The sequence below is a fragment of the Streptomyces olivaceoviridis genome, assembly GCF_014650115.1.
Lineage (GTDB): Bacteria > Actinomycetota > Actinomycetes > Streptomycetales > Streptomycetaceae > Streptomyces > Streptomyces olivaceoviridis.
The window spans coordinates 459,339-516,175 of record NZ_BMUI01000002.1 but is presented as its reverse complement, the minus strand read 5'-3'; the positions used below and the strand labels follow the sequence as shown (position 1 = coordinate 516,175).

The following is a 56,837-nucleotide window of genomic DNA, read 5'->3' as shown; positions in this document are numbered from 1 at the left end:
CACCCCGCAAGGAGTTCATCTCCAGCTCGGCGGCGACGCTGGACCGGTCACGCATCGACGCGTAGCCGCTGCGCCGGGCTTTGACGGACGGGGGCGGGGGCTCGGCTGACGGGGGTGGTGTCCCGGGGTGAGGGCTGGTGCCTCGGGGGAGGGCTTCCGTGTGGCGTCCGTTGTCGGGAGGGGCGATGGCGTAGGCGGGGCTCGCTTGGAGGCGGGTCCCGCCGGGCAGGCGGGGAGGGGGCGGCAGTCGGGGGTTTCCGGGTCGCAGCCGAGCGGACGCCCGCCGGGGCATTTCGGGGTGAGCCGGGGCCGGACGGTGTGAGTGGCCGGCGCGGGCGGCGGGGTGTCCGCTGTCGCCAGCTCGCGGCGGCCAGCCCGCCAGTGGCCCCGCCTGCCCTGGCCTGCCGTCCCGCACCACCGTCGCCCCGATCCCACCCCTGACAGCCACCCCCCATCAGCCCCCCATTCGCCCCTGAGGGTCTCTCCACCCCTGGGTGGAGGTCGGCCGGTTCCAGGTTCCACCCGTGATCCACCCGGGATCCGATCCCCTGGCCTGCGGACTTCCGTAGCTTCGAAGGCGTCGGCAGCACTCGCTTCCGATACCGCCCTCTCGCTCACGGAGGTCCAGATGGCCGGGCTCGTCAACGTGCTGGTGACCGTTGCCGTGGTCGCCATAGTGATCGCGCGGCAGTTCCGCGCCCGGGCGATCGACACGGACCGGCGCTGGTGGCTGCTGCCCGTGATCCTGGCCGTCGTCTCACTGCGCGAGCCCGGCATCCTCGACGCCCACCATCGCGCCGAATCCGCCGTACTGCTCGTGGTGGAGCTGTTCATCGGCCTGGTCACCGGCGTCGGCTGGGGCTGGACCACCCGTATCTGGATCGCGCCGGACGGCGTCGTATGGACCAAGAGCAGCAAGGCGAGCGGCGCTGTATGGATCGTGGGCATAGCCCTGCGAGCAGGCGTCTTCGCCCTCGGCTCCGTTCTCGGCGTGCGTCAGGACAGCTCCGCGCTGATGCTCGGCCTCGCCGGCACCCTGTTGGTCCGCGGCGGGATCCTGACCTGGCGGGCCCAGTCCGTCGGCGCCCCGAGCCACCCCACCACTGGCCACCCCACCAAGGGCCGCCCCGCTCCGGCGTACGGTGACGACGAGCGGCCGGCGTGGAAGGAGCGCGTGTGACAGAGAACGCCTGGACACGCTGGCCGTCACGCGAAGCGCTCGGCCGTTCGGGAACCACCTGTCCCCGGCGCATGCTCGTCTGGGTCGTCCGACTGCTCGTGCTGGCGGTGCTCTTGTGGGGCGCCTTCAGCCAGAGGAACGTCGGTCTGTGGGAGGCACTCGCGGCAGCGGTGGGGATCCTCCTCGCCGGCCTCGTCTCCTGGACCTTCTTCCGGACCACCTACGAGCACCGGCTGGTGCCCTCCCTCGCGCTCATGGGCGTGCTCCTGGGCATCGCGGTCGCCGCGGAGGCCACGGGGTTCACAGGGCCGGCCCTGGTGATCTGGTGCGGCTGTGGAGTCGGCGCGCTGGAGCGGCTGCCGCTAGGGGCCGCGGTCCCCGTCGCGTCGGTGGCGCTGGCCTCGTACTCCGCGTTCACCAACGACGTCTGGCTGACCACGGCGGCCACTGTGGCCGGCATGGCCCTCGCCGGGTACGTCCTGCGGCTGGACGCGGAAGCCCGGGCCAGCGCGCAGCGTCTTCTCGCCCAGGAGCGCGCCGCCCGCGCGGCCGAGGCGGAGTCCGCCGCACTGGCCGAGCGCGCCCGCATCGCACGGGAGATCCACGACGTGCTGGCGCACAGCCTCTCGGCGCAGCTCGTGCACCTGGAGGCGGCCCGGCTGCTGATCGAGAACGGCGCGGATCGCGAGCGGATCCTGGAACGGGTGGTGGCCGCCCGGGGCATGGCTCGCGACGGCCTCGCCGAGACCCGGCAGGCGCTGTCCGCGCTGCGGGGCGAGCTGACCCCGCTGGAGGACTTCCTCGCCGAACTCGTCAGCACGGCCGACGGCGCCGAGGTCACCGTCACAGGTGAACGCAGCCCCCTGCCGGCCGAGGCGTCCCAGGCGGTGCGGCGGGTCGCCCAGGAAGCGCTGACGAACGTCCGCAAGCACGCGCAGGGCGCCAAAGTGACCGTGCGGCTCGACTACAGCGAGCACGAAGTGACGCTGCATGTACGGGATTCGGGCGGCGAAGCGAGCGAACTGAACGGATCCGGAGGTGGATACGGTCTGCTGGGCATGCGTGAGCGCGCCGAACTGCTGGGCGGTTCGCTGGACGCGGGACCGGACGAGGAGGGGTTCGTGGTGACGCTGAAGGTGCCCGTATGACGGAGACGGAAGGGGAGAGGAAGCCCGCGCGGGTGGTGGTGGCCGACGATCAGACCGTGGTCCGTGAAGGCATCGTGATGTTGCTCGGGCTGTTGCCCGGCGTGGAGGTCGTCGGGGCCGCGGGAGACGGGGAGGAGGCGGTGCGGCTGGTCGGGGAACTCGCCCCGGACGTCGTGCTGATGGACCTCAGGATGCCCCGCTGCGACGGCGTGGAGGCCACCCGACGGATCCGGGCGCAGTACCCGGGCACGCAGGTCGTGGTGCTCACCACCTACGCGGACGACGATTCGCTGTTCCCCGCGCTCCGGGCCGGCGCCCGGGGTTACCTGACCAAGGACGCGGGCGGAGACGAGATCGTCCGTGCCGTGCACAGTGTGCTCTCGGGGGACGCGGGGCTGTCGCCGAGTGTCCAGCGACGGTTGCTGGAGAGGCTGTCGCAGGCCGAGCCCGTGCCGGTGCCCGCGGCCGGCGAGTCACCCGACGGGCTGACCACGCGCGAGACCGAGGTCCTGGTGCTGATCGGCGAAGGTCTCACCAATCAGGAGATCGCCCGCCGGCTGCATGTGTCGACCGCGACCGTGAAGACCCACATCAACAACCTCTTTGCCAAGACGGGTCTCAAGGACCGGGCGCAGGCCGTGCGGTATGCCTACAGCAAGGGGCTGGTGCGGCCACCCACGGGGTGAATCACCTGATGGGGTGAAGAGCCGGAGGAAGAAGAGTCAGGGAACTTCCTGTTCTGTCCATCCTTGGGCATGCAGTCAAGCAACGGTCGTCATCGTGGAGTCGGGGACGGTCCCGAGAGATCGGCCGGGAATCAGGAAGACGACGGCGCGTCCTCCCGCGACGTGGCACCCGAGGACCCTTGGTACGACACGTCGGCCTCGGGCTGGGGCGAGCTGGACGGTGCGGGCATGCCGGCGCCGGCCGTGCCGCCCGCGCGTGCCGAGCCCGGCGCGGCGGCGGCGCGCGCCCGCGATGTGTACGTCGAGGTGCAGCGGAGCGAGGCGTTCCAGGAGGTGCGCGGAAGGTACCGGCGGTTCGTGGTGCCCGGGGTCACGGCCTTCCTGGTGTGGTACGTGGCGTACGTGGTCGCCGCCACGACCGCGCCGGGACTCATGGCCCGGCCCGTGGTGGGGGCGGTGAACGTGGCGATGCTCGCGGGGCTCGGGCAGTTCCTCACCACGTTCCTGTTCACCTGGGCCTACGCCCGGCACGCGCGGCTGCGCCGGGACCGGGCCGCGCTGGAGCTGCGCTGGGACACCCAGGAGCTGGCCCGCGGAGCGCAGGGAGGGGCCTCGTGACCGGTGATCATCAAACGCCGGCGTTGCTGCTGTTCAGCGGGTTCGTGGCGGTCACCCTCGCGATCACGACGTGGGTGAGCCGCAGGCGGCACGGTTCGGCGGAGGAGTTCTACGCGGGCGGGCGGCTGTTCTCCCCGATGGAGAATGGTTTTGCCATCGCGGGCGACTACATGTCGGCGGCTTCCTTCCTGGGGATCAGCGGGCTCATCGCGCTGTACGGGTACGACGGGCTGCTGTACGGGGTGGGGTTCCTCGTCGCGTGGCTGGTCGTGCTGTTCCTGGTGGCGGAACTGGTGCGCAACTGCGGGCGGTTCACGCTGGCCGACGTGGTGGCCGCCCGGATGAGCGAGCGGCCGGTGCGGATCGCCGCGGGAACGTCCTCGGTCACGGTGTCCGTGCTGTATCTGGTGGCGCAGATGGTCGGCGCGGGCAGTCTGGTGGCGTTGCTGCTGGGGCGGACGAGCGGCGCGGCCCAGGCATGGACGGTCATCGGTGTCGGCGCGCTCATGGTGATCTATGTGTCGTTGGGAGGGATGAGGGCCACCACCTGGATCCAGATCGTGAAGGCGGTCCTGCTGCTGAGCGGCACGGTCGTGCTGACCGTCCTGGTCCTGCTGCGCTTCCACGGCGATGTCGACCGGCTGCTGCTCACGGCGGCGGAGCGCAGCGGCCATGGCCGGGCGTTCCTCGCGCCGGGGCTGAAGTACGGCGGCGACTGGAACGCCCGGTTGGACTTCATCAGCCTGGGGCTGGCGCTGGTGCTGGGCACGGCCGGGCTGCCGCACATCCTGGCCCGCTTCTACACCGTGCCGACCGCGCGGGCCGCCCGCCGCTCCGCGGTGTGGTCCATTGGCCTGATCGGCAGCTTCTACCTGATGACGATCGTCCTCGGCTTCGGGGCGGCGGCGGTGGTGGGGCCGGGGGCCGTACGCGGATCCAACGCGGCAGGGAACACGGCGGTGCCCCTCCTCGCCCTCGACCTCGGCGGCGGAGCGGGCTCGACCGGGGGCACCGTGCTGTTCGCGGTGGTCGCCGCAGTGGCCTTCGCCACGATCCTCGCGGTGGTCGCGGGCATCACGCTCGCCTCGTCGGCCTCGGTGGCCCACGACCTCTACGCGTCACTGCGCCGACGGCGCGGCAAGCACCGCAGCGAGGTGGCCGTGGCCCGGTGCGCGGCCGTCGGCATCGGGGTCGTGGCGATCGGGCTCGGCCTGCTGGCCCGTGATCTCAATGTCGCCTTCCTCGTCGGCCTCGCCTTCGCGGTCGCCGCCTCGGCGAACCTGCCGGTCCTGCTCTACTCCCTGTTCTGGCGCGGCTTCACCACGCGGGGCGCGGTGTGGGCGGTGTACGGGGGGCTGCTCCCGGCGATCGGGCTCGTGCTGCTCTCCCCGGTGGTGTCCGGCAGCCCGGAATCCCTGTTCCCCGGCGTCGACTTCCAGTACTTCCCGCTGGAGAACCCGGGCATCGTCTCCATCCCGCTCGGCTTCCTCGCCGGCTGGCTGGGCACGGTGACCTCGGACGAGGTTCCGGACGAGGCCAAGTACGCCGAGACGGAGGTGCGTTCGCTGACCGGGGCCGGGGCCGTGTAGCCGGGCCGGGACCCCGTTACGGCGCCACCCAGGCGTACCGGTGTTCCGGGCGGCCGGTGTCGCCGTACTTCAGGGAGAGGCGGAGACGGCCCGCCTGTTCGAGGTGGCGGAGATAGCGCTGGGCGGTGGAGCGGCTCAGGCCCGTGCGGGCGGCCACCTCGTGGGCCGAGAGCGGATGGTCGGAGCGGTGCAGGACACCGCAGATGAGGTCGGTCGTGGGCTCGGAGTGGCCGCTCGGCAGGCCGGGCGCGGAAGGGGCGGGGGCGGTGCGCAGGGCGCCGAAGATCCGGTCGACCTGTTCCTGGCCCGTCAGGCCCCGGCCGCCCACCCGGTCGACCGTGCGGCGCAGGGCGGCGTAGGAGTCCAGGCGGGTGCGCAGCGCGGCGAAGGTGAACGGCTTGACCAGGTAGTGCAGGGCGCCCAGGCGCATCGCCTGCTGGACGGTCGTCACATCGCTGGCCGCCGTGATCATGATGACGTCGGTGCCGTGACCTTGCTCGCGCATGCGGTGCACGAGTTCGAGGCCGGTCTGGTCCGGCAGGTAGTGGTCGAGCAGTACCAGGTCGATGGAGCCGCGTTCCACGGCGGCCAGGGCCTGGGCGGCGCTGTGCGCGCGGGCGGCCACCCGGAAGCCGGGAACCTTTCCCACGTACTTGGCGTTGATCTCAGCGACACGGAAGTCGTCGTCGACCACCAGGACGTCAATCATCAGGCCTCTCCTTACAAGGCCGGCGAGCGTTCAGCCCGTGTTTCGGCTCCGCAGTTCTAGCGCGAGCAAAACGAGCACAACAGGTTCTTGCGAGCAAAAGAACGGCTTGTGCTCACAAGGCTCCTGCTGTGGCCGGGGCCACACCTACCGTCCCGGCCCATGAGCGCACACACCAGCCCCGCCATCGAGCTGCGGGGCGCGAGCAAGACCTTCAGAACCCCGTCCGGGGGACTGCACACGGCGGTGCGCGGCCTGGACCTCACCGTGGAGCGCGGCGAGTTCGTGGCCGTCGTAGGACCGACCGGATGCGGCAAGTCCACGACGCTGACCCTGGTCAGCGGCCTGGAGGAGCCCACCGAGGGCGAGGTGTTGGTGGCCGGGGAACCGGTCGACGGGGTCGGCGACAAGGTCGGCTTCGTCTTCCAGCAGGACGCCACCTTCCCTTGGCGGACCGTGCTGTCGAACGTCATGGCGGGCCCGCGTTTCCGGGGCGTGCCCAAGGCGGAGGCCAAGCAGAGGGCCCGCGACTGGCTGGCCCGGGTGGGGCTCGCCGCCTTCGAGGACCGGTATCCGCACCAGCTCTCCGGGGGCCAGCGCAAGCGGGTCGCCCTGGCGGCCACCTTCGTCAACGACCCCGAGATCCTGCTGATGGACGAGCCGTTCTCGGCGCTCGACGTGCAGACCCGCGCGCTGATGTCGGACGAGCTGCTGGAGCTGTGGGAGGGCACCGGCGCCTCCGTCGTCTTCGTCACCCACGACCTGGAGGAGTCCATCGCGCTGGCCGACAAGGTCGTCGTGATGACCGCCGGACCAGCGACCGTGAAGCAGGTCTTCGACATCGACCTGCCCCGCCCGCGCAAGGTCGAGTCGGTGCGCCTGGAGCCGCGGTTCATCGAGATCTACCGCGAGATCTGGGAGTCCCTCGGCGAAGAGGTCCGCATCACCCGTGAGAGGGGTGCCGCCCATGTCGCCTGAGGTCCTCAGCACCCCGGTCGTGGACACCGTCAAGACACCCGATCGCGCGCAGACCCGCGCGCAGGCCGCGCGCCGGCGCAAGCTCTTCGTCAACGCCGTGCGCGTGGTGCTCCTGGTGGCCGTCCTCGGACTGTGGGAGGCACTGTCCCGCGCCAAGGTCATCGACCCGTTCAACTTCTCGATGCCCTCGAAGATCTGGGACCAGATCTGGACCTGGGTGACCCACGGGACAGCGCTCGGCTCCCTGGGCGAGCAGATCTGGTACACGCTGTACGAGGCCCTGCTCGGCTGGGTCATCGGCGTGGTCGCCGGTGTGTTGCTCGGCATCGCGCTCGGGCGGATCAGATTGCTCGCCGAGGTTCTTGGTCCATACATCAAGGTGCTCAACTCGATTCCCAGGATCGTGCTGGCGCCCATCTTCCTGATCTGGTTCGGTCTCGGACCGTCCTCCAAGGTGGCCTCCGCCGTCGTACTCGTCTTCTTCCCGGTGTTCTTCAACGCCTTCCAGGGCGCCCGCGAAGTGGACCGCAACCTGGTGGCGAACGCCCGCATCCTGGGCGCGAGCGACCGCAGAGTGACCCTCCAGGTGGTCATCCCGTCGGCCACCTCCTGGATCTTCACCAGCCTGCACGTCAGCTTCGGCTTCGCGCTCATCGGCGCCATCGTCGGCGAGTACATCGGCGCGACCAAGGGCATCGGCCTGCTCGTCTCGCAGTCGCAGAACACCTTCAACGCCGCCGGCGTGTACGCCGCGATGGTCATCCTCGCCGTCGTCGCCCTCGTCGCCGAGGGGCTGCTGACCTTCGCCGAGCGCCGCATCTTCCGCTGGAAGCCCACCGGTTCCGACGACTGACCGGCCTCCTCGCCACCCCCCGCTCCTTCCCGCACCGCCCTCTCACAAGGACGTGAACCCGCATGCGCAAGACCGCCAGATACGCCTCCCTGGCCGCCACCGGACTGCTCGCCCTCTCCTCGCTCACCGCCTGCGCCAACGACGCGGCGAGCTCCACGGCCGACGCCGGCAGCGGTGGGGGCGGCGGAAAGGGGGAGACCGTCAAGATCATGGTCGGTGGCCTGGACAAGGTCATCTACCTGCCCGCGATGCTCACCCAGCGCCTCGGCTACTTCCAGGCGGAGGGGCTGAACGTCCAGCTCCTCAGTGAGCCCGCCGGGGTCCAGGCCGAGACCGCGCTCGTCTCCGGGCAGGTGCAGGGAGCGGTCGGGTTCTACGACCACACCCTGGACCTCCAGGTGAAGGGCAAGTCGGTGGAGTCGGTCGTGCAGTTCTCGCACGCGCCCGGCGAGGTCGAGGTCGTCTCGAACAAGGCCGCCGGCGACCTCACCTCGCCCAAGGACTTCAAGGGCCGCAAGCTGGGCGTGACCGGGCTCGGTTCCTCGACCGACTTCCTCACCAAGTACCTGGCGGTCAAGAACGGAGTGAAGATCAGCGACTTCACGCCGGTCGCGGTGGGGGCCGGACCCACGTTCATCGCGGCGCTCCAGAAGGGCGCGATCGACGGCGGCATGACCACCGACCCGACCGTCGCGACGATCCTGGACAAGAAGGCCGGCAAGATCCTCATCGACATGCGCACCCCCGAGGGCTCGCAGGAAGCGCTGGGCGGCCCGTACCCCTCGTCAAGTCTGTACATGCAGACGGACTGGGTGAACGGGCACAAGGAGACCGTCCAGAAGATGGTCAATGCATTCGTCAAGACGCTCAAGTGGATGTCCACGCACAGCGCCGACGAGATCGCCGCCAAGATGCCCGCCGACTACTCCCAGGGCAACAAGGCGCTGTACGCGCAGGCCATCAAGAGCACCCTTCCGATGTTCACCGACGACGGCGTGATGCCCCAGGGCGGCCCCGAGACCGTCGAGAAGGTCCTCAAGGCGTTCAACCCCAACATCAAGAACGCGAAGGTCGACTTGAGCAAGACGTACACGACGGAGTTCGTCAAGGCGGTCAAGTGACCGCCGACGCGTCCATGTGAATCGCGCTCAGGCGCGGGTCGCCCACACGTAACGGTGTTCCGGGCGGCCCGCGTCGCCGTACTTCAGGGTCAACCGGGCCCGGCCCGTGCGCTCCAGAAGCTTCAGATACCGCTGGGCGGTCTGCCGGCTCACCCCCGTCCGCTCCGCGATCTCCTGGGCGGACAGGGGGCGTTCGGCGTTCAGCAGCGCCTGGCGCACCAGCTCGGCCGTCGTGGGGGAGTGCCCCTTCGGCAACCCGGGCTCCGACGGGGCGGACAGGGCGCCGAAGATGCGGTCCACCTGTGCCTGCTCGGCCTCCCCGCCGCCGTCCAGGGTGCGCCGCAGCTCGGCGTACGCCTCCAGTTTCGCCCGCAGACCGGCGAAGGCGAACGGCTTCACCAGGTACTGCAACGCGCCCTGCCGCATGGCCGCCTGCACGGTCGACACGTCCCGCGCGGCCGTCACCATGATCACGTCGGTCTGGTGACCGCGCCGGCGCATCTCCTGGACCACCGCGAGACCCGTGTCGTCGGGCAGGTAGTGGTCCATCAGGACGAGGTCCAGCAGGGGCAGCACCTCGACCTGGCGCAACGCCTCGGCCGCGTTGTGCGCCTCGCCGGCGACATGGAAGCCGGGCACCTTCTCCACGTAGGCGGCGTTGACCCGGGCGACGCGGGTGTCGTCGTCCACCACCAGGACCTCGATCATCGCGCCTCCTCCTCGGCGACGGCAGCGGTCTCCACAGACCCCCCGGGCACCGCCGGTTCCAGTTCCGGCTCGGTCAGCGCCTCGGGCAGGACCACGGTGAACTCCGCGCCACCGCCGGCCGCCGCGCCCACGGCCGCGCTCCCGCCCTGCCGTTCGGCGAGCCGGCGCACCAGGGAGAGCCCGATGCCCCGCTTGCCGTGCGCGGGCGGCTTCTTGGTGGACCATCCGTCCGTGAAGATCAGCTCCCGCTGGTCCTCGGGGATCCCGGGGCCCGTGTCACGTACCCGCAGGACCACCGTACGGCCCTCCGCGCGCAACTCGACCTCCACGCGCGCGTGCGGTGTGCCCGCGACCGCGTCGAGGGCGTTGTCCACGAGGTTGCCGACGACCGTGACCAGCCCCCGGGGATCGATCAGCCGGTCCGGGAGCCGGGTGCGCTCCGACACCCACAGGGCGACCCCGCGCTCGGCCGCCACGGTCGCCTTGCCCACCAGCAGCGCGGCCAGCAGCGGGTCCTGGATCTTCTCCGTGACCTGCTCGGCGGTGGCCCGGTGGTCCCCGACCACCTCGCCGACGAACTCCACGGCGTCGTCGTACATCTCCAGCTCCAGCAGCCCCAGCAGGGTGTGCATGCGGTTGGCGTGTTCGTGGTCCTGGGCGCGCAGGGCGTCGATCAGCCCGCGTGTGGAGTCGAGTTCGCGTCCCAGCTGTTCCAGTTCGGTGCGGTCGCGCAGGGTCACCACCGCGCCGCCGTCGTCGGTGGGCATGCGGTTGGCGACCAGGACGCGATGGCCGCGCACGGTGAGCAGGTCGGTGCCGGTCACCCGGCCGGCCAGCACATCCGTCGTACGGCCCGCGCCGAGCGCCTCGTCCGGGGTGCGCCCGACGGCCTCGTCGCCGATGCCCAGCAGCCGCCGTGCCTCGTCGTTGAGCAGGCGGATACGGCCGCCCCGGTCGAGGGCGACCACGCCCTCCCGGATGCCGTGCAGCATCGCCTCGCGCTCCGCCAGCAGCGCCGAGATGTCGGAGAAGGCCAGGTCCCGGGTCTGCCGCTGGACCCGGCGCGAGATCAGCCAGGCGGCCAGCGCGCCCACCGCGAGCGCACCGCCGGCGTACGCGAACAGGCCCGGGATCGCGCTGATCAGCCGCGCCCGCACGCTGTCGTAGGCGATGCCGACCGAGACCGCGCCGACGATGCGGTGATCGGCGTCGTACAGCGGAACCTTGCCGCGCGCCGAGCGGCCCAGAGTGCCCCTGTCGATCTCCATGACCTCCTGGCCGGCCAGGGCGTCGGTGGGGTCGGTGGAGACGCGCCGGCCGATCTCCGAGGCCGTGGGGTGCGACCAGCGCACCCAGTTCCGGTCGAGCACCACGATGTACTCGGCGTGCGTGGCCCGCCGGATCCGCTCGGCCTCCTTCTGCACCGGGCCGTTCCTGGTCGGCGGGGTGGTCAGGACGCCCTCGGCGATCTGCGGGTCCTGGGCCGCGGTCTCGGCGATGGCCAGCGCGCGGCGCATCGCCTCCTGGTCCAGCTGCTTGCTCAGCGGGGCGAGGAAGAGCCCGGTCGCGAGCACCGCGACTCCCGCGGCGATCGCCACCTGCATCAGCAGCACCTGGGAGAACATCCGCCGAGGCAGACCGAGGCGCAGCCGGCGGGCGGGGGGAGTGGGGCTCATACCCATGACGGTACGTGGGGCCGCCGGACGCGCCCCAGCGGGTGTGGTGTGGATCTCTTGATCCATGCGTTGATCAGCTGATCAAGGGTTGAAGGGTTGACGGCGGCCACACCCAGGACGGCGGCTACACCCAGGACGGCGCGCATGTCCAGGACGGCGCGCATGTCCAGGCGGCACCCGCCCCCAGGGCGGCGCCACCCACGCCCCAGGGCGGCACCCGCGCTCGGCTAGCTCGCCAGCGCCGTCGGCCTCAGCTCGCGCACCTCGACCACGTCCATCCGCGCCGGCGCACCGAGCACCGCCGCGCCACAGCTCTCCGGGCGGGGCGGCAGCGACGTGCCCTGCGCCACGGTGACCCGCCACCGGCGGCCGTCGGCGTGCCGGACGGTGACCTCCCAGCCCGAAGCCGTGCCGTCGGTCCGTACGACGCTGAGCACACCCGCCCGGTACTCGCCCGCGGCCGACCGGACGGCCAGCTCCGCCGCCTGGCCGGGGCGTTCCCATGCGGAGCACCCCCGGCACCCCTCCACGACCACACGTCCCTCCCGGACGCCGTGCAGGGCCTGCTTGACGGTGTGCGCCTCGGCGCGGCCGTAGGCGTAGCCGTACGGCAGGACCAGCACCGTGGGCGCGAACCGATGTCCACCCAGATGGGTGACCTCCCAGACGCCGCGCACCCCCGAGGCGACCAGCTCCGTGGCGAGCGGGCGGCCCAGGAGGGCACAGCAGCGGTCGCGCTTGCCGTTGGTGCACACGAGCGCCAGCGGATCACCCCGGTGCGGCCGTCCGCCGAGCACCGCGCCGAAGGAACGGTGGTCGCCCGCTCCGAGGCCGGCGAAGTCGAGGTCGAGCAGCCGCCGCGGATCGCGCGTGGTGGCGCCGTGCAGCCACACGCGCCCGGGAACGGTGTGCGCGGCGTACACCTGCCGGATCGGGGGCGTACCGGGGTCGGCGTGGCGCCCGGGGCGCCGGATGAGGGCGATCCGCACGCCGGTTCCGTCGGCGGCGGCCTCCAGCGCCCGGCCCAGCGCGGGGTCCAGGTGGCTGGACGTGAGCGCCTTGGCGCCCCAGGGGCCGGGCTGTTCCAGCAGCAGCCACGTCGTCGCCGTCGCCGCCGTACCGGACACCGGCTCGTCGAGGTTCCGGGAGACGGTCGCACACCTACTCACAGAGGTGAGCCTAACCTGACTTTGCCCGGGGCGACTTCCGGCCCGCCCGTGTCCTACTCCGGGAGGGGCCGCGGCGGGCGCGGACCGACGTAGTGGCCGCTGGGCCGCATGCGCAGCGGACGCTCGCCGTACTCCTCCAGGGCGTGGGCGATCCAGCCCGCGGTCCGCGCCACGGCGAAGATCGTCTCACCGGCTGTGGCCGGCATGCCGCTGGACGCGGTGAACACCGCCAGGGCCAGGTCCACATTGGCGTGCAGCGAGGTGTGCCGGGCGGTCGTCGCGACGATGTCACGGGCCGCGAGCAGGGCGGACTCCGCGCGCGGGAGTTGCTCCAGGAGGCCGAACAGCACCCGCGCGCGGGGATCCTCGCCGGCGTACAGCCGGTGGCCGAGACCGGGGACACGGCGGCCCGCGCGCAGTTCGTCGGCGATCACCGGGACCGCCGTGCCCTGGTCGAGCACGTCCAGGAGCATCCGGTGGGCCAGGCCGCTGGCGGCGCCGTGCAGCGGGCCCTCCAGCACACCGAGCCCGGCCGAGACGGCCGCGTACGCGTGCGCCCGGGCCGAGGCGGCGACCCGGACCGCCAGCGTGGACGCGGCCAGGTCGTGGTCGGCGAGCAGCGCGAGCGCGGTGTCCAGGACGCGCAGGGACGCCTCGTCGGCCGGGTGGCCGGTCAGCCGTCCCCACAGCCGCTGCGCCAGCGGCCCGCCGTCCTTGTGGCCGGGACGGACCGGCGGGAGCGCGGCGACGAGGGTCGGGATGAGGACGCGCGCCGTGTTCAGCACGGCGTCCTCGGACAGGTCGAAGCGCAGCGGGTCCTCGGCCGCCGCGGCGATCGCGGCGACCCGCAGCCGGTCCACCGGGGAGGCGTGTTCGGACAGGGCGTCCACCGCGCGGCGGGCGACCTCGACGGTGGGCCCGGGCGCGGAGAAGGTCACCCCGGGGCTCAGCCGGCCGGTCCACAGCCACTCCGCGACCTCCTCGTAGGAGTGGCGGGTGGCCAGGTCGACGGCGTCCACGCCCCGGTAGAAGTACCTGTCCTGTTCGATGAGCGTGATCCGGGTGCGGACGGACAGGTCCCCGCCGGAGCCCGGACTCCCGGCCGCCTCGCGCCGGTTGCGGCGGGCGAGCGCCTCCACCTCCTTGGCCTCGAACGTGCTGGACCGGCCGCCGGGTTCGCGTCTGCTGCTGAGCAGGCCGCGGCTCACGTACGCGTAGACCGTCTCGGGCTTCACGCCGAGCAGTTCGGCGGTCTCCTTGGTGCTCAGCCGGCGCCCGGGACGGTGGGGGGCGGTGTCGTGATCGCGCATGGGGTCACCGTAGTCGCCTCTGCACATCTTGATGAGCATGTATTGATCGAATCAACGTTGACAAGAAATCAGTCAAGCATGGACAGTCAGATCAAGTACTGGATGGGATCCAAGGAGGAGTCCATGGCCGTCAACATGCCTGCCGCCCCGCTCATCGACGTCCCGCGCGGTCTCGCCGGCGTCGTCGTCGCCGAGACCGAGGTCGGTGACGTCCGGGGCCGGGAGGGCTTCTACCACTACCGCCAGTACCCGGCCGTCGACGTCGCGCGCACCCGGAGCTTCGAGGACGTCTGGCATCTCCTGGTCCACGGCACCCTGCCGGACGCCCGGGGCGGTGCCGCCTTCGCCGCCGAGACCGCCGCGCTGCGGCGCCTGCCCGAGGACGTCCGCGCGGCCCTGCCCGCCATCGCCGCGGCCGGGCGGGGCTCCGGGCCGCTGGCCGGACTGCGCACGGCCCTGTCCCTGCTCGGCGCGGCACAGGGCTTCCGGCCGGTGTACGACACCGACGCCGACCGGCGCCGCGCCGACACCGTGGCCGCCTGCGCGGCCGTACCCACCCTGCTCACCGCGCTGTACCGGCTGGGCCGCGGTCTCGACCCGGTCGAGCCGCGCGAGGACCTCTCGTACGCGGCCAACTACCTGTACATGGTGACGGGTTCGGAACCGGACCCGCGCCGGACGCGTGCGATCGAGCAATACCTCATCTCAACCATTGATCACGGATTCAATGCGTCAACCTTCACCGCACGTGTCATCGCCTCCACGGGCGCCGACGTGGCGGCCTGCCTGACCGGTGCCGTCGGCGCACTGTCCGGGCCGCTGCACGGAGGCGCGCCCAGCCGGGCCCTGGACACCCTGGACGCGATCGGCACGCCCGACCGGATCGACGCCTGGATCCGCGAGCGGGTGCTCGCCGGTGACCGGATCATGGGCTTCGGGCACGCCGTCTACCGCACGGAGGACCCGCGGTCCCGGATGCTGCGCGAGATCGCCCTCGGCTTCGGCGGCCCGCGGGCGCACTTCGCGGTCGAGGTCGAGCGCCGCGTGGAGGCGATCCTCGCCGAGCTGAAGCCCGGCCGCGAACTCCACACGAACGTCGAGTTCTATGCCGGTGTGGTCATGGAACTGTGCGGCCTGCCCCGGGAGATGTTCACCCCCACCTTCGCGGCGGCACGGGTCGTGGGCTGGAGCGCCAACATCCTGGAACAGGCCGCCGACTCGAAGATCATCCGCCCGGTGGCGCGGTACGTGGGCCCGGAGCCGGGGGCTGAGGTGCCCGCCGCCGAGTGAGCGCGGCGGACCGCCATGGCACCCATGCCACCCGCCGCGCCCCCGTGCCGCCCACGGTGTGCCCGCGCCGCCCGCTGTGGCGCCGTGACGTCCGCCGCGTCCCCGCGCCGACCACCGTTCCCCGCGCCGCCCGCAGTGTCTCTTCACGGCCCGTCCTGTCCTTGCACCGCCCGCCGCGTTTCTGCACCGCCCGCCATGGCGTCCATGCCGCCCGCCGCGTCCCCGCGCCGCGCGCAGCCTCCCCGTGCCGCCCGCTGTAACCCGCCCCCACCGACGGCCGCGCCCCTTCGTGTCCCGTCCCGCTCGTATCCTTGACGCGCAGTCCATGTCCGTCCGCGCATCGGGCCGCGATCCGGTGCGCTCTGGTACGTCAGAGAGGTCGCCCGTTGGGGAACAGCCTGGCACGCGGCGGCAGTCCGCAGCAGATCCCGGTCGTCGTGCTCGCCGGTTTCCTGGGCTCCGGAAAGACCACGCTCCTCAATCACCTGCTGCACCGCAGCGGAGGCAGCCGGATCGGGGCCGTCGTCAACGACTTCGGGGCCATCGAGATCGACGCGATGGCCGTCGCCGGCGCCCTGGGCGACTCGACCGTCTCGCTCGGCAACGGCTGCCTGTGCTGTGCCGTCGACGCGAGCGAACTCGACCTCTACCTGGACCGGCTCGCCGCGCCCGACGCCGGGATCGACGTGATCGTCATCGAGGCCAGCGGGCTGGCCGAGCCCCGGGAACTCGTGCGCATGGTGCTCGCCAGCGAGCACCCGGGCATCGTCTACGGCGGCCTCGTGGAGGTCGTCGACGCCGCCGAGTTCGACGACACGCGGGCGAAGCACCCCGAGATCGACCGGCACCTGGCGCTCGCCGACCTGGTCGTCGTCAACAAGCTCGACCGAGCGGACGACGCCGAGCGGACGCTGGCGGCCGTCCGGGCGCTCGCCGACCGCGCCGCCGTCGTCCCCGCCACCTACGGCCGGATCGACCCCGAGTTCCTCTTCGACTGCCGGCCGAGCGAGGAGCGCCTCGGGCAGCTCTCCTTCGACGACCTCACCGACCGCGACGCCGACGCCCCGGACCCCGACGCCCCCGACGGGCACGACCACGCCGGACATCTGCACACCGGCTACGACAGCCTGTCCTTCACCTCCGGGATGCCCCTGGAGCCCCGTCGGCTCATGCGGTTCCTGGACAGCCGGCCCGAGGGGCTGTACCGGATCAAGGGATACGTCGACTTCGGGCCGTACGACCCGCTCAACCGCTACGCCGTGCACGCCGTCGGCCGGTTCCTGCGCTTCTACCCGGAGCCCTGGGCGCCCCGCGAGGACCGCCTCACCCAACTCGTGCTGATCGGCGCCGGCATCGACGCCGACACTCTCGGCAAGGAACTGGAGGCGTGCGGGGGCGACGACGCCCCACACGCCGACGAACACGGCATGTGGGGCGTCCTGCGCTACGTACAGGGCCCGGACGAAGCGGACGCCGACGTGGAGGATCCGCCCGCCTAGAGCCACCGGGCGAGCCCCAGGGAGCCCGCCCGGAGCCCGTCTACAGCACCGGCCCCGCCACCACCGCCACCGTCTTCCCCAGCGACATGCCCGAGCCGTCCCGGCGCGGGTCCGGCTCCGGCAGGTCCGCCGGGGTGCCGTTCTTCTGCGCCGCGAGCGCGGGCGTCGGGCCGGCCCAGGCCAGCGACAGGCAGTCCTCGCCCTTCAGGAACCGCTGGCAGCGCACGCCGCCCGTCGCCCGGCCCTTGCGCGGGTACTGGTCGAACGGGGTGAGCTTGGCCGTCGTCTGCACCGAGTCGTCCAGCGTGCCGCGCGAGCCCGCGACCGTGAACACCACCGCGTCGACGGCCGGGTCGACCGCCGTGAAGGAGATCACCTTCGCGCCCTCGGTGAGCTTGATGCCCGCCATGCCGCCCGCCGGGCGGCCCTGCGGGCGCACGATGGAGGCCTGGAAGCGCAGCAGCTGCGCGTCGTCCGTGATGAACACCAGGTCCTCCTCGCCGGTGCGCAGCTCCACCGCGCCGACGATCCGGTCGCCCTCCTTGAGCGTGATGACCTCCAACTCGTCCTTGTTGGAGGGGTAGTCGGGCACCACGCGCTTGACGACGCCCTGTTCGGTGCCGAGCGCGAGACCCGGGGACGATTCGTCCAGCGTGGTCAGGCAGACCACCGTCTCGTCGTCCTCCAGGGAGACGAACTCCGCCAGCGGGGCCCCTCCGGAGAGGTTCGGCGCGGTCGCCGGCTCGGGCAGCTGCGGCAGGTCGACCACGTTGATCCGCAGCAGCCGGCCTTCCGAGGTCACCGCGCCGATCACCCCGCGCGCGGTCGCCGGCACCGCCGAGACGATCACGTCGTGCTTGACGCGCTTGGCGCCCGCCGCCTCCGGGAACGGCTCGTCGGTCGCCGTACGGGCCAGCAGCCCCGTCGAGGACAGCAGCACCCGGCACGGGTCGTCGGCCACCTGGAGCGGGACGGTGGCCGCCGGGGCGCCCGCGGACTCCAGCAGGACCGTGCGCCGGTCGGTGCCGAACTTCTTCGCCACGGCGGCCAGTTCGGCCGAGACCAGCTTGCGCAGCTCCGCGTCCGACTCCAGGATCCGGGTCAGCTCCTCGATCTCCGCGGTGAGCTTGTCCTTCTCCGCCTCCAGCTCGATCCGGTCGTACTTGGTGAGCCGGCGCAGCGGCGTGTCGAGGATGTACTGCGTCTGCACCTCGCTCAGCGAGAAGCGCTCGATCAGGCGCTCCTTGGCCTGCGCGGAGTTCTCGCTGGACCGGATGATCCGGATGACCTCGTCGATGTCGACCAGCGCGGTCAACAGGCCCTCGACCAGGTGCAGCCGGTCGCGCTTCTTGCCGCGGCGGAACTCGCTGCGGCGCCGGACCACGTCGAAGCGGTGGTCCAGGTAGACCTCCAGCAGCTCCTTCAGGCCCAGGGTGAGCGGCTGGCCGTCGACCAGGGCGACGTTGTTGATGCCGAAGGACTCCTCCATCGGGGTCAGCTTGTACAGCTGCTCCAGGATCGCCTCCGGCACGAAGCCGTTCTTGATCTCGATGACCAGGCGCAGGCCGTGCTCGCGGTCGGTGAGGTCCTTGACGTCGGCGATGCCCTGGACCTTCTTCGCGTTGACCAGGTCCTTGATCTTCGCGATGACCTTCTCGGGGCCGACCGTGAACGGCAGCTCGGTGACCACCAGGCCCTTGCGGCGGGCGGTGACCGTCTCGACCGAGACCGTCGCGCGCATCTTGAAGGTGCCGCGGCCGGTCGCGTACGCGTCCCGGATGCCGTCCAGGCCGACGATCCGGCCGCCGGTGGGCAGGTCCGGGCCGGGGACGTGCTTCATCAGCGCGTCCAGGTCCGCGTTCGGGTTGCGGATCAGGTGGCGGGCGGCGGCGATGACCTCGCGCAGGTTGTGCGGCGCCATGTTCGTCGCCATGCCGACCGCGATGCCCGAGGAGCCGTTGACCAGCAGGTTCGGGAAGGCGGCGGGCAGCGCCACCGGCTCCTGCTCCTGGCCGTCGTAGTTCGGCGCGAAGTCGACCGTGTCCTCGTCGATCGACTCGGTCATCAGGGTCGTCGCCTCGGCCATCCGGCACTCGGTGTACCGCATGGCGGCCGGCGGGTCGTCGTTGCCCAGCGAGCCGAAGTTGCCGTGGCCGTCGACCAGCGGCACGCGCATGGAGAAGGGCTGCGCCATGCGCACCAGGGCGTCGTAGATCGACGCGTCGCCGTGCGGGTGCAGCTTGCCCATGACCTCGCCGACGACACGGGCGCACTTCACATAGCCGCGCTCGGGGCGCAGGCCCATCTCGTTCATCTGGTACACGATGCGGCGGTGCACCGGCTTCAGGCCGTCACGGGCGTCCGGCAGGGCGCGCGAGTAGATGACCGAGTACGCGTACTCCAGGTAGGAGCCACGCATCTCGTCCACGACGTCGATGTCGAGGATCCTCTCCTCGAACGAATCGTCGGGCGGCGGGGTCTTCGTGCTGCGGCGGGCCATCGCTGCCGGCTCCTTGCTGAAAGGATGGACGGAACTGACGCCGACCATTGTGGACCGAGGCAGTGACAACCCGTGCCGCGACCCGGTTCCCAAGGCCCCGCCGGGAGCCGGGACCGGGTCCCGGGCGGGTCGCGGGATCCGCTGTGGGCGTACGCCCCGCGGGAACTTCGCCGAGGCCCCGCACGCTTTGCATACAGTGGCAGGAACGGCAGGAAAACCGCGGTTTCCATCAACCGCCTCCGCTCGCGAAGGGACGTACATGCCCATGGGTCACACGACCACAGCCGAGGCAGGCTCCGGGGGCCTGACAGCGACCGAGCACCGCCTGGCCAACGGTCTGCGCGTGGTGCTCTCCGAGGACCACCTGACCCCGGTGGCGGCGGTCTGCCTCTGGTACGACGTCGGCTCACGCCACGAAGTCAAGGGGCGTACCGGCCTGGCTCACCTTTTCGAGCACCTGATGTTCCAGGGCTCCGCGCAGGTCAAGGGGAACGGCCACTTCGAGCTGGTGCAGGGCGCCGGCGGTTCGCTGAACGGCACCACCAGCTTCGAGCGGACCAACTACTTCGAGACCATGCCCGCCCACCAGCTGGAGCTGGCGCTCTGGCTGGAGGCCGACCGCATGGGCTCGCTGCTGGCCGCCCTGGACGACGAGTCCATGGAGAACCAGCGGGACGTCGTCAAGAACGAGCGCCGCCAGCGCTACGACAACGTGCCGTACGGCACCGCCTTCGAGAAGCTGACCGCGCTCTCCTACCCCGAGGGCCACCCCTACCACCACACGCCGATCGGCTCGATGGCGGACCTGGACGCGGCCACCCTGGAGGACGCCCGCCAGTTCTTCCGCACCTACTACGCGCCGAACAACGCGGTGCTCTCCGTGGTCGGCGACATCGACCCCCAGCAGACGCTCGCCTGGATCGAGAAGTACTTCGGCTCCATCCAGTCCCACGACGGCAAGCCCGCCCCCCGCGACGGCTCCCTGCCGGAGGTCATCGGCGAGCAGCTGCGCGAGGTCGTCGTGGAGGAGGTCCCGGCGCGCGCCCTGATGGCCGCCTACCGGCTCCCGCACGACGGCACGCGCGCGTGCGACGCGGCCGACCTCGCCCTGACCGTCCTGGGCGGCGGAGAGTCCTCCCGCCTGTACAACCGGCTGGTGCGCCGGGACCGGACGGCCGTCGCGGCCGGCTTCGGCCTGCTGCGGCTGGCCGGTGCTCCCTCCATGGGCTGGCTGGACGTGAAGACCTCCGGTGACGTCGAGGTGCCGGTCATCGAGGCCGCCATCGACGAGGAGCTGGCCCGGTTCGCCGCGGAGGGCCCCACGGCCGAGGAGATGGAGCGCGCCCAGGCCCAGCTGGAGCGCGAGTGGCTGGACCGGCTCGGCACGGTCGCCGGCCGCGCCGACGAACTGTGCCGGTACGCGGTCCTGTTCGGCGACCCGCAGCTCGCCCTGACCGCCGTCAAGCGCGTCCTGGAGGTGACCCCGCAGGAGGTCCAGGAGGTCGCCAAGGCCCGCCTGCGGCCCGACAACCGCGCGGTCCTCGTCTACGAGCCGAAGTCCCCGGAGGCCGTCCCGGACGCCGGGGTCCCCGAGGACCCGGAGCAGGAAGCGACCGTCGAGGCGGGCCGCGACGAGACCGAGAACGAGGAGACGGCCAAGTGACCGAGCTCGCCACCATGGACTTCCACCCCCAGCCGCGGCCCGGCGAGGCCAAGCCGTGGGCGTTCCCGGCGCCCGAACGCGGCACGCTGGACAACGGCCTGACCGTGCTGCGCTGCCACCGCCCGGGCCAGCAGGTCGTCGCCGTCGAGGTGCTGCTGGACGCGCCGCTGGACGCCGAGCCGGCCGGCCTGGACGGCGTCGCCACGATCATGGCGCGGGCCTTCTCCGAGGGCACCGACAAGCACTCCGCCGAGGAGTTCGCCGCCGAGCTGGAGCGCGCGGGCGCCACCCTCGACGCGCATGCCGACCACCCCGGCGTGCGGCTCAGCCTTGAGGTCCCGGCCTCCCGTCTGGCCAAGGGCCTCGGCCTGCTCGCCGACGCCCTGCGCGCGCCCGCCTTCGCCGCGAGCGAGGTCGAGCGGCTGGTCCGCAACCGCCTGGACGAGATCCCGCACGAACTGGCCAACCCCTCCCGCCGGGCCGCCAAGGAACTCTCCAAGGAGCTGTTCCCGGCGACCTCGCGCATGTCGCGTCCGCGCCAGGGCACCGAGGAGACGGTCGAGAAGATCGACGAGGCGGCCGTACGCGCCTTCTACGACCGTCATGTGCGGCCCGGCACGGCCACCGTGGTCGTCGTCGGCGACCTGACCGGCGCCGACCTGGACGCGTTGCTGGGCGACACCCTGGGCGCGTGGACCGGCACCCCGGGCGAGCCCCGGCCGGTGCCGCCGGTGACCGCCGACGACACCGGGCGCGTGGTCATCGTGGACCGGCCCGGCGCGGTCCAGACCCAGCTGCTCATCGGCCGGATCGGTCCCGACCGGCACGACCGGGTGTGGCCCGCCCAGGTGCTCGGCACGTACTGCCTCGGCGGCACCCTCACCTCCCGCCTGGACCGCGTGCTGCGCGAGGAGAAGGGCTACACCTACGGCGTGCGGTCCTTCGGGCAGGTCCTGCGGTCCGCGCCGGACGGCACGGGCGCGGCGATGCTCGCCATCAGCGGCTCCGTGGACACCCCGAACACCGGCCCGGCGCTGGACGACCTGTGGAAGGTGCTGCGCACGGTCGCGGCGGACGGTCTGACCGACGCCGAGCGGGACGTCGCCGTGCAGAACCTGGTCGGTGTGGCGCCGCTGAAGTACGAGACCGCGGCGGCCGTGGCGAGCACGCTGGCGGACCAGGTCGAGCAGCACCTGCCCGACGACTTCCAGGCGACCCTGTACCAGCAGTTGGCGGCCACGGGCACGGTGGAGGCCACCGCGGCCGTCGTGAACGCCTTCCCGGTGGACCGCCTGGTGACCGTCCTCGTCGGGGACGCGTCGCAGATCAAGGCGCCGGTGGAGGCGCTGGGCATCGGTGAAGTGACCGTGGTGGCGGCCGAGTAGACGCGACCGCGGTGGCGGCCGGACGACGGCACGCGCGCGTGGGGCCCTGGCGACCTACGGGTCGTCAGGGCCCCACGCTGTTCCACTCCGTCCGCCAGATGCCCGTTTTGGGGCGGAGGTTGCCTGTCTGCCCTGTGGGATGCGCTACAAAATCCGGGATGTGTTTGAGGATTGACAGCGTGCTTGCGTAGTTTCGTCCGGGCTGTTCGTCAGGCAGTGCGCCGCACCCGCGGCACCGGACAGTCATCGCCGAGTCCCCGTACGGCGCGAGCCAGGGGAGCCGGGGACCCATCGTCCCTGGGGTGAATCGGGCGTCCGCGCGGTTGCGAGGGGGCCCGTAGGAGACCTTCCTGCTCCGAACCCGTCAGCTAACCCGGTAGGCGAGAGGGAAGGAAAGGACCAGCCACTTCATGGCGTTCATGTGCGCCACCGGGAAGCACCGCAAGCCCGGCCGCGTCAAGCGGACCACCGTTCAGGCGGCCGGCGTCGCGGCCCTCACCACCACCGGTGTGATCGGCACCCTCGCCGCCTCCCCGGCGCTCGCCGCCGGGAACTCCACGGAGCAGACCGGCCTCACCCCGGTCGTCGCCGTGTCCGAGGACGTCGCCGACGAGATCGACGCGCAGGCCGCCGCGCAGCAGCAGGCCGCCGAGCAGAAGGCGGCCGAGGAGGCCGCGGCGAGGGTGGCGGCGAAGCGGGCCCAGGAGGTCCGCGCCGCCAAGGCCCGGGCCGCCCGTGAGGCCGAGCGCAAGCGGCTGAACACCTTCGTCGCCCCGATCGCGCACTCGTACGTCTCCACCGCCTACCAGGCCAGCAGCTCCCTGTGGTCCTCCGGTTCGCACACCGGCATCGACTTCCACGCGGCCAGCGGCACGGCCGTCCACGCGGTGGGCTCCGGCACGGTCGTCTCCGCGGGCTGGGGCGGCGCGTACGGCAACCAGGTCGTGATCCGCATGGCCGACGGCATGTACACCCAGTACGGGCACCTGTCGTCCATCGGGGTCACGGTGGGCCAGAAGGTCGTCCCGGGCCAGCAGATCGGCCTGTCCGGCGCGACCGGCAACGTCACCGGCGCGCACCTCCACTTCGAGGCGCGCACGACCCCCGAGTACGGCTCGGACGTCGACCCCGTTGCCTACCTCCGCAAGCACGGCGTTCCCGTCTGACACCGACCGCACGGCTGTCCGAGGCCCCGGCTCACCGAGCCGGGGCTTTCGCCGTTTTTCACGCTGTCCGCCGGATCCGCTGTCCAAAAAATAGCCATGGATTAGGGCCCGCCGTCGGAAATTCCGGCTCATTGGAATAGAGTCTCGGAACACGCGTCCATCGTCGACGTTTCACGGGGATTAAGACGGAGGTCGGTCATGCGTATTCCGGCGCACTCGGTGTGCACGGCCATCCGGGACGACATCGTCACGGGTGTCTACGAGCGCGGCAGCCGTCTCACCGAGGAAGTCCTGGCCCGCCGCTACGGCGTCTCGCGCGTCCCCGTGCGCGAGGCCCTGCGCACCCTGGAGGCCGAGGGCTTCGTGGTGACGCGCCGGCACGCGGGCGCGTGCGTGGCCGAGCCGACCGAGCAGGAGGCCGCCGACCTGCTGGAGATGCGGACGCTGCTGGAGCCGCTGGGCGCCGCGCGGGCCGCCCAGCGGCGCACCGAGGCGCACCTGAAGGTGCTGCGCGGTCTGGTCCGGCTGGGCCAGGAGCGGGCCCGCAGGGGCAGCAACGAGGACCTGCGCTCGTTGGGCGGCTGGTTCCACGAGACGCTCGCCCAGGCCTCCGGCAGCACCTCGCTGACCTCGATGCTCACCCAGTTGCGGCACAAGATCGCCTGGATGTACACGGTGGAGGCGCCGATCGGCCCGGTGGAGTCCTGGACGGAGCACGGTGCCATCGTGGACGCGGTGGCGCGTGGCGACGCGGAACGCGCGCGGGCGCTCACGGCGCTGCACGCCGAGCGTGCGACGGGCGCGCACCGATTGCGGTTCTCCCCCGCCGGGGAACGCGTGAGGACTTCGCAACATGCCGTAAACATGTCGGGCCCGCGGCATTAACAAGCGCACCGTATACAAAGAAGAGACATTTCTCGTCGGGGTATTTTCTGCTGCCCGAATTCATCGGGCCGCAATTCCCCGGAGTTCACCGGGCGCCGACGGGCGGTGAATCGACGGCACATCGGGTCGAGTGCGCCCGCATCCGCATACGGTCGAGTGCGTCCGCGTACGGCGGAGCCGCGCCGCCCCGAAAGGCGAACGCGGCTCCGGCGCTCTGCGCGGTGGTCGCTCAGACGGTCTCGGGCAGCTCTTCCAGGCCCTCGGAGACCAGCTTGGCCAGACGGTCCAGGGCGGCGTCGGCGCCCTCGGCGTCGGAGGCGAGGACGATCTCCTCGCCACCCTGGGCACCGAGGCCCAGGACGGCCAGCATGGAGGCCGCGTTGACGGGGTTGCCCCCGGCCTTGGCGATCGTCACCGGGACGCCTGCGGCCGTGGCGGCTCGGACGAAGATGGAAGCGGGGCGGGCGTGGAGGCCCTCGGCCCAGCCGACGTTGACGCGGCGCTCAGCCATGTGTTGCTGCCCTTCGGTGTTCAGGTTGTCTAGACCAGTTTCCCATATCGTGAAGCCCGTCCGGAGCGGACCTTCGTCCCTTCCGGTGTGGCACCGGACCGCGGCCTCGGTCCGGCTTCTCGTCCTCCACAGACTGCCTCGCGACGTTGTTGGACGCGAGCCGTACTCTGGGGCCCATGCAGACCTCGGCGGGCCGGCAGGACCGGCACCAGTACCCCGCCCACTGGGAGGCGGACGTGGTGCTGCGCGACGGTGGCACCGCGCGCATCAGGCCCATCACCGTTGATGACGCCGACCGCCTGGTCAGTTTCTACGAGCAGGTCTCGGACGAGTCGAAGTACTACCGCTTCTTCGCGCCGTACCCACGGCTCTCCGCCAAGGACGTCCACCGCTTCACGCACCACGACTTTGTGGACCGGGTGGGACTCGCGGCCACCATCGGCGGCGAGTTCATCGCCACCGTACGCTATGACCGCATCGGCACCGACGGCATGCCCGCGTCCGCGCCCGCCGACGAGGCCGAGGTCGCCTTCCTGGTGCAGGACGCCCACCAGGGCCGCGGGGTCGCCTCCGCCCTGCTGGAGCACATCGCGGCCGTCGCGCGCGAGCGGGGCATCCGCCGCTTCGCCGCCGAGGTGCTGCCCGCCAACACCAAGATGATCAAGGTGTTCACGGACGCGGGCTACACCCAGAAGCGCAGCTTCGAGGACGGCGTCGTCCGCCTGGAGTTCGACCTCGAACCCACCGACCGCTCCCTCGCCGTGCAGCGCGCGCGGGAGCAGCGCGCCGAGGCCCGTTCGGTACGCCGGCTCCTCGCGCCCGGCTCCGTCGCGGTCGTCGGCGTCGGCCGCGCCCCCGGCGGGGTGGGCCGCGGCGTCCTCGGCAACCTCCGCGACGCCGGCTACCCCGGCGGCCTGTACGCCGTGAACAAGGCCTTCCCCGACGACCTCAAGGAGGTCGACGGGGTGCCCGCGCACCGCTCGGTGCGGGACATCGACGGGCATGTCGACCTGGCCGTCGTCGCGGTACCGGCCGCGCAGGTGCCCGCCGTGGTCGCCGAGTGCGGGGAACACGGCGTCCAGGGGCTGGTCGTGCTCTCCGCCGGATACGCCGAGAGCGGGCCCGAGGGGCGCGAGCGGCAGCGGGCCCTCGTCCGGGCCGCGCGCGCGTACGGCATGCGGATCATCGGCCCGAACGCCTTCGGGATCATCAACACCGCCCCGGACGTCCGGCTGAACGCCTCGCTCGCCCCGCAGATGCCCCGCCCCGGCCGCATCGGGCTGTTCGCCCAGTCCGGCGCCATCGGCATCGCCCTGCTCTCCCGGCTGCACCGGCGCGGCGGCGGGGTCACCGGCGTCACCGGCGTCTCCACCTTCGTGTCCGCCGGCAACCGCGCCGACGTCTCCGGCAACGACGTCCTCCAGTACTGGTACGACGACCCCGAGACCGACGTCGTCCTCATGTACCTGGAGTCCATCGGCAACCCCCGCAAGTTCACCCGCCTCGCCCGGCGGACGGCGGCGGCGAAGCCCCTCGTGGTGGTGCAGGGGACCGGCACGGCACCGCAGGGGCACGCGGTACGGGCCACCCGGCTGCCGTACGAGACCGTCTCCGCGCTCCTGCGGCAGGCCGGTGTGATCCGGGTCGACACGATCACCGAGCTGGTCGACGCGGGCCTGCTGCTCGCGCGGCAGCCGCTGCCCGCCGGACCGCGCGTGGCCATCCTCGGCAACTCCGAGTCGCTGGGCGTGCTGACGTACGACCGGTGCCTCGCCGAGGGGCTGCGGCCCGCGCGGCCGGTCGACCTGACGACCGGGGCGACGGCGGAGGACTTCCACCGTGCGCTCGCCGCCGCCCTGGCCGACGGCACGAACGACGCCGTCGTCGTCACGGCGATCCCCGCGATCGGGGAGAGCTCGCCGGGGGACCCGGAGCTGGCGGAGGCGCTGCGGTCGGCCGCGGCGGCGGTGCCGGGTAAGCCGGTGCTCGTGGTGCACGTGGAGCTCGGGGGACTGGCGGAAGCGTTGTCGGCGGCGGCGAGCACCGCGCCGGGAGCCGTCGACAGGACGCCCGGCACCGAGGGGGCGGCGGCCCCCGCTCCGCTGACCACCCCGCCCGAGGGCACCCACCTGATCCCCGCCTACCCCGCCGCCGAACGCGCCGTCCGCGCCCTCGCGGAAGCCGTGAAGTACGCGCAGTGGCGGCGGGAGGCGGCCGATCCCGGGAAGGTGCCGGAGTACGACGACATCGACGAGAAGGGGGCGGCCCGGCTGATCGGCGAGCTGCTCGCGCGCGGGCAAGGGCTCACCATCTCAGACGCGGAGACCTGTCGGCTGCTCGCCAAGTACGGCATACCCGTGCGCCGCGCCCTGCCCGCCCTCACCCCGGGCGCCGCCGTCGAGGCCGCCCGCGCGCTCGGCTACCCGGTCGCCCTCAAGGCCACCGCCCCGCACCTCAGGCACCGCGCCGACCTGGGCGGCGTCCGCCTCGACCTCGCGGACGAGGAGCAACTGCTGCGGGCGTACGCCGAATTGACCGAGCTGTTCGGGCAGCCGGAGGAACTGCGGCCGGTGGTGCAGGGGATGGCGCCGCGCGGCGTCGACACGGTCGTACGCGCGGTGATCGACCCGGCGGCCGGGGCCGTGCTGTCCTTCGGTCTGGCCGGGGCCGCCTCGCAGCTGCTCGGGGACATGGCCCACCGGCTGATCCCCGTCACCGACCGGGAGGCGACCTCGCTGGTGCGGTCGATCAGGACGGCACCGCTGCTGTTCGGCTGGCGCGGCTCCACCCCGGTGGACACCCCGGCCCTGGAGGAGCTGCTGCTGCGGGTGTCGCGGCTGGTCGACGACCACCCGGAGGTGGTCGCGGTCACCCTGGAGCCGGTCGTCGTCGCCCCCCACGGAGCCAGCGTGCTCGGCGCCACCGTACGGCTCGCGCCGCCGCCCGCCCGTGACGACCTCGGCCCGCGCACCCTGCCGGCCTACTGAGCGGGACCGGGGGCCCATGGAGATCGCCGGACGGAAGCCGCCCGAGGGCAGCTGGTGGGACTGGGAGATCAACGCCTGCGACGCGGGACGGCTGCGCCTGGCCGCCGGGTACGACCTCACCCGTCACCACGGCCTGGAAGTGATCTTCACCGACCCGCTCTTCGTCTCCTGCCCGCCGGGCTTCCAGGACCCCGTCTTCCGTCCGCCCACGCCCGAGGAGACGGCGCGTCTCGCGCGCGGCCCGGGGGACGGCGCGCCCCTCGTCGTCGCGTTCGAGGCGGACGCCGGGGGACGGGCGGCCGTCTCCTGCCTGATCGCCGCCGAAGGGCTGGAGATCCGGCCGGGGTTCGTGCCGAAGCCCCCGCGCGCGGGGGCACAGACCGCCGCCGGTCCGCGCGACTGGCCCGGACCCCCCTTGCCCACGGATTAGGATGGACGCCATGGCCAAGACCAGTACGACGACCCAGGGGCTGCGCGCGGCGATCGAGCGCAGCGGCTACTACCCGGCCCTCGTGGCCGAGGCGGTGGAGGCGGCCGTGGGCGGCGAGCCCATCCGGTCGTACCTGGTCCACCAGGAGACCACGTTCGACCAGAACGAGGTGCGCCGGCACGTCACCGTGCTGGTCCTGACCGGCAACCGCTTCATCGTCAGCCACACCGACGAGCAGGCCGCCGACAGCACGTCCCCGACGCCGTACGCCACCACCTCCACCGAGTCCGTGAAGCTCGACCGGATCTCCTCGGTCGTGGTCAGCCGGGTGGTCGCGAACCCCGAGCAGTACACGCCGGGCACGCTGCCCCGCGAGGTCGTGCTGACCATCGGCTGGGGCGCGGTCAGCCGCATCGACCTGGAGCCCGCCGCCTGCGGCGACCCCAACTGCGACGCCGACCACGGCTACACGGGCAGCTCCACGGCGGACGACCTCAGCCTGCGCGTCAGCGAGGCCGGGGACGGCCCGGAGACGGTGCGCCAGGCGCTCGCCTTCGCGCAGGCCATCTCGGAGGCGACCGCGGACGTCACGCGCTGATGTCCCAGCTCTCCGCCTGGGACCACCCGGAACCCCTCGCCCTGGACACCGCGCCGCTGCCCGAGTACGGCAGCGGCTCCCTCTCCGACCTGCTGCCCACCCTGGCCGCCGGCATGGGCGTGCCCGGCCTGACCGCCACGATCGGGGAACTGACCCCCGCCGACCGGGTCTGCGTCTTCCTGATCGACGGCCTCGGCTGGGAGCAGCTGAGGGCCCACCCGGACGAGGCGCCGTTCCTGACCTCCCTGCTCGGCAGCTCACGCGGCGGCACCGGCCGCCCGCTCACCGCCGGCTATCCGGCGACCACCGCGACCTCCCTCGCCTCCGTCGGCACCGGCCTGCCGCCCGGCGCCCACGGCCTGCCCGGCTACAGCGTGCGCAACCCGGACACCGGCGCGCTGATGAACCAGCTCCGCTGGCAGCCGTACACCGAACCGCGCCCCTGGCAGCCGTACCCCACCGTCTTCCAGCTCGCCCACCAGGCCGGGGTGCACGCCGCCCAGGTGTCCTCGCCCGCCTTCGAGCACACCCCGCTCACCAAGGTGGCGCTCAGCGGTGGCAGCTTCCACGGACGGCTCACCGGCGAGGAGCGCATGGACCTGGCGGCCGGGCAACTGGCCGCCGCGGACCGCGCGCTGGTGTACACGTACTACGCCGAACTGGACGGCTCCGGACACCGCTACGGCATCGCCTCCGACACCTGGCGCGGCCAGCTGATGTACGTCGACCGGCTCGTCCAGCGCCTCGCGGAGCAACTGCCGCCGCGCAGCGCCCTCTACGTCACCGCCGACCACGGCATGGTCGACATCCCGTTCGACGAGCGGCACCGCATCGACTTCGACGAGGACTGGGAACTGCGCGCCGGGGTCGCCCTGCTGGGCGGCGAGGGCCGGGCCCGGCACGTGTACGCGGTGCAGGGCGCCGAGAACGACGTGCTGACGGTGTGGCGCGAGGTGCTCGGGGAGCAGTTCTGGGTGGCCTCGCGGGACGAGGCGATCGCGGCCGGCTGGTTCGGGCGGCCCGGTGAATGCGACGAGCGCGTGTACCCGCGGATCGGGGACGTGGTCGCCGCCGCGCACGACGACGTCCTGATCATCGCCTCCGAGCGGGAGCCCAAGGAGTCGGCGCTGGTCGGCAACCACGGCTCGATGACCCCTGCCGAGCAGCTCGTCCCGCTGCTCGAAGTACGCTCCTGAACCGCCCCACGTCTTCAGCGACTCGCCGAAAGGTGCTCAACTCCTCATGCCCGAGCTGGTGTTCTTCTCCGGAACGATGGACTGCGGGAAGTCGACGCTGGCTCTCCAGATCGAGCACAACCGCTCCGCGCGCGGCCTGACCGGCATGATCTTCACGCGGGACGACCGCGCCGGCGAGGGCAAGCTGTCCTCCCGGCTGGGCCTGGTCACCGACGCGGTGGAGGTCGAGGACGGCCAGGACGTGTACGCCTTCCTCGTGGACCACCTCTCACGCGGCGGCCGGGCCGACTACGTGATCGCGGACGAGGCGCAGTTCCTCGCGCCCGAGCAGATCGACCAGCTCGCGCGCGTGGTGGACGATCTCGGCCTGGACGTGTTCGCCTTCGGCATCACCACCGACTTCCGCTCCAAGCTGTTCCCCGGCTCCCAGCGGCTGGTGGAGCTGGCCGACCGGATCGAGGTGCTCCAGGTGGAGGCGCTGTGCTGGTGCGGCGCCCGCGCCACGCACAACGCCCGCACGATCGACGGCGAGATGGTGGTCGAGGGCGCCCAGGTAGTCGTCGGCGACGTCAACCAGTCCGCGGGCCAGGTCGGCTACGAGGTGCTGTGCCGGCGTCACCACCGGCGCAGGATGACAGCGGCGACGGCCCGCGCGGCGGCCCTGTCCCCGGACACGCTGCCCGTCCCCACGGCCTGACCCCGTGCAGGAGGCGCCTGCCCCCCTGCACGGCGGCTGCCGCGCCGGTCGCAGGGCCCTCGACGACGCCGACGGGGGACTGGGGCCGACTCCTCGACCCGTTTCCGAGACATGAAGGTCGTAGGAGACGGACACCCGGCGGAAGGCGGGTGTGGCGAGCGAGGCAGGCGGGCGCGGGGCTTTAGCCCCGCTCCCGTCCCCGCCGGTACTCGGCCAGCGCTCCACTCGCCCAGAGCGGGACCAGCCGGGGTACCTCGGCCACCGGCACCCTGCCGCGCAGGGAGCGCAGGCCGAGCTTGGCCAGGGAGTCGGCGGCCTCGTTGAGCGGGTTGCCGACGTGGGCCTTCTCGTGGACGAAGGTCAGATCGGGTGTGTACTCCGCGTACATCCGCAGCTTGACGAGGCTGGGCCGGCGGCCCTGCGAGCGCGGCCGCGTCTCGTAGCCGTCCGGCATCCGGTCGCCGCCGTTCTGCCATGCGTGCAGGAAGGCCAGGGCGGCGAGGTTGTCGACGCGCACCTCGACGGGCCGGCCGGGGTGCGCCGCGAAGATCCGACGCAACCCCCAGTACACGGCTCGGAGCTCGGTGGCGCCACACGGACGTGGGGCGTGGTGAGGTACCGCGGGTAGACGTGGGCGCGCAGTCCGGTCTCACCGGTGGTCGCGAGGTAGCCGATGCCCACCTTGCCGGCGGTGACGGAGGCGTCCGTGGCGAGCACGATCGGCGTCCCGCCGACGGCCTCGACCACGTCGTCGAAGCGCAAATGCCGACGGCCCCGCAGAGTGGGGCGGGGTGCGTGGGCGAGCGGAGAACGACGGCCCATCGACGGACCTCTTGTTCACGTCGGACGGGAAGCGGAAGAAGGACGGGGGAAGGGACGGGGCGGGCGGCCCGGTTTCGGCCGCCCGCCCCGGGTCCGCCGCGTCCCCCCACGAGCGCGGCGGCGTGTGCGGCGGCCGGTCAGCCGACCTTGGTCCACTTCTGGCAGCCGTTCGTCTCGAAGTACTCGCCCTTGTTGACCGTCACGCGGCCCTGGCCCTGGAGGTTGTCGTTGGCGATGATCGCCTCGAACTCCCCGGAGGCGTCCTTGGTGCGGGCCCAGTAGCAGTTGTCGACGAAGCCGCTCGTGTCGGGCCCGGCGGTCCGGTAGGTGCCGGCCCGCATGTCCTCGCCGACGAGGTACTGGCCGTCTCCCTCCACAGAGGTGGCCGGTCCCGCCTTCTCGGCCGGCTTCGGCGTGACCGTGACCTTCTCGGTGACGGTCGCGGCGGGCTCGGAGTTCCCGCCGCCGGAGGAGGCGGTCTTGGTGACGGTGACCGCCGGGGCGGGAGCGGCGGAGCCGTCCGTACCGCCGGAGCCCTCGCCGCCGCCGATGCCGACGCCGACCATGAGCGCGACGAACGCGGTCGCGCCGTGGGTGAGCCATGCCGTGCGGCGCGACGGCTTCGGTCTCATCGGCTGCCCCGTGGCGGGCTGCCCGCTACCGGCCGGTGGAACAGGCGGCACGGCGTTCCCGGGTCCGCCCGGCCCACCGGGTGCACCGCCGGAGCCGGGGAGCTGCGGGTCGCTGGGCGATATCGAGGGCGTGTGGTTCATCGCGGTGATCCTCCGGTCGGCGTCGTGGCACTTGGCCACCACAAAGTGCCCGCCGATCCGCCCTCTGGACGTGGACATCGCTGATAACCCGTATTATCAGGCGGTCTCGGCTCGCTCCTCCGGCGTGGCGGTAGATTGCCGGCGTCTGCCCAGCCGAAGGGGGTGGACCGCGCACCGCGAAGGCGAGGACGCCGGCCTGAGCGGCCCAAGGGGAGAGGGGGACGTACGTCCGATGGCGACACACATGGCCTCGACGACGCCTCCCAGCCTGGCCGAGACGCCGGCCTGGCGGATCACATACGCCGAGATCGCCGCACTCGCCCAGGTCAAGCGCCCGGTACCCACCACATGGGCCCGCCGCCACCCCGACTTCCCCGCCCCCGTCGCCCACGAGGACGGGCGTCCCTTGTTCGACGCCCGCGCCGTCGTCGACTGGCTCGCCTCGACCGGCCGCGGCAACACCGACTCCCGTCGGCTGCGCGCCGAACTCGCCCTGCACACCCTGGCCGCCTGGCGCACCCCGTCCCTGCCGGCGGCCGTCTTGATCGCCGCGCTGACCTCCCTGGTCTGCCTGCACCAGCAGCTCGACGCCCCCGTCGCCGACGGCCGCCCCTGGGGCACCGTCCTGGACAGGGCCGCCGACCTCGACCCCGACGACCGCTTCCTCGTCTCCGAGCTGCGCGCCCTGCCCGACCCGGACCGCACCGGGCCGGCCCTCGCCTCGCTCGCCGACGAACTGATCGACGCCGCCTACAACCCCGCCGAGGCCTTCGACTGGATCCTCCAGGCCCGCCACCGCCTCGGCTCCCGCGACCTGACCGCCGACGAGCCCGCCCCGGTCGTCGTCCGCGCCCTCGCCGCCCTCTCCGGCGTCGACACCCTCGACGAGGGCTCGGTGATCGCCGTCCCGCACGCCCGCACCGGCGCCCTCCTGACCGCCCTCCACGACCACGCCGCCGAGGACTCCGCCCACGTCTACCTAGCCGCCGACCCCGACCCGGCCCGCGTGCGCCTCGTACGACGGCGGATGCTGGTCCGCGGGGTGTACGAGTTCCGGCTCGACGTCGTCGACGGCGAGGACCTGACCGCCGACGAATGGGGCTACCCGAACCTCCTCGTCTGCGCCCTGCCCTACGAGGCCGCCGAGACCCGCGAACCGAAGACCGTCCTGGAACGGGTCGCCGCCCTCACCGACTACCTCGACACCGGCTCCACCGCCGTCGTCCTCGGTCCCGCCGACGTCCTCACCGGCCCGCTCGCCCGGCACGGCGACGCCGACCGGCTGCGCCGCTCCTTCCTGAAGCCCGGCCTGCTCAAGGCCGCGATCAGCCTGCCCGACGGTGCCTACGCCTTCCGCCCCGGCTATCGCACCGCGGTCTGGGTCCTCGCCCGGGTCCCCGAGGAGCGGCGCACCGGTCTCGTCCTCCTGGCCGACTACTCCGCCCAGCCCCTCACCGAACCCGTCCTGGACACCCTCGCCGAGGACATCGCCATCTGGCGCACCTCGGGCTGGACACCCGACCCGCGCCACGACCCGCGCCACGCCGCCGTCGTCCTCGGCACCCACCTCGACGACCGCCCCGGCGCAGCCCTCACCCCGCAGCACCGCACGCTCGCGTCCCGTCACACGCGGACGGTGGTGGAACGCCCCGCGGTCATCGCGGATCTGGAGCGCCGGCTGAGCGAGCTGCACGAGCGTTCGCGGGCCGGCGAGCTCCGGCCGCACGCCCAGGCGGAACTGCGCCCCGAGAACCAGCCGGTGCGCCGTACGTCCGTCGGCCGCCTCCTGCGGACCCGCCGCCTGCGTCGCCGCCCCGGCCACCGCTTCGCCCCCGAACACCTCACCCCCGACGGCCACTACACGGTCCTGACCCCCGAGGAGATCCTCGGCACCGCCCGCATCGGCGGTCGCCGCATCGACCGTGGCATCTTCCTCACGGCCTACGGGCACGCCCAGTTCACCGAGCCGGGCGACCTCGTCGTCACCGCCCATCCGCGCTTCGGCGTCCACGTCGACACGGAGGGCGTCCGCCTGGTCGCCGCCCCGGCCCGCGTCCTGCGCGTCCACCCCGACGCCGACCCGCCCCTACGGCCCCGGGTGCTGGCCGCGCTGCTGCGTGCCGCCGCCGCCGAGCACGCCCGCACCAGCGGCGCCGTGCGAGCCTCCCGCCGTATCGAGGACCTCGTCATCCCCGACCTGAGCCGCGCCGAGGCCGACCTCTACGAGGCCGTACTCGCCGAGATCGAGGACCGGGCGGCGCTGCTGCGCGAGCAGACCGCCGCGCTCGACGACCTGGCCCGCGTGATGGCGGCCGGCATGGCCGACGGCACTCTCACCATCCAGCACCTCCCGCACACCGACGCCCCTTGAAGGAGACGGTCCACCCGATGCCTGCGAGTAAAGGCAAGCCCGCCGACCAGGCGGAGCTGTTCAGCGCGTCCACCGCCAAGGAGATCCAGGACATCCTCTGGAAGGCGGCCGACAAGCTGCGCGGCTCCATCGACGCCGCCCAGTACAAGGAGTTCGTGCTCGGCCTGATCTTCCTGAAGTACGTCTCGGACGCCTTCGACGAGCGGCGGCGCGAGCTGGCCGAGGAACTCGCCGACGACGGCATCACCGAGGACCGGATGGAGGACTTCCTGGAGGACCGCGACGAGTACACCCGCGCCAACGTCTTCTGGGTCCCCGAGACCGCCCGCTGGTCCTGGATCGCCGCCCAGGCCAAGGCGCAGGGCGTCGGAAAGCTCCTGGACGAGGCGATGGACGCCATCATGCGGGAGAACGCCTCCCTCACCGGCGTCCTCCCCAAGATCTTCAACCAGGACCGCGTCGACCAGAAGCGCCTCGGCGAACTCGTCGACCTCATCAGCGACGCCCGCTTCGGCGGCAACGAGGACAGGCCGGCGAAGGACCTGCTCGGTGAGGTCTACGAGTACTTCCTCGGCAACTTCGCGCGGGCGGAGGGCAAGCGGGGCGGCGAGTTCTACACGCCGAGCTCTGTCGTCCGGCTGATCGTCGAGATCCTGGAGCCGTACGAGGGGCGGGTGTACGACCCGGCGTGCGGGTCGGGCGGCATGTTCGTCCAGGCCGCGAAGTTCATCGAGGCGCACCGGGGACGCGGCCACAAGGCCGACATCTCGATCTTCGGTCAGGAGCTCAACGAGCGCACCTGGCGCCTCGCCAAGATGAACCTCGCCATCCACGGCATCGACGGCAACCTCGCCGGCCGGTGGGGCGACACCTTCGCCGACGACAAGCACGCGGACCTCAAGGCCGACTTCGTGATGGCCAACCCGCCCTTCAACATCAAGGACTGGGCGAGGGACGAGACCGACCCGCGCTGGAGGTACGGGGTTCCCCCGAAGAACAACGCCAACTACGCGTGGCTCCAGCACATGATCTCCAAGCTGGGGGAGAGGGGGACGGCCGGCATCGTGTTGGCCAACGGCTCGATGAGCTCCCAGTCCAGTGGTGAGGGCGAGATCAGGCAGGCGCTGGTGGAGGCCGACCTGGTGGCGTGCATGGTGGCGCTGCCCGCGCAGCTCTTCCGCACGACCCAGATCCCGGCGTGCCTGTGGTTCCTGTCCAAGGACAAGTCCCCCCAGGGTGCACGGCGGCTGGACGACCGGCGGGGCGAGATCCTGTTCATCGACGCCCGTGGAATGGGCGAGATGGCCGACCGGACGGAGCGCGTCTTCACGGAGACCGACGTCCGGAAGATCGCCGACGCGTACCACGCTTGGCGGGGCACGGCATCGGCGCGCGAGGCGGGGCTGACGTACGAGGACATGCCGGGCTTCTGCCGCTCGGCCGACCTGGAGCAGGTCCGGGAGCACGGGTACGTGCTGACGCCGGGCCGGTACGTGGGGGCCGTGCGGGCGGAGGAAGAAGCCGCGGAGGTCGTCGCCGAGCGAATCGGCACGTTGACCGAGGAGTTGTCCGCGCTGTTCGACACGTCAGCGGAGCTGGAGAAGACGGTGCGGGTGCAGTTGGGGATGATCGATGTCTGACCTCGTGCTGGGCGAGTCCCTGGAACTCCTCGTCGACAACCGGGGGAAGAACCCTCCCTTCGTACCTTCTGGGATTCCCGTTCTGTCCGCCAAATCAATCAAGAACGGGAGGATCTCGTTCAGGGAAGTTCGGTACATCTCTGAAGACACCTATACGCGGTGGATGCCCAAGCCGCTGCAACGGTTCGACGTGATTCTCACGTCGGAGGCCCCGCTCGGAGAATGCGCGCTTGTCACCGGTGATGAACCGCTGGCCATCGCGCAGCGGCTCTACGCGCTGCGCGGCAAGCCGGGTGTCCTCGACAGTCGGTACCTGTACTACGCGATGCAATGGGAAGCGGTGCAGACAGACCTGCACAACCGCGCCAGCGGTACGACGGTTTCCGGCATTCGACAACCCGAGCTGCTCAAGGTGCGTATCCCCGACCCCGGGTACACGCAGCAGAAGGCCATCGCGGCCGTGCTCGGAGCACTGGACGACAAGATCACCGTCAACGAGCGCATCTCGGTCACCTACGAACGGCTGCTTCAGTGCCGTTACATCGAACTGGGTCTGGCGGAGGAAGCGAACGCCGAAGCGGCTGTGCCGGTCACCGACCTCGTCGCCTTCAACCCGAAGGTCGCGAAGCCGTCCGCGGACGAGCCCGTCTACGTCGACATGGCAGCCCTCCAGGTCGACCGGGCAAGCATCGCCTCATGGACTCGGAGGGCGCCGAAGTCCGGCCCGAGGTTCATGAATGGCGACACCCTGCTTGCTCGCATCACTCCCTGTCTGGAGAACGGTAAGACCGGTTACGTCGACTTCATGGAAGACGGAGAAGTCGGTCTTGGCTCCACCGAGTTCATCGTGATGCGCTCCCTCCCCGGAGTGCCCGGCGAACTCAGTTATTTCCTGGCGCGGGACAGCAGGTTCCGTGAGCACGCCATTCGTAACATGGCCGGCACGTCCGGGCGGCAACGGGTCAGCGCGGCGGATGCGGCGCATTATCAGGTGAACCGGCCTGACGCGGATGCGCTGGCCGCCTTCGGGAAGGAAGCCTCCGCCGCCTTCTCCCACATGAAGTCGTTGCAGGCGGAGAACCGTACCCTCGCCGCCCTCCGCGACACCCTCCTCCCCCCACTCATGTCCGGCCGCCTCCGCGTCAGGGACGCCGAGAGGATCGCCGAGGATGCCACGTGACGACACACCGTGACGGGAACGACCACGACGACAGAACCCACCGCCGCCCCACCGAAGCCGACTGGGAGCTGCTCGCCCTCGACGAGCTGGCGGAGTCGGCCTGGCTGCCGGCCTCCGGTAACGGGTTCGCGCCCGGCTCCGGGCACCGGAAGTCCTGGGACGACCTGATCCTGTACCCGGACCTCCAGGAGGCGATCGAACGCCTGAACCCGGATCATCCCCTGGACGCCGTCCGGGAGGCCATGACGGCCGCCGCGACCCCCGGCTCCCAGGACACCTACGAGGAGAACCGGGCCGCCCACCACCTCCTCACCACCGGCATACGCTCCGTCACCTACACCGACTCCTTCGGCGCCGAGCACAACCCCACCATCCGCCTCGTCGACCTGGCCGACCCGGACGCGAACACCTACCGGGCCCTGAACCAGGTCACCGTCATCGACGGCGAGAAGAACCGCCGCTTCGACGTCGTCCTGTACGTCAACGGCCTGCCCCTCGCCGTCGTGGAGCTGAAGCGAGCCGGCGACGAGGACGCGACACTCCAGACGGCCCACGCCCAAGTGGCGCGGTACGTCCAGGAGTTCCCGACCGCCTTCCGCTACAACACCATCGTCCTGCTCTCCGACGGCATCACCGCGAAGTACGGCACCCCGTTCACCCCGTACGAGCACTTCGCCCCGTGGAACACGGACGAGTTCGGCGCCCGCGTGGACCCGCTCACCGCCGACGGCTTCTCGGAGTCGGGGCAGAACCTGGCGATCCACGGCCTGTTCACCCCGCCCCGCTTCCTCGAACTCATCCGTTCCTTCATCAACTTCGTCCCGTCGAAGCGGATGAAGCGGATCGCGAAGCCGCACCAGTACCACGCGGTGACCCGCGCCGCCGAAGCCGTCCGCACGGCCTCGGCCGGCGACGGCAAGGCCGGCGTCGTCTGGCACACCCAGGGCTCCGGCAAGTCGGAGGAGATGGTCCTCACCACCACCATGGTGATGCGGGACCCGGCCCTGCTGAACCCCACCGTCGTGGTCGTCACCGACCGCACGGACCTCGACGACCAGCTGTACTCGACGTTCCAGGAGAGCGAGATCCTCCCGGAGACGCCCCAGCAGGTCGTCACCCGCGCGGAACTGCGCGAGGAGCTCGCGGCGAAGAGGACGGGAGGGATCCTCTTCACCACGCTCCAGAAGTTCGGCAAGACGAAGGAGGAGCGGGAGTCGGGCACCGACCACCCGCTGCTCTCCGACCGCCGGAACATCGTCGTGATCGTCGACGAGGCGCACCGCAGCCACTACGACGACCTCAACGGCCTCGCCCGCCACCTGCGCGACGCGCTCCCGCACGCCACGCTGCTCGCCTTCACCGGCACGCCGATCTCGGAGGCCGACCGCAACACCCGTGAGGTGTTCGGCGACTACATCGACATCTACGACCTCAAGCGGGCCGCCGACGACGGCGCGACCGTGAAGGTCTACCACGAGAGCCGTGTGATCCAGCTCGTCCTGGACCGCGACATCGATCCGACCACCATCGACGAGGAGGCCGACCGCATCACCGACGGCCTCGACGACACCGAGCGCCGCCGGGTCGAGCAGGCCGTGGCGACCATGAACGCGATGTACGGCGCCCCGGCACGGATACGGGACCTCGCGGCCGACCTCGTGGAGCACTGGGAGGCCCGCCGGGAACGTATGGAACCGTTCGTCGGCGCCTCCGGGCCGGGCGGAGCGCCCGGCAAGGCGATGGTGGTGTGCGCCACGCGCGAGATCTGCGTACGCGTGTACGACGCGCTGCGCGAGCTGCGGCCCGAGTGGCACAGCGACCAGTTCGACCAGGGCGCCATGAAGATCGTCTTCTCGTCGAACTCCCGCAAGGACTCGGACGGACTGCTCGCTCACGCGCTGACCGACAGCCGCCGCAAGGCGGTCATCAACCGGGCCAAGGACCCCGGCGACGAGCTGGAACTGCTCATCGTCAACAACATGCTGCTGACCGGCTTCGACGCCCCGCCGATCCACACCATGTACCTGGACCGGCCGCTCAAGGGCGCCAACCTGATGCAGGCCCTGGCCCGCGTGAACCGCCGCTTCCGCGGCAAGGAGGACGGCCTCCTCGTCGGCTACGCGCCGCTGACGGAGAACCTCCGGGCGGCCATCGCCGAGTACACCGAGGCCGACCAGCGCGACCGCACCCTCGGTCAGGACGTCGAGCGGGCGCTGGACGAACTGCGCAACGAGTACGACGTTCTCACCGGAATCCTGCGCGGCTTCGCCTGGGAGCCGCTGCTCGACAAGCCCGGCCCCAGGGCCTTCGTGGACGCGGCCCTGAAGACCGCCAACCACCTGCGTGATCCCCGCACCAAGGGCAACGATCCCGACCTGCTCGACGATCCGCGCCACACCCTGGGCCGCCGGTTCCGCGACCACGCCTACCGTCTGGAACGTTTCTGGGCGCTGGCCGGTAGCTCGAAGGAGGTCGGGAACCGGTTCGCGGACAAGCCGGCCTGGAAACGGCACATCCAGTTCTTCGCCGAGGTCCGCGCCTACATGGCCAAGCTCGATGCCATGGAACGCGAGGCGCGCGGCCTCCCGGTGGCCCGTGACGTGGAGCTGTACCTCGCCCAGCTGACGTCGTCCGTGGTGGAGACGGGCGGGGTGACGGACCTGTTCGCCGAGGCCGGCCTCGAAACCGCCGACTTGACCCACCTCAACGACGCTCTTGTCGCCCAGCTCCAGAAGAGCGACACCCCGCACCTGGCGGCCGAGGCGCTGCGGCGGCTCGTCGAGCGGAAGATGCGTGAGGTCACCCGGCACAACATCGTCCGGCAGACCACGTTCTCCGAGCGCCTCCAGGACCTGATGGTGCGCTACATGCGCCAGCAGTACACCAGCGCCGAACTCATCGCCAAACTGGTCGAGATGGCCAAGGAGGTCGCCGCCGACGCCCGTCGCGGCGAGAAGTTCGACCCGCCCTTGAACTGGCGCGAACTGGCCTTCTACGACGCCGTCGCCGACCACGGCACGGCCCGCTCCCTCATGGGCGACGAGGTCCTGGCCGGCATCGCCCGCGAGCTCGTCACCGAGGTCCGCCGCCAGCTCAAGCCCGACTGGATCGCCCGCGAGACCGTCCGCGCCCGCCTGCGCAGCACGATCAAGCGGCTCCTGGCCCGCAACAACTACCCGCCGGGCCAGCAGAAGGAGGCCATCGACCTGGTCCTCCGCCAGATGGAGCACTTCGCCAACGAGTGGTCCGAGAACGGCATGCCGGACGACTGAGCGGTGGTGCGAGGGTCCTGCCGTCCGGGAGTGACGGCAGGACCTCATGGTGTACCAGGGGGCGGACGCCTTGCTGGGTCACGGGATCCGCGGAGCCACTGACGGCGAGAGCCCGCCGGCCGCGAGGTCCACGAACCGGCCCCGGCTCAACGGCCGACGGGCCCCTCGGCGCGGATCCCGGACCACCGGGAACGCGGACCCTGGACCACCGAGAACTCGGCGCCCTCCGGGTCCGCCACCGTCGCCAGCCGGCCGTACGGGCTGTCGTGGGCCGGCTTGAGGATCCGGCCGCCCAGGCCGGTGACCTGCCGTAGCGTTTCGGCGAGGTCGGCGACCTCGAAGTACGTCCGCCAGTACGGCCCCCGGTCCTGGGGCAGACCGTGGCCCACGCCGTGCAGCCCGGCCACCGGACGGCCGTCGAGGCACAGGGTCAGATAGTCGAAGTCGGCGGAGACCACCGGCTCCTCCTCGTAGCCGAACACGCTTCTGTAGAACTTGGCGACGCTCTCCGTCTCGTAGGTGACCAGTTCGTTCCAGACGGGCGTGCCGGGCACGCCGGTGATCGACGTGCCGAGATGCGCGGAGCCCTGCCAGATCCCGAACACCGCCCCGGAGGGGTCGGAGGCGATCGCCATCCGCCCGGCCTCGGCCGCGTCCAGCGGGCCGACGGCCAGCGTGCCGCCGCACAACCGCACGGTGTCCGCGGTCCGGTCCACGTCCTCCGAGGCGAAGTACGGCGTCCAGGCGACCGGCAGCCGGTGGTCCGCCGGCAACTGGCCCATGCCGGCGACCTCCCGCCCGTCCAACAGCGCCCGCACATAGGGCCCGAGCTGCTGCGGGCCCGGCAGGAACTCCCAGCCGAACAGCTCACCGTAGAACTCCTCGGTGGCGTCCAGCGCGTGCACCATCAGGCTCACCCAGCAGGGCGTGCCGGGCACGCGCCCCGCGTGCGGACCGGCCGACTCCCGTGCCTCGGTCATCGATCACTCTCTCCCCGGCCCCTCGTGGTGGCCGTGTCGCTTCGCTCCCCCGGAAGGGTGTCCGCGCTGGTGGCGCGTACGCCCGTGCCGGTGCCCGCATCCTCCGCGGTGCCCTGGGGCCGTACCGCGCCGCTCGGCCGTACGTCCGGGAGGATGCCCGATCTACCGTCTTTCGTCGCTTCCTGACGATGGCCGGCGGGTGTCCGTCGGCTGTACAGCACGTGCTCGATCACGTACAGCGGGTGATCGAGCGTGTCCGGCCGAGCAGAGTAGCGGGACCTGGACGCCGCGGCCACCCCTGGCGTATGGATGGACGCCATGACAGCCATCATCACCGCATCCGAACTCGCGCACGAGCTGACCGGCGGCAACCCGCCGGTGCTGCTGGACGTGCGCTGGCAGCTGAGCACGGCGAAGGCGGCGGGCGCGCCCGCCTTCGACGGACGGGCCGAGTACGCGGCCGGTCACATCCCCGGCGCGGTCTTCGTCGACCTGGACCGGGAGCTGGCCGCCGCGCCCGGCGCGCACGGCCGGCATCCGCTGCCCGACCTGACGGAGTTCGGTGCCGCGATGCGCCGCGCGGGCGTGTCGGCGGGCCGGCCGGTCGTCGTGTACGACGGCGGGCAGGGCTGGGCCGCGGCGCGCGCGTGGTGGCTGCTGCGCTGGACGGGTCACCCGGACGTGCGGGTGCTCGACGGCGGGTTGCCGTCCTGGGAGGGCGAGCTGTCCACCGGGACGCCGGTCCCGGCCGAGGGCGACTTCGAGCCGGCGCCGGGCGCGGCGCGGCTGCTGGACGCGGACGGCGCCGCGGCCCTCGCCCGCACGGGTGTGCTGCTGGACGCGCGCGCGGGGGAGCGGTACCGCGGCGAGGTGGAGCCGATCGACCGGGTCGGCGGGCACATCCCGGGCGCGCTGTCGGCGCCGACGACGGAGAACGTGGGCCCGGACGGCCGTTTCCTGCCCGCGGCGGAGCTGAGGGACCGCTTCAAGGCCCTGGGGGTGTCCGAGGACACCGAGGTGGGCGTGTACTGCGGTTCGGGCGTCTCCGCCGCCCACGAGGCCCTCGCGCTGGCGGTGGCGGGCATTCCGGCGGCCCTGTACGTCGGTTCCTGGTCCGAGTGGTCCGCGGACCCGTCCCGGCCGGTGGCGGTGGGGGCGGATCCGCAGTAACCGGGCAGCCGGAAGAGGGGGCACGCGCGCGTGCCCCCTCTTCCGGTCGGTAGGACCGTCCTACTCCTGCTTCTTGCGGCGCGTGCCGAACACGATCTCGTCCCAGCTCGGTACGGCGGCGCGCCGGCCGGGGCGGACGCCGTCGGCCTCGGCCTGGCGGTCGGTCGCGCCGACGAGCCGGTCGCGGTGGCTGCCCACGGAGCGCGGCATGAGGACGTCCGCGTAGGCGGAGCCGGCGGACGCGGCGGGCGCCGGCGGCTCCTCGGCGGCGGGCTCCTCCTCGGTGTCCTCCGAGGGTTCCGACGGGCGTTCCGGGACCACCAGGTCGCCGCGGAAGCTCGGCACGGCCTCCAGCAGGCTGGTCAGCGAGTCGCGTTCGCCCGTGCTCTCCTCGGCCGGCTCCGGCGACGGCGCGGGCAGGCTGGGCCGCTCCCGGTCGCTCCGGTCGAGAGCGCGGTCCATGGTGCGCTCGCGCGGCAGCCGGGCGATCCTCGGGACGAACGGGAAGCTCGGCTCCGGTACGGCGAGGTCGTCGGACTCGCCGATCAGCGAGCGCGCCTCGTTGTCGACGGCCTGCACGAGCCGCCGCGGCGGGTCGTACGTCCAGCTCGCCGAGTGCGGTTCGCCCGCGACCCGGTAGACGAGGAGCACCTCCCAGGTGCCGTCGTCGCGGCGCCAGGAGTCCCACTGCACGGTGTCCTTCTCGGCGCCGCGCAGCAGCAGCCGCTCCTGCACGGCCTCGCCGAGCAGCGGGCCGGAGTTCTCGCCGGGGCGGCGGACCGGGGTCTTGCGGGCCCGCTCGGCCATGAAGGCGCGCTCGGCCAGCACCGGACCCTCGAAGCGCCGTACCCGGTCGACGGGGATGCCGGCGAGCTGCGCGACCTCTTCCGCCGTGGCACCGGCTCGTATCCGCGCCTGGATGTCGCGCGGGCGCAGGTGGCTCTCGACCTCGATCTCGATCTGGCCGAGGCGGGGCCGGTCGCCGCGGACGGCGGCGCGGAGCCGTTCGTCGATCGGAAGCGTGTACTCCGTAGAGTCGGCAGCCTTCAGCACCAGCCGTGTGCCGTCATTCGAGACGGCCACGACACGCAGTTCGGGCATGGGGACCTCCCGGGTGGTGCCTGCCGACGTCACGTGCGTCGCTGCTTCCGCTAGTCGAGTGTGGCCTGCCCGGGTGCAGCCTGCCACAACCTTGCCGAGTTGCCCGGCGTGTCGGGCACGGGCCCAGGACCGCCGTTATGGCACGGTTACCTGTTCGCAACGCTAAGTGACCAACTGCGTCACCCTGTGCAACTAGCCCCCTCCCGGCGATCCTGCAAGGCCGCGGGCACCCTGACGGGAGACCGGACCCAGGGCTCGCAACAGTACTCCATTTGGACCACGTGCGTGGATTGGCGCGCCGCCCAACTTCTGGCGACGGGCGCGACTTGGCCGTCCGCAACCGGTTTTGTGGATCATCAACGTGGCGAACTTCACGCAATCGCCAGAAACGGAACTAATGGTTTCGTCCGTACGTCCCTTTCTCGTGCAGTCGGTCGGCCAATGTCGTGGACTGCGGCAAGTGCTCCATGAGGTGTGGGAAAGGCAGGCAAGTTCCGGGTATGCGTGAGACGCCCGACACGGGTCGCAAGCGGATCGACCTGAACGTCCCCCAGGTCGCGGGCAGCGCCCTCGCGGCGGTGGTGGCGGCCAAACTGGCTTCGTACTTCGGCGTGTACGGCACGATCCTCGGCGCCGGTGTCGTCAGTGTCGTCGCCACCTGCGGCGGCTCGGTCTTCCAGCACTTCTTCAAGCGGACCGGGGAGCAGTTCCGGGAGAAGACCGCGGTGGCGGCCCGGCCGCTGGAGGAGCGGGAAGCGCGGGCACGGGGGCGGCGGGTGTCCCCGGCGCCGGACGGGTTCACCGAGGGCACCGTCTACCGCGCGCGGGCCGGGAGCCGGCGCCGCCCGCTGGTCGCCGCCGCCCTGGTCTTCGGGGTCACGCTGGCCGGCATCACGGCCTACGAGCTGGTCTCCGGCAGCAGCTTCAGCGGCGGTACGGGGACGACGGTCAGCGACGCCGTCACCGGCCGGGGTTCCTCCGGCGCCACGTCCGACGGGACACCCGCCCCTTCCCGTACCACGTCCCCGGAGCGCACGCCGTCCACCGGCGACGGTGCGAGCCACGGCGCGCCCGCGGCGCCCGGCGCCTCACCGAGCGGCCGGCCGACCGGGCAGCCGGACCCCGGGCGGAGCGGGGAACCGAGCGGCGACCCGGCCACCTCGGCCCCCACGCCCAGTGCCCCCAGCGCGTCCGCCACGACGCCTACGCCCCCAGAACCCTCCGCAGATAGTCGTTCTGGAACAGCCGGTCCGGGTCCAGACGGTCCCGCAGCGCCGTGAACTCGCCGAAGCGCGGGTACACCCGGGAGAAGTACTCCGCGTCGCGCGTGTGCACCTTCCCCCAGTGCGGACGCCCCTCGTGCGCGGTGAAGATCCGCTCGGCGGCCGTGAAGTACGCCTGGTACGGCGTGCCCCGGAACATGTGCACGGCGATGTAGGCGCTGTCCCGGCCGGAGGCGGTGGACAGGGTGATGTCGTCGGCCGGGGCGGTGCGCACCTCGACCGGGAAGCTGACGCGCAGCCCGGAGCGGTCGACCAGGGCCTTCAGCTCGCGCAGCGTCTGCACCAGGGCCGCGCGCGGGACGGCGTACTCCATCTCCACGAAGCGCACCCGGCGCGGTGAGGTGTAGACCTTGTGGGGGATGTCCGTGTACGTCCGCGCGGACAGGGCCCGGCTGGAGATCCGCGCGATCGCCGGGACGGTCGCCGGGGCCGCGCGGCCGACCCACTGGGCGACCTGGAAGACGCCATTGGAGAGGAACTCGTCCTCGAACCAGCCCGCGAGCCGGCCCACCGGCTGCTCGGGGCCGGCGCTGCGGTTGTTCCGCTTGGTGTTGGTGTTGCCGGTGTGCGGGAACCAGTAGAACTCGAAGTGTTCGTTCTCGGCCCACAGCTGGTCGAACTCGGCGAGGACCCGCTCGAAGGGCATGGGTTCCTCGCGCGCGGTGAGCAGGAAGAGCGGCTCCACGGCGAAGGTGATCGCGGTGACGACGCCCAGGGCGCCGAGGCCGACGCGGGCCGCCGCGAAGACCTCCGGGTTCTCCTTCTCGGAACAGGTGAGCACCGAGCCGTCGGCCGTGACCAGTTCCAGTGCCTTGATCTGGGCGGCGATGGAACCCGACGCGCGGCCGGTGCCGTGCGTGCCCGTGCTGGTGGCCCCGGAGACGGTCTGCTCCACGATGTCGCCCATGTTGGTGAGCGAGAGGCCCTCGCGCGCGAGAGCGGTGTTGAGTCTCTTGAGCGGGGTGCCCGCCTCCACCGTGACCGTCATGGATGCCCGGTCGATGGTGCGTATACCGGTCAACAGTTGAGGGCGGATCAATACACCGTCGGTGGCGGCGATCGAGGTGAAGGAGTGCCCGGTGCCCACCGCCTTCACCTTCAGGCCGTCCTCCCGGGCCCGGCGCACCGCGCCGGCCAGCTCCTCCACCGAGGCCGGCGCGACCTGCCGGACGGGCCGGGCGGACACAGTGCCGCCCCAGTTACGCCAGGTGCCGTTCTTCCCGTTCGCTGTGCTGCTCAACGGTGCCTCCCCGACCCGCGGCCGGCCTGCGCAGCCGGCGGTACCCGAGGAAACCGACCGCGACCGCGACGGCCCCGGACACGGCCGGAACCCCGTACCCGGCCCGTGCCCCGGCCGCGTCGATCACCCAGCCGGCCACGGAGGAGCCGGCCGCGATGCCGACGGCGAGGCCGGTGCTCACCCAGGTCATGCCCTCGGTGAGCTGCGCGCGCGGTACGTGCTCTTCGATCAGGGACATCGTCGTGATCATCGTCGGCGCGATGGACAGCCCCGCCACGAACAGCGCCACGGCCAGAAGCGGCAAGTTTCCGACCAGTAGGAGGGGGATCATACTCACGGCCATCGCCGCCACGCCCAGCAACCAGCGACGTTCCGGCGCACCGCCGAGGCGCAGCAGCCCGAAGACCACGCCCGCGACGCACGAACCGGCCGCGTACAGCGCCAGGACCAGGCTCGCGGCGCTCTTGTGGCCGCGCTCGTCGGCGAAGGCGACGGTGACCACGTCCACGGCTCCGAAGATCGCGCCGGTCGCCACGAAGGTCGCCACCAGCACCTGGAGCCCCGGCGCGCGCAGGGCGCTGCCGCCGCCCCGCCGCCCGCGCGGATGCGGTTCCGGCTCGGTGGCGCGCTGGGCGGTCAGCCAGCAGACGCCGGCCGCCAGGAAGCAGGCGGCGAGCAGCGGGCCCGCCTCCGGGAACCAGGCCGTGGACAGGCCGATGGAGATGATCGGGCCGAAGATGAAGCACACCTCGTCCACCACCGACTCGAACGAGTAGGCGGTGTGCAGCTTCGGGGTGCCCCGGTACAGCGCGGCCCAGCGGGCCCGGATCATCGCGCCCAGACTCGGCACCGAGCCGATCCCGGCCGCGCAGACGAACAGCACCCAGTCCGGCCAGCGGAAGTGCGCGGCGAGCAGCAGCCCGGCCGCCGCGAGCAGGGCCACCAGGGTCGCGGGGCGCAGCACCCGGCGCTGCCCGTGCCGGTCCACCAGCCGGGAGATCTGCGGACCGATCGCGGCGGCGGACAGCGCGATGGCGGCCGACAGGGCGCCGGCGAGGCCGTAGCGCCCGGTGAGCTGGGAGACCATCGTGACGACGCCGATGCCCATCATCGACAGCGGCATCCGCCCGAGGAATCCGGCGGCGGAGAAGGCCTTGGTGCCGGGCTCGGCGAACAGGGCTCTGTAGGGGCTGGGCACGTGGTCTCCGAAGCGGCTCAGTAAGGCGCGAATGCGGCTGATACAGCTTACGAGTTAGGGGACCCTAAACGCACCCGATATGACACCTGGACAAACCGCCCTGAACCGACCGGAATCCGACTCTTCACCCCGCTGTTTCCCCGCTGTCAGTGCCGGGTGGCAGGATCGACCCATGCCAGACGCGCTCGATCCCACCCCGTACGACGCCCTGCTCCTGCTCTCCTTCGGCGGCCCCGAAGGCCCGGACGACGTGGTCCCGTTCCTGGAGAACGTCACACGCGGGCGCGGCATCCCCAAGGAACGCCTCAAGGAGGTCGGGCAGCACTACTTCCTGTTCGGCGGGGTCAGCCCCATCAACGCCCAGAACCGCGCCCTGCTGGACGCCCTGCGCGAGGACTTCGCCGACCACGGCCTGGACCTGCCGGTCTACTGGGGCAACCGCAACTGGGCGCCGTACCTGACGGACACCCTGCGCGAGATGGTCGCCGACGGCCGTCGCCGCATCCTGGTCCTGGCCACCAGCGCCTACGCCTCCTACTCGGGCTGCCGCCAGTACCGGGAGAACCTCGCCGACGCGCTGGCCGCCCTGGAGGCCGAGGGGCTGGAGCCGCCGAGGATCGACAAGCTGCGGCACTACTTCAACCACCCCGGCTTCGTGGAACCGATGACCGACGGCGTACTGCGCTCCCTCGCCGACCTCCCGGAGGACGTCCGCGCGGGCGCCCACATCGCCTTCACCACCCACTCCATCCCGACCTCCGCCGCCGACACCTCCGGTCCCGTCGAGGCCCACGGCGAGGGCGGCGCCTACGTCGAGCAGCACCTGGACGTGGCCCGGCTGATCGCCGACGCCGTCCGCGAGCGCACCGGCGTCGACCACCCCTGGCGGCTGGTCTACCAGTCCCGCTCCGGTGCCCCGCACATCCCCTGGCTGGAGCCGGACATCTGCGACCACCTGGAGGAGCGGCACGCCGCCGGCGTCCCGGCCGTCGTCATGGCCCCCATCGGCTTCGTCTCCGACCACATGGAGGTCCTCTACGACCTCGACACCGAGGCGACGGCCAAGGCCGGGGAACTGGGCCTGCCGGTCCGCCGCTCGGCCACCGTGGGTGCCGACCCGCGGTTCGCCGCGGCCGTCCGCGAGCTGATCCTGGAGCGGGCCGCCGTGGAGCGCGGCCAGGGGGTCACCCCCTGCGCCCTGGGCGCGCTCGGCCCCAGCCACCACGTCTGCCCGGTCGGCTGCTGCCCGGCCCGCGCCCCGCACCCCGCCGCCGCGGGCGCCGACAGCCCCTACGCGTGAGGAGACCCGTGACCGACGCCCTGCACCGGGACCTGCTCGAACTGGCCCAGGAGGCCGCCCGCCGCGCCGGCGAGCTGCTGCGCGACGGCCGCCCCGCCGACCTCGCCGTGGCGAAGACCAAGTCCAGCCCCATCGACGTCGTCACCGAGATGGACATCGCGGCGGAGAAGCTGATCACCGATCTGATCTCCGGACAACGCCCCGACGACGGCTTCCTCGGCGAGGAGGGAGCCTCCGTCGAGGGCACGAGCGGCATCCGCTGGGTCATCGACCCGCTGGACGGCACCGTCAACTACCTGTACGGCCTGCCGACCTGGGCGGTGTCCATCGCCGCCGAGCGGGACGGCGAGACCGTCGTCGGGGTCGTCGCGGCTCCGATGCGCGGCGAGACGTACCACGCGGTGCGCGGCGGCGGCGCCTGGGCCACGGGCGCGTGGCAGGGCGAGCGGGCGCTCGCCTGCCGCCCCGCGCCCCCGCTGGACCAGGCCCTGGTCTCCACCGGCTTCAACTACGTCACCGAGGTCCGCGCCCGCCAGGCCGAGATCGCCGCCCGGCTGATCCCCGTGCTGCGGGACATCCGGCGCGGCGGTTCGGCGGCGGTGGACCTGTGCGACGTGGCCTGCGGCCGGCTCGACGGGTACTACGAGCGGGGGCTCCACGCGTGGGACTTCGCGGCGGGGGACCTGATCGCCCGGGAGGCCGGTGCGCTGACCGGTGGACGGCCCGGGGAGCGGCCGTCGCGGGATCTGACCGTGGCCGGGTCGCCGGGCGTCTTCGAGCCCCTCCAGCGGCTGCTGGAGGACTTCGGGGCCTGGCACGACTGACCCCGGGGAAGTGGGCACGCGAAAGGACCCCGGCGCTGGATTCGCCGGGGTCCCTCCGTGTGCTGCCGGGCCGATCAGACGCGTGACGTCGCGCCGACCTCCACACCGTGTTCGGCGGCGAGGCGTCGCAGGTCGTCGAGCTCTGCCTGCTCCACCTCGACGAGGAAGTCGTCGCCTTCGTCGCGAGCCCGCGACAGGTCGAACTCGGTCGCCTTTATGCGCTGGAGCAGTCCTGCGGTGAAAGCGTCCATGCTGCGCCCCCTCGTCCTGGGTCGTGGGTCGGTGGCACGGGGGTGTGCCGTAGAAAAGGGGCGATCACGTCTCTCGCAGGTGCCCAGCGCTGCCCGGCCGGGCGGCGACGGTGCCGGACACCCACGCCCGCTCTGCGAAGCGGAGGCCGAAGTACCGCATGGTGCTGCGGCACATGCAGAGCGTGATCGCGGGGTGTAAAGCCGTCCTCCCCCCGCTCCCCTCCAGAGAAACCTCAACCGGAGCAGAAATTCTCGTATTCCCGCCCCCGGACCCCCGTCCCCGCGGTCCGGACACCGCCTTACAGCCGACTTATGGCCGAAAAGGGCAGGATGGGGGTCACATCCACGGACACCCCTGCCCGCACGCGCCCACGGCGCGTCCTCGCGGGTGGACACAGGAAGGACAAGCGACGTGCGCGTACTCGTCGTCGAGGACGAGCAGCTGCTCGCCGATGCGGTGGCCACCGGACTGCGCCGGGAGGCCATGGCCGTCGACGTCGTGTACGACGGTGCGGCCGCCCTGGAGCGCATCGGCGTCAACGACTACGACGTGGTCGTCCTCGACCGCGACCTCCCGCTCGTCCACGGCGACGACGTCTGCCGCAAGATCGTCGAGCTGGGCATGCCCACGCGCGTGCTCATGCTCACCGCTTCCGGCGACGTCAGCGACCGCGTCGAGGGCCTGGAGATCGGCGCCGACGACTATCTGCCCAAGCCGTTCGCGTTCAGCGAGCTGATCGCGCGCGTGCGCGCCCTCGGCCGGCGGACCAGCGTGCCGCTGCCGCCGGTCCTGGAGCGCGCCGGCATCAAGCTCGACCCCAACCGTCGCGAGGTCTTCCGCGACGGCAAGGAGGTCCAGCTCGCGCCCAAGGAGTTCGCGGTGCTGGAGGTGCTGATGCGCAGCGAGGGCGCGGTCGTCTCGGCGGAGCAGCTGCTGGAGAAGGCCTGGGACGAGAACACCGACCCGTTCACCAACGTGGTGCGCGTGACGGTGATGACCCTGCGCCGCAAGCTGGGCGAGCCGCCCGTCATCGTCACCGTCCCCGGCTCCGGCTACCGGATCTGATCCCCGTGGCCACGACACCCGCGCCGCCCCAGGCCCCCCCGAAGCCCACCTGGGACCCCAGGAGGCCGCAGCCCCCCTTCCCGTGGCTGCGCCCGACCATCCGCATACGGCTGACGCTGCTCTACGGCGGCATGTTCCTGATCGCCGGCATCCTGCTGCTGTCGATCATCTACCTGCTGGCCGCACAGGCGATCAGCACCGGCAACCAGCCGCTGTTCAAGATCGTCAGCGGTTCGGCGATCAAGGTCGCCAGCGACAACTGCCCCGCGGTCACCGCGATCAACTCCGGTCCGGTGCCGCTGTCGGACTTCAACGAGGCCATCGCCCACTGCGTGGACCAGCAGCGCCAGGCGGCCCTGGACAACCTGCTCAGCCGCTCCCTGCTGGCGCTGCTGGGCCTCGCCGTGATCGCCTTCGCGTTCGGCTACGCGATGGCCGGCCGTGTGCTCTCCCCGCTCGGCCGGATCACCCGCACCGCCCGCCAGGTCGCCGGCTCGGACCTCTCGCGCCGGATCGAGCTGGACGGCCCGGACGACGAGCTGAAGGAGCTGGCCGACACCTTCGACGACATGCTGGAGCGGCTGGAGCGGGCCTTCACCGCCCAGCAGCGCTTCGTGGGCAACGCCTCGCACGAGCTGCGCACCCCGCTCGCGATCAACCGCACGCTCCTCGAAGTGCACCTGTCGGACCCGAACGCGCCGATGGAACTCCAGCAGCTCGGCAAGACCCTGCTCGCCACCAACGAGCGCAGCGAACAGCTGGTCGAGGGGCTGCTGCTGCTCGCCCGCAGTGACAACCAGATCGTCGAGCGCAAGCCGGTCGACCTGGCCGAGGTCGCCACGCAGGCCGTCGACCAGGTGCACGCCGAGGCCGAGGACAAGGGCGTGAAGATCCGCGGCGAGCGCAAGCCCGCCGTGGTGCAGGGCAACGGCGTGCTGCTGGAGCGGATCGCGCTGAACCTCGTCCAGAACGCCGTGCGGTACAACGTGCCTGAGGACGGCTGGGTCGAGGTGGACACCGAGATCCAGCACGGGCAGGCGGTGCTGACCGTCACGAACACCGGGCCGGTCGTGCCGGCGTACGAGATCGACAACCTCTTCGAGCCCTTCCGGCGGTTGCGTACCGAGCGGACGGGCAGTGACAAGGGAGTGGGCCTCGGTCTGTCCATCGTCCGGTCCGTGGCCCGCGCGCACGGCGGTCACATTCTGGCCCAGCCCCGGGAAGGCGGCGGTCTGGTGATGCGCGTCACCCTGCCGCTGTGATCAGGGACCGACACACGCGGAGGATGTTCGCTTTGCGCGGAATTTTTCGACCGCCGTACGTGGTTCTTCCTGTGTGATCGATCACATGGGCGGATTTCCGGCCATGTACGCACGGTGATCATGACAGAAGGTGGAAAGCCGGGAAAGTCCGGGTTTTCAGGGCTCTTGATCACGGGAAGTACACGGTGAGGCGCCTTTGAGGTGCGGCATTCGAACCGTGTACGGTCCTCACCGCCATCCAAGCCGATCACTCTTGAGGGATCGGGTTGGGTGTCGATTGAGTAACAGACCTTGATGTGAGGCAAAATCTCCGCCTCAGGTCGGGCACAAGTCCGGCCTCTCACGCGTTACGTGCGCTGGAGACACCGCAGACACCCAGAGGGGGAGAGCGATATGGCAACCGATTACGACACTCCACGCAAGACCGACGACGACGTCGACTCGGACAGCCTTGAAGAGCTGAAGGCCCGGCGGAACGACAAGTCCACCTCGTCGGTGGACGTCGACGAGTTCGAGGCCGCAGAGGGCCTCGAACTGCCCGGCGCCGACCTCTCGAACGAGGAACTGGCCGTCCGGGTGCTGCCGAAGCAGCAGGACGAGTTCACCTGCATGAGCTGCTTCCTGGTGCACCACCGCAGCCAGCTGGCCAGGGAGAAGAACGGCCAGCCGATCTGCCGCGACTGCGACTGAGGACGGGTCGGCCGTGTCTGGCTCGACCCCTCCCCGGAAGCGCCGCTTCCCCCTGCGGAAAGCGGACCAAGGGCCGTTCGGCGGCCCGCACGGCGCGCGTGACGGCGAGCGGGGCTCTCCTGTGACGGGAGCCCCGCTCGAACCGGCGGCCGACCGGGAGAACCCTCCCGTGCCGGCGCAGCACCCCGCACCCGTCGCCCGCCGCCGGGCGGCGGTCATCCGTGAGAAGGCCCGGGATCTGGCCCGGGAAGGCGCCCGTAAGGGCGGCAGCCGGGCTCGCGCGGGTCTGGCGTACCTCGCGGACCGGATCATCGAGATCGCCCCGCGCATCCCCGTACGCGACCTCGCGACCCTGCGCGGGCAGTTCCCCGGCCTCGGACCCGAGGAACTGGCCGACAAGCTGGTGGCGGGTGCGGCGGCCGGCACCTCAACGGTCGGAGCCGGGATCGGAGCCGCGGCCATGCTGCCGGTGCCGCCGGCCATGCCGACCGAACTGGCCGCGGAGATCACCGGGGTCGCCGCGATCGAGCTGAAGCTCATCGCCGAACTGCACGAGGTCTACGGGGTACGCCCGCCCGGGAACCTCAGGGCCCGCTCCGCCGCGTATCTGTCCTCCTGGTCGGGGGAGCGCGGGATCGACGTGATGAAGCCGTCGACGTACGACACGGCCATGGGCGGCCACATGAAGCGCCGGCTCCGCCAGCAGATCATGAAGCGGATGGTGCGCGACCTGCCCAACCTGATGCCGTTCATGGTCGGGGCCACGGTCGGGGCGGTCATGAACCGCCGGGACACCAAGAGACTCGCGACCCGCATCCGGGCCGACCTGCGCAAGATCCAGGTGCCCTGGGACGAGCTGCCGGAGCTGCCGCCGCTGGAAGAGCCGGCGGAACCGCTGAGACTGCGGGAACTGCCCGACGGACTCTAGGCGTGCGCCGTGCGCGCCGCCTCGATCGCCGCGGCCAGCTTCTCCGGCTCCCGCGTCGACAGGTACAGGTAGGGCGTCGGGTCCTGCGGGTCCGTGACCTCCACGTGCAGCGCCGTCGGGATGTAGGCGCGCAGCAGCAGGAACGCCCGGGTGTCGGCCTTGTACGTCCGCCAGGCGCGGGCCTCCTCCGCGTCCAGGATCCGCGCCTCGCCCAGCGCCGCCACCGGGATCTTCGCCTCGCCCGCGATCAGGGAGTCGCCCACGAGCCGGATGCGCGGGGAACCGTAGGCGCTGGCCACCACCGCCGCCGCGGCCGTACCGCCGACCAGTCCGCCGAGCAGCGGCAGGGTGCCGAAGGGCAGCAGGATCAGGGCGAACGAGACGCCCACCAGGAAGCTGATCAGCCACCACGAGCGGGGGGCGGTGAGGCGTTCTTCGTACGGGGTGGCGGAGAGCTGCATGAAGCCAAGCTTGGCACGGGAACCGCGTACGCCAGGAGTCGGGGCGCTCGGCGCGGAGCGCTGTCGAACAGGGCGGTGGCGGGTGACGGGCGGGTTGGGCGGTCGGCGCGGAGCGCTGTCGAGCAGGGCGGTGGCGGGTGACGGGTGGGCGGGTAAGGTCTGCGGCTGTGAGTGGTAGTTCCGCAGCTCTTCAGCCCCCCGCCGACGCGGGGAAACCGGTACGGCACCCCGACGCGCCCGCGCCCGGGGAACTCCTCGGCGCCCACTACGAACACTGTTTCGGGTGCGGCCCCGGACAGCCGCACGGACTGCACCTGGAGGCCCGCGCCGGCGAGGGCGTCTCGCTGACGGCCGAGTTCACCGTGCAGCCCGCCCACCAGGGCGCCCCGGGCCTCGCGCACGGCGGAGTGCTCGCCACGGCCCTGGACGAGACCCTCGGCTCGCTGAACTGGCTGCTGCGCACCATCGCCGTCACCGGACGGCTGGAGACCGACTTCGTACGGCCCGTGCCCGTCGGCACCACGCTGTACCTGGAGGCCGAGGTCACCGCCGTCGCCGGGCGGAAGATCTACTCCACCGCCACCGGGCGCATCGGCGGCCCCGACGGGCCGGTGGCCGTCCGCGCCGACGCCCTCTTCATCGAGGTCAAGGTGGACCACTTCATCGACCACGGCCGCCCCGCGGAGATCCAGGCCGCCATGAACGACCCGGACCAGATCCGCCGCAGCCGCGCCTTCGAGGTGAACCCGTGAGCCGAGACCCGCTGAACGTCCTGATCCGGCGCGTCGACGCGGACGTACCGCTTCCGGCGTACGAGCATCCCGGGGACGCCGGAGCCGATCTGCGCACCACCGAGGCGTGCGAGCTGGCGCCCGGAGAACGGGCCGTTCTGCCCACGGGTGTGTCGATCGCCCTGCCGGAGGGGTACGCGGCCTTCGTGCATCCGCGTTCCGGCCTCGCCGCCCGCTGCGGTGTCGCCCTCGTGAATGCCCCGGGGACGGTTGATGCCGGGTACCGTGGGGAGATCAAGGTGATCGTGGTGAATCTCGACCCGCGCGAGAGCGTGCGGTTCGAGCGCTTCGACCGGATTGCCCAACTGGTCGTCCAGCAGGTCGAGAGGGTCCGCTTCCAGGAGGTCGCGGAACTTCCCGGCTCGGCGCGGGCCGAGGGGGGCTTCGGGTCCACCGGTGGCCATGCCGCGGTGGGCGGCGAGAGCGGCACAAGCGGTCAGGCCGCCGAGGGCGGTCCGACGGGTGGGAATCGATACGCTTCGGTCGTATCCGACCGGGAAGGACAGTGACGTGTTCGGACGTCGCAAGAAGAAGGGTGCCGCCGAGGACGCGGCCGGCGAGGCCGAGCAGGTCGTCGACAGCGTCGACACCGAGGCGGACGAGGAGGAGGCCGAGCGCGAGCGCGTCCGGCTTGAGCCCGGGCCCCGGCCCGACGGTCCGTGGGACGGCAGCGAGGTACGCGACCCGGCCGAGGGCCGCGTGGACCTCGGCGGTCTGTTCGTACCGGGCGTCGACGGCATGGAGCTGCGGGTCGAGGTCGCCGGTGACGCCATCGTCGCCGCGACCGTCGTGCTGCGCGACAGCGCCATCCAGCTCCAGGCGTTCGCCGCGCCCAAGCGCGAGGGCATCTGGGGCGAGGTCCGCGAGGAGATCGCGTCCGGCATCACCCAGCAGGGTGGCATCGTCGACGAGGTCGAGGGCCCGCTGGGCTGGGAGCTGCGCGCGCAGGTTCCGGTGCAGCTTCCGGACGGCACCGGCGGCTTCCAGGTCGTCCGGTTCGTCGGCGTGGACGGCCCGCGGTGGTTCCTGCGCGGGGTGATCTCCGGCCAGGGCGCGGTGCAGCCGCAGGCCGCCGGGCTGCTGGAGCAGATCTTCCGGGACACCGTCGTGGTCCGTGGCGAGGGTCCGATGGCCCCGCGCGACCCGATCGTCCTCAAGCTGCCGAACGACGCGCAGATGGTCCCCGAGGGGGTCCAGCAGGAGGAGGGCTCGCGGTTCTCCGGCGGGATGGGGCAGTTGCAGCGGGGCCCCGAGATCACGGAAGTCCGCTGACGGCTTCGGCAGCGATACACGGGCCGTGCCCTCAGGGTGCGGCCCGTTCTCCTGCGCGGGCGCGCCGTCGGGGTGCCCGGCCGGCGCCGGGTGCGGGTCCGTCCTCGTTGCTCGCGCGGTTCTCCGTGCCCCTTACGGGGCGCGGCCCTGACCGGTGATACTGATGCGCGGTCGACCGGGGGAGGCGGTATGAGCGGGCGTGTGGTCACCGAGACCATGGTGCGGGTCGAGGGCGTGCACAAGTCGTACGGGGTGGGGGCCGCCGCCGTGCACGCGTTGCGCGGGGTGTCCTTCGAGGTGCCCCGGGGGGAACTCGTGGCCCTGAAGGGGCGGTCGGGGTCCGGCAAGACCACCCTGCTGAACATCGTCGGCGGGCTGGACACCCCCGACCAGGGCCGGGTGGAGGTCGAGGG

At 72.0% G+C, this 56,837-nt stretch carries 51 protein-coding genes and 1 riboswitch (2 of these 52 cut by a window edge); of the genes, 36 read left to right on the top strand and 15 right to left on the bottom strand.

Annotated elements, in window-relative coordinates:
- The 6 genes from IE273_RS06070 to IE273_RS06045 form a co-directional block, all read left to right on the top strand.
- Positions 1 to 65, top strand: partial view of a DNA gyrase/topoisomerase IV subunit B gene (locus tag IE273_RS06070; RefSeq protein WP_189814090.1) — the 3' end only. 2,059 nt of this gene lie to the left of the window's left edge; the window shows 65 of its 2,124 coding nt (coding positions 2,060-2,124); its start codon lies beyond the left edge, outside the window; its stop codon occupies positions 63 to 65.
- Between the two features lie 563 nt (positions 66 to 628).
- Complete coding sequence (locus tag IE273_RS06065) at positions 629 to 1,180, top strand: DUF1453 family protein (RefSeq protein WP_189814089.1); 552 nt, start codon at positions 629 to 631, stop codon at positions 1,178 to 1,180.
- Entirely contained in the window at positions 1,177 to 2,328 is a 1,152-nt protein-coding gene (locus IE273_RS06060) for a sensor histidine kinase (protein WP_189814088.1), read from the top strand. Before IE273_RS06065 ends, IE273_RS06060 begins: the two co-directional genes overlap by 4 nt.
- Positions 2,325 to 3,014, top strand: a complete 690-nt coding sequence (locus IE273_RS06055; protein ID WP_189814087.1) for a response regulator transcription factor — start codon at positions 2,325 to 2,327, stop codon at positions 3,012 to 3,014. Before IE273_RS06060 ends, IE273_RS06055 begins: the two co-directional genes overlap by 4 nt.
- Positions 3,015 to 3,176: 162 nt before the next feature.
- Positions 3,177 to 3,632: a DUF485 domain-containing protein gene (locus tag IE273_RS06050; protein ID WP_229887097.1), complete on the top strand. Its 456-nt coding sequence runs from the start codon at positions 3,177 to 3,179 to the stop codon at positions 3,630 to 3,632.
- Positions 3,629 to 5,221 carry a monocarboxylic acid transporter gene (locus tag IE273_RS06045; protein WP_189814085.1) on the top strand — a complete coding sequence of 531 codons (1,593 nt, stop codon included), beginning with the start codon at positions 3,629 to 3,631 and terminating at the stop codon, positions 5,219 to 5,221. Before IE273_RS06050 ends, IE273_RS06045 begins: the two co-directional genes overlap by 4 nt.
- A 16-nt stretch (positions 5,222 to 5,237) precedes the next feature.
- On the opposite strand, the gene IE273_RS06040 is transcribed toward IE273_RS06045, so the two are convergent.
- Positions 5,238 to 5,930, bottom strand: a complete 693-nt coding sequence (locus tag IE273_RS06040; protein ID WP_189814084.1) for a response regulator — start codon at positions 5,928 to 5,930, stop codon at positions 5,238 to 5,240.
- Positions 5,931 to 6,089: 159 nt separating this feature from the next.
- On the opposite strand from IE273_RS06040, the gene IE273_RS06035 reads away from it, so the two are divergent.
- From IE273_RS06035 to IE273_RS06025, 3 genes are all read left to right on the top strand, one after another.
- The gene (locus tag IE273_RS06035) at positions 6,090 to 6,905 is read left to right on the top strand and encodes an ABC transporter ATP-binding protein (protein ID WP_014675484.1); all 816 of its coding nucleotides are present in this window, start codon (positions 6,090 to 6,092) and stop codon (positions 6,903 to 6,905) included.
- A complete protein-coding gene (locus IE273_RS06030) occupies positions 6,895 to 7,758 on the top strand; it encodes an ABC transporter permease (protein WP_189814083.1) in 864 nt (287 codons plus the stop codon). The genes IE273_RS06035 and IE273_RS06030 overlap by 11 nt, the downstream gene beginning before the upstream one ends.
- A gap of 62 nt (positions 7,759 to 7,820) precedes the next feature.
- Positions 7,821 to 8,879 carry an ABC transporter substrate-binding protein gene (locus IE273_RS06025; protein WP_189814082.1) on the top strand — a complete coding sequence of 353 codons (1,059 nt, stop codon included), beginning with the start codon at positions 7,821 to 7,823 and terminating at the stop codon, positions 8,877 to 8,879.
- Positions 8,880 to 8,906: 27 nt separating this feature from the next.
- Here the strand turns inward: IE273_RS06025 and IE273_RS06020 are convergent, their stop codons facing one another.
- The 4 genes from IE273_RS06020 to IE273_RS06005 all read right to left on the bottom strand — a co-directional run bounded on the left by IE273_RS06020 (position 8,907) and on the right by IE273_RS06005 (position 13,742).
- Positions 8,907 to 9,587 (bottom strand): response regulator, encoded by a 681-nt coding sequence (locus IE273_RS06020; protein WP_189814081.1) that lies wholly within the window; start codon positions 9,585 to 9,587, stop codon positions 8,907 to 8,909.
- A complete protein-coding gene (locus IE273_RS06015) occupies positions 9,584 to 11,263 on the bottom strand; it encodes an ATP-binding protein (protein ID WP_189814080.1) in 1,680 nt (559 codons plus the stop codon). Before IE273_RS06015 ends, IE273_RS06020 begins: the two co-directional genes overlap by 4 nt.
- Positions 11,264 to 11,490: 227 nt before the next feature.
- On the bottom strand, positions 11,491 to 12,432 hold the full coding sequence (locus IE273_RS06010) for a ferredoxin family protein (RefSeq protein ID WP_189814079.1): 942 nt from the start codon (positions 12,430 to 12,432) through the stop codon (positions 11,491 to 11,493).
- A 53-nt stretch (positions 12,433 to 12,485) separates the two neighbouring features.
- The gene (locus IE273_RS06005; protein WP_189814078.1) at positions 12,486 to 13,742 is read right to left on the bottom strand and encodes a citrate synthase; all 1,257 of its coding nucleotides are present in this window, start codon (positions 13,740 to 13,742) and stop codon (positions 12,486 to 12,488) included.
- A gap of 123 nt (positions 13,743 to 13,865) precedes the next feature.
- On the opposite strand from IE273_RS06005, the gene IE273_RS06000 reads away from it, so the two are divergent.
- Positions 13,866 to 15,032, top strand: a complete 1,167-nt coding sequence (locus IE273_RS06000) for a citrate synthase/methylcitrate synthase (protein WP_189814189.1) — start codon at positions 13,866 to 13,868, stop codon at positions 15,030 to 15,032.
- Positions 15,033 to 15,418: 386 nt separating this feature from the next.
- Positions 15,419 to 16,531 (top strand): CobW family GTP-binding protein, encoded by a 1,113-nt coding sequence (locus tag IE273_RS05995; RefSeq protein WP_189814077.1) that lies wholly within the window; start codon positions 15,419 to 15,421, stop codon positions 16,529 to 16,531.
- Between the two features lie 40 nt (positions 16,532 to 16,571).
- On the opposite strand, the gene IE273_RS05990 is transcribed toward IE273_RS05995, so the two are convergent.
- Positions 16,572 to 19,031, bottom strand: coding sequence for a DNA gyrase/topoisomerase IV subunit A (locus IE273_RS05990; RefSeq protein ID WP_189814076.1), 2,460 nt, complete (start codon positions 19,029 to 19,031; stop codon positions 16,572 to 16,574).
- A 259-nt stretch (positions 19,032 to 19,290) separates the two neighbouring features.
- Here IE273_RS05990 and IE273_RS05985 point away from each other — a divergent pair, with 259 nt between their 5' ends.
- From IE273_RS05985 to IE273_RS05970, 4 genes are all read left to right on the top strand, one after another.
- Complete coding sequence (locus IE273_RS05985; RefSeq protein ID WP_189814075.1) at positions 19,291 to 20,694, top strand: M16 family metallopeptidase; 1,404 nt, start codon at positions 19,291 to 19,293, stop codon at positions 20,692 to 20,694.
- Positions 20,691 to 22,079 (top strand): M16 family metallopeptidase, encoded by a 1,389-nt coding sequence (locus IE273_RS05980; protein WP_189814074.1) that lies wholly within the window; start codon positions 20,691 to 20,693, stop codon positions 22,077 to 22,079. Before IE273_RS05985 ends, IE273_RS05980 begins: the two co-directional genes overlap by 4 nt.
- A 237-nt stretch (positions 22,080 to 22,316) precedes the next feature.
- Positions 22,317 to 22,477, top strand: a riboswitch (cyclic di-AMP (ydaO/yuaA leader).
- 12 nt (positions 22,478 to 22,489) lie between these two features.
- Positions 22,490 to 23,245, top strand: a complete 756-nt coding sequence (locus IE273_RS05975; protein WP_189814073.1) for a M23 family metallopeptidase — start codon at positions 22,490 to 22,492, stop codon at positions 23,243 to 23,245.
- A 198-nt stretch (positions 23,246 to 23,443) separates the two neighbouring features.
- Complete coding sequence (locus IE273_RS05970) at positions 23,444 to 24,130, top strand: GntR family transcriptional regulator (RefSeq protein ID WP_189814072.1); 687 nt, start codon at positions 23,444 to 23,446, stop codon at positions 24,128 to 24,130.
- A 229-nt stretch (positions 24,131 to 24,359) separates the two neighbouring features.
- Here IE273_RS05970 and IE273_RS05965 read toward each other — a convergent pair whose 3' ends face one another.
- Positions 24,360 to 24,641 carry an HPr family phosphocarrier protein gene (locus IE273_RS05965; protein ID WP_014675499.1) on the bottom strand — a complete coding sequence of 94 codons (282 nt, stop codon included), beginning with the start codon at positions 24,639 to 24,641 and terminating at the stop codon, positions 24,360 to 24,362.
- A gap of 176 nt (positions 24,642 to 24,817) precedes the next feature.
- Between IE273_RS05965 and IE273_RS05960 the strand changes: the two genes are divergently transcribed.
- From IE273_RS05960 to IE273_RS05940, 5 genes are read left to right on the top strand one after another with little or no spacing between them, the layout of a single operon-like run.
- Positions 24,818 to 27,628, top strand: coding sequence for a bifunctional acetate--CoA ligase family protein/GNAT family N-acetyltransferase (locus tag IE273_RS05960; protein ID WP_189814071.1), 2,811 nt, complete (start codon positions 24,818 to 24,820; stop codon positions 27,626 to 27,628).
- Positions 27,629 to 27,644: 16 nt separating this feature from the next.
- Positions 27,645 to 28,058 (top strand): hypothetical protein, encoded by a 414-nt coding sequence (locus IE273_RS05955; RefSeq protein ID WP_189814070.1) that lies wholly within the window; start codon positions 27,645 to 27,647, stop codon positions 28,056 to 28,058.
- A 1-nt stretch (position 28,059) separates the two neighbouring features.
- Entirely contained in the window at positions 28,060 to 28,656 is a 597-nt protein-coding gene (locus tag IE273_RS05950; RefSeq protein WP_014675503.1) for a DUF5998 family protein, read from the top strand.
- Complete coding sequence (locus tag IE273_RS05945) at positions 28,656 to 29,852, top strand: alkaline phosphatase family protein (protein ID WP_189814069.1); 1,197 nt, start codon at positions 28,656 to 28,658, stop codon at positions 29,850 to 29,852. Before IE273_RS05950 ends, IE273_RS05945 begins: the two co-directional genes overlap by 1 nt.
- Positions 29,853 to 29,898: 46 nt before the next feature.
- Positions 29,899 to 30,549, top strand: coding sequence for a thymidine kinase (locus tag IE273_RS05940; RefSeq protein ID WP_189814068.1), 651 nt, complete (start codon positions 29,899 to 29,901; stop codon positions 30,547 to 30,549).
- A gap of 181 nt (positions 30,550 to 30,730) precedes the next feature.
- Here IE273_RS05940 and IE273_RS05935 read toward each other — a convergent pair whose 3' ends face one another.
- Both IE273_RS05935 and IE273_RS05930 read right to left on the bottom strand, forming a co-directional pair.
- Positions 30,731 to 31,120: a ribonuclease H family protein gene (locus IE273_RS05935; protein WP_189814067.1), complete on the bottom strand. Its 390-nt coding sequence runs from the start codon at positions 31,118 to 31,120 to the stop codon at positions 30,731 to 30,733.
- Positions 31,121 to 31,508: 388 nt separating this feature from the next.
- The gene (locus IE273_RS05930) at positions 31,509 to 32,003 is read right to left on the bottom strand and encodes an Rv1352/Rv1906c domain-containing protein (protein WP_189814066.1); all 495 of its coding nucleotides are present in this window, start codon (positions 32,001 to 32,003) and stop codon (positions 31,509 to 31,511) included.
- 373 nt (positions 32,004 to 32,376) lie between these two features.
- On the opposite strand from IE273_RS05930, the gene IE273_RS05925 reads away from it, so the two are divergent.
- The 4 genes from IE273_RS05925 to IE273_RS05910 are packed head-to-tail and all read left to right on the top strand — an operon-like array spanning position 32,377 to position 40,607.
- Entirely contained in the window at positions 32,377 to 34,515 is a 2,139-nt protein-coding gene (locus IE273_RS05925; protein WP_229887096.1) for a hypothetical protein, read from the top strand.
- Between the two features lie 17 nt (positions 34,516 to 34,532).
- Positions 34,533 to 36,155 (top strand): class I SAM-dependent DNA methyltransferase, encoded by a 1,623-nt coding sequence (locus IE273_RS05920; RefSeq protein WP_189814065.1) that lies wholly within the window; start codon positions 34,533 to 34,535, stop codon positions 36,153 to 36,155.
- Entirely contained in the window at positions 36,148 to 37,335 is a 1,188-nt protein-coding gene (locus tag IE273_RS05915) for a restriction endonuclease subunit S (RefSeq protein ID WP_189814064.1), read from the top strand. Before IE273_RS05920 ends, IE273_RS05915 begins: the two co-directional genes overlap by 8 nt.
- Entirely contained in the window at positions 37,332 to 40,607 is a 3,276-nt protein-coding gene (locus tag IE273_RS05910; RefSeq protein WP_189814063.1) for a type I restriction endonuclease subunit R, read from the top strand. The genes IE273_RS05915 and IE273_RS05910 overlap by 4 nt, the downstream gene beginning before the upstream one ends.
- A 146-nt stretch (positions 40,608 to 40,753) precedes the next feature.
- Here the strand turns inward: IE273_RS05910 and IE273_RS05905 are convergent, their stop codons facing one another.
- Complete coding sequence (locus IE273_RS05905; protein ID WP_189814062.1) at positions 40,754 to 41,587, bottom strand: VOC family protein; 834 nt, start codon at positions 41,585 to 41,587, stop codon at positions 40,754 to 40,756.
- A gap of 318 nt (positions 41,588 to 41,905) precedes the next feature.
- On the opposite strand from IE273_RS05905, the gene IE273_RS05900 reads away from it, so the two are divergent.
- Positions 41,906 to 42,757, top strand: coding sequence for a sulfurtransferase (locus IE273_RS05900; protein WP_189814061.1), 852 nt, complete (start codon positions 41,906 to 41,908; stop codon positions 42,755 to 42,757).
- A gap of 60 nt (positions 42,758 to 42,817) precedes the next feature.
- Here IE273_RS05900 and sepH read toward each other — a convergent pair whose 3' ends face one another.
- Entirely contained in the window at positions 42,818 to 43,858 is a 1,041-nt protein-coding gene (sepH, locus tag IE273_RS05895) for a septation protein SepH (protein ID WP_189814060.1), read from the bottom strand.
- A gap of 500 nt (positions 43,859 to 44,358) precedes the next feature.
- Between sepH and IE273_RS05890 the strand changes: the two genes are divergently transcribed.
- On the top strand, positions 44,359 to 45,138 hold the full coding sequence (locus IE273_RS05890) for a hypothetical protein (RefSeq protein ID WP_189814059.1): 780 nt from the start codon (positions 44,359 to 44,361) through the stop codon (positions 45,136 to 45,138).
- Here IE273_RS05890 and IE273_RS05885 read toward each other — a convergent pair.
- Positions 45,062 to 46,381, bottom strand: a complete 1,320-nt coding sequence (locus IE273_RS05885) for a D-arabinono-1,4-lactone oxidase (RefSeq protein ID WP_189814058.1) — start codon at positions 46,379 to 46,381, stop codon at positions 45,062 to 45,064. The two genes, IE273_RS05890 and IE273_RS05885, sit on opposite strands and share 77 nt — an antisense overlap.
- Complete coding sequence (locus tag IE273_RS05880; protein WP_189814057.1) at positions 46,341 to 47,579, bottom strand: MFS transporter; 1,239 nt, start codon at positions 47,577 to 47,579, stop codon at positions 46,341 to 46,343. Before IE273_RS05880 ends, IE273_RS05885 begins: the two co-directional genes overlap by 41 nt.
- A 172-nt stretch (positions 47,580 to 47,751) precedes the next feature.
- Between IE273_RS05880 and IE273_RS05875 the strand changes: the two genes are divergently transcribed.
- Together IE273_RS05875 and IE273_RS05870 are read left to right on the top strand one after the other, a co-directional pair.
- Positions 47,752 to 48,879, top strand: a complete 1,128-nt coding sequence (locus tag IE273_RS05875; RefSeq protein WP_189814056.1) for a ferrochelatase — start codon at positions 47,752 to 47,754, stop codon at positions 48,877 to 48,879.
- 8 nt (positions 48,880 to 48,887) lie between these two features.
- A complete protein-coding gene (locus IE273_RS05870; protein ID WP_189814055.1) occupies positions 48,888 to 49,703 on the top strand; it encodes an inositol monophosphatase family protein in 816 nt (271 codons plus the stop codon).
- A gap of 74 nt (positions 49,704 to 49,777) precedes the next feature.
- Here IE273_RS05870 and IE273_RS05865 read toward each other — a convergent pair whose 3' ends face one another.
- Positions 49,778 to 49,954 (bottom strand): hypothetical protein, encoded by a 177-nt coding sequence (locus IE273_RS05865; RefSeq protein WP_189814054.1) that lies wholly within the window; start codon positions 49,952 to 49,954, stop codon positions 49,778 to 49,780.
- A 412-nt stretch (positions 49,955 to 50,366) separates the two neighbouring features.
- Here IE273_RS05865 and IE273_RS05860 point away from each other — a divergent pair, with 412 nt between their 5' ends.
- The 4 genes from IE273_RS05860 (at position 50,367) to IE273_RS05845 (ending at position 53,900) form a co-directional block, all read left to right on the top strand.
- Entirely contained in the window at positions 50,367 to 51,020 is a 654-nt protein-coding gene (locus tag IE273_RS05860; protein WP_003993508.1) for a response regulator transcription factor, read from the top strand.
- 5 nt (positions 51,021 to 51,025) lie between these two features.
- Positions 51,026 to 52,282 carry a sensor histidine kinase gene (locus IE273_RS05855; protein ID WP_189814053.1) on the top strand — a complete coding sequence of 419 codons (1,257 nt, stop codon included), beginning with the start codon at positions 51,026 to 51,028 and terminating at the stop codon, positions 52,280 to 52,282.
- Positions 52,283 to 52,675: 393 nt separating this feature from the next.
- A complete protein-coding gene (locus IE273_RS05850) occupies positions 52,676 to 52,972 on the top strand; it encodes a DUF4193 domain-containing protein (protein ID WP_003997302.1) in 297 nt (98 codons plus the stop codon).
- Positions 52,973 to 52,985: 13 nt separating this feature from the next.
- The gene (locus IE273_RS05845; protein ID WP_189814052.1) at positions 52,986 to 53,900 is read left to right on the top strand and encodes a hypothetical protein; all 915 of its coding nucleotides are present in this window, start codon (positions 52,986 to 52,988) and stop codon (positions 53,898 to 53,900) included.
- Here the strand turns inward: IE273_RS05845 and IE273_RS05840 are convergent.
- Positions 53,897 to 54,361 carry a DUF3093 domain-containing protein gene (locus IE273_RS05840; RefSeq protein ID WP_189814051.1) on the bottom strand — a complete coding sequence of 155 codons (465 nt, stop codon included), beginning with the start codon at positions 54,359 to 54,361 and terminating at the stop codon, positions 53,897 to 53,899. The two genes, IE273_RS05845 and IE273_RS05840, sit on opposite strands and share 4 nt — an antisense overlap.
- Before the next feature lie 167 nt (positions 54,362 to 54,528).
- On the opposite strand from IE273_RS05840, the gene IE273_RS05835 reads away from it, so the two are divergent.
- From IE273_RS05835 to IE273_RS05820, 4 genes are all read left to right on the top strand, one after another.
- A complete protein-coding gene (locus IE273_RS05835; RefSeq protein ID WP_014675517.1) occupies positions 54,529 to 55,113 on the top strand; it encodes a PaaI family thioesterase in 585 nt (194 codons plus the stop codon).
- Positions 55,110 to 55,661 (top strand): dUTP diphosphatase, encoded by a 552-nt coding sequence (gene dut / locus IE273_RS05830; protein ID WP_189814050.1) that lies wholly within the window; start codon positions 55,110 to 55,112, stop codon positions 55,659 to 55,661. Before IE273_RS05835 ends, dut begins: the two co-directional genes overlap by 4 nt.
- Position 55,662: 1 nt before the next feature.
- A complete protein-coding gene (locus IE273_RS05825; protein WP_189814049.1) occupies positions 55,663 to 56,424 on the top strand; it encodes a DUF3710 domain-containing protein in 762 nt (253 codons plus the stop codon).
- 189 nt (positions 56,425 to 56,613) lie between these two features.
- On the top strand, positions 56,614 to 56,837 hold the 5' portion of the coding sequence (locus tag IE273_RS05820; protein WP_189814048.1) for an ABC transporter ATP-binding protein. Its footprint extends 505 nt past the window's final position; 224 of the gene's 729 nt are visible here — the first part of the coding sequence; it begins with the start codon at positions 56,614 to 56,616; its stop codon lies beyond the right edge, outside the window.

Bases quoted from the DNA above. Each gene is read 5' to 3' on its own strand.
- IE273_RS06065 (WP_189814089.1), top strand. From the start codon at position 629: ATGGCCGGGCTCGTCAACGTGCTGGTGACCGTTGCCGTGGTCGCCATA.
- IE273_RS06055 (WP_189814087.1), top strand. From the start codon at position 2,325: ATGACGGAGACGGAAGGGGAGAGGAAGCCCGCGCGGGTGGTGGTGGCC.
- IE273_RS06040 (WP_189814084.1), bottom strand. From the start codon at position 5,930: ATGATTGACGTCCTGGTGGTCGACGACGACTTCCGTGTCGCTGAGATC.
- IE273_RS06035 (WP_014675484.1), top strand. From the start codon at position 6,090: ATGAGCGCACACACCAGCCCCGCCATCGAGCTGCGGGGCGCGAGCAAG.
- IE273_RS06030 (WP_189814083.1), top strand. From the start codon at position 6,895: ATGTCGCCTGAGGTCCTCAGCACCCCGGTCGTGGACACCGTCAAGACA.
- IE273_RS06025 (WP_189814082.1), top strand. From the start codon at position 7,821: ATGCGCAAGACCGCCAGATACGCCTCCCTGGCCGCCACCGGACTGCTC.
- IE273_RS06020 (WP_189814081.1), bottom strand. From the start codon at position 9,587: ATGATCGAGGTCCTGGTGGTGGACGACGACACCCGCGTCGCCCGGGTC.
- IE273_RS06015 (WP_189814080.1), bottom strand. From the start codon at position 11,263: ATGAGCCCCACTCCCCCCGCCCGCCGGCTGCGCCTCGGTCTGCCTCGG.
- IE273_RS06005 (WP_189814078.1), bottom strand. From the start codon at position 13,742: ATGCGCGATCACGACACCGCCCCCCACCGTCCCGGGCGCCGGCTGAGC.
- IE273_RS06000 (WP_189814189.1), top strand. From the start codon at position 13,866: ATGGCCGTCAACATGCCTGCCGCCCCGCTCATCGACGTCCCGCGCGGT.
- IE273_RS05990 (WP_189814076.1), bottom strand. From the start codon at position 19,031: ATGGCCCGCCGCAGCACGAAGACCCCGCCGCCCGACGATTCGTTCGAG.
- IE273_RS05985 (WP_189814075.1), top strand. From the start codon at position 19,291: ATGCCCATGGGTCACACGACCACAGCCGAGGCAGGCTCCGGGGGCCTG.
- IE273_RS05975 (WP_189814073.1), top strand. From the start codon at position 22,490: ATGGCGTTCATGTGCGCCACCGGGAAGCACCGCAAGCCCGGCCGCGTC.
- IE273_RS05970 (WP_189814072.1), top strand. From the start codon at position 23,444: ATGCGTATTCCGGCGCACTCGGTGTGCACGGCCATCCGGGACGACATC.
- IE273_RS05965 (WP_014675499.1), bottom strand. From the start codon at position 24,641: ATGGCTGAGCGCCGCGTCAACGTCGGCTGGGCCGAGGGCCTCCACGCC.
- IE273_RS05960 (WP_189814071.1), top strand. From the start codon at position 24,818: ATGCAGACCTCGGCGGGCCGGCAGGACCGGCACCAGTACCCCGCCCAC.
- IE273_RS05955 (WP_189814070.1), top strand. From the start codon at position 27,645: ATGGAGATCGCCGGACGGAAGCCGCCCGAGGGCAGCTGGTGGGACTGG.
- IE273_RS05950 (WP_014675503.1), top strand. From the start codon at position 28,060: ATGGACGCCATGGCCAAGACCAGTACGACGACCCAGGGGCTGCGCGCG.
- IE273_RS05945 (WP_189814069.1), top strand. From the start codon at position 28,656: ATGTCCCAGCTCTCCGCCTGGGACCACCCGGAACCCCTCGCCCTGGAC.
- IE273_RS05940 (WP_189814068.1), top strand. From the start codon at position 29,899: ATGCCCGAGCTGGTGTTCTTCTCCGGAACGATGGACTGCGGGAAGTCG.
- IE273_RS05930 (WP_189814066.1), bottom strand. From the start codon at position 32,003: ATGAGACCGAAGCCGTCGCGCCGCACGGCATGGCTCACCCACGGCGCG.
- IE273_RS05925 (WP_229887096.1), top strand. From the start codon at position 32,377: ATGGCGACACACATGGCCTCGACGACGCCTCCCAGCCTGGCCGAGACG.
- IE273_RS05920 (WP_189814065.1), top strand. From the start codon at position 34,533: ATGCCTGCGAGTAAAGGCAAGCCCGCCGACCAGGCGGAGCTGTTCAGC.
- IE273_RS05915 (WP_189814064.1), top strand. From the start codon at position 36,148: ATGTCTGACCTCGTGCTGGGCGAGTCCCTGGAACTCCTCGTCGACAAC.
- IE273_RS05905 (WP_189814062.1), bottom strand. From the start codon at position 41,587: ATGACCGAGGCACGGGAGTCGGCCGGTCCGCACGCGGGGCGCGTGCCC.
- IE273_RS05900 (WP_189814061.1), top strand. From the start codon at position 41,906: ATGACAGCCATCATCACCGCATCCGAACTCGCGCACGAGCTGACCGGC.
- sepH (WP_189814060.1), bottom strand. From the start codon at position 43,858: ATGCCCGAACTGCGTGTCGTGGCCGTCTCGAATGACGGCACACGGCTG.
- IE273_RS05890 (WP_189814059.1), top strand. From the start codon at position 44,359: ATGCGTGAGACGCCCGACACGGGTCGCAAGCGGATCGACCTGAACGTC.
- IE273_RS05875 (WP_189814056.1), top strand. From the start codon at position 47,752: ATGCCAGACGCGCTCGATCCCACCCCGTACGACGCCCTGCTCCTGCTC.
- IE273_RS05865 (WP_189814054.1), bottom strand. From the start codon at position 49,954: ATGGACGCTTTCACCGCAGGACTGCTCCAGCGCATAAAGGCGACCGAG.
- IE273_RS05850 (WP_003997302.1), top strand. From the start codon at position 52,676: ATGGCAACCGATTACGACACTCCACGCAAGACCGACGACGACGTCGAC.
- IE273_RS05840 (WP_189814051.1), bottom strand. From the start codon at position 54,361: ATGCAGCTCTCCGCCACCCCGTACGAAGAACGCCTCACCGCCCCCCGC.